Annotated in this window: 46 protein-coding genes and 8 pseudogenes (1 of these 54 running past the window's edge); 26 read left to right on the top strand and 28 right to left on the bottom strand. The window is 69.3% G+C overall.

The genetic code is table 11. The annotated features are described in order from the left end of the window. The 3 genes in view from ABVB68_RS31300 to ABVB68_RS31290 are tightly spaced (each overlapping or abutting the next) and all read left to right on the top strand, a layout consistent with a single transcriptional unit that may run on beyond the window. Positions 1-108, top strand: partial view of an ABC transporter ATP-binding protein gene (locus ABVB68_RS31300; RefSeq protein ID WP_353604547.1) — the end only. Its footprint begins 726 nt before the window's first position; 108 of the gene's 834 nt are visible here — the last part of the coding sequence; the start codon falls outside the window, past its left edge; its stop codon occupies positions 106-108. After that, on the top strand, positions 105-1499 hold the full coding sequence (locus ABVB68_RS31295; RefSeq protein ID WP_353604546.1) for a hypothetical protein: 1395 nt from the start codon (positions 105-107) through the stop codon (positions 1497-1499). The genes ABVB68_RS31300 and ABVB68_RS31295 overlap by 4 nt, the downstream gene beginning before the upstream one ends. Then, positions 1496-2071 carry a hypothetical protein gene (locus ABVB68_RS31290; RefSeq protein ID WP_353604545.1) on the top strand — a complete coding sequence of 192 codons (576 nt, stop codon included), beginning with the start codon at positions 1496-1498 and terminating at the stop codon, positions 2069-2071. The genes ABVB68_RS31295 and ABVB68_RS31290 overlap by 4 nt, the downstream gene beginning before the upstream one ends. A 385-nt stretch (positions 2072-2456) precedes the next feature. Here the strand turns inward: ABVB68_RS31290 and ABVB68_RS31285 are convergent, their stop codons facing one another. From ABVB68_RS31285 to ABVB68_RS31260, 6 genes and pseudogenes are all read right to left on the bottom strand, one after another. Further along, complete coding sequence (locus tag ABVB68_RS31285; RefSeq protein ID WP_353604544.1) at positions 2457-2909, bottom strand: hypothetical protein; 453 nt, start codon at positions 2907-2909, stop codon at positions 2457-2459. A gap of 55 nt (positions 2910-2964) precedes the next feature. Further along, a complete protein-coding gene (locus tag ABVB68_RS31280; protein ID WP_353604543.1) occupies positions 2965-4170 on the bottom strand; it encodes an IS256 family transposase in 1206 nt (401 codons plus the stop codon). Positions 4171-4286: 116 nt separating this feature from the next. Further along, positions 4287-4690: pseudogene (locus tag ABVB68_RS31275) on the bottom strand (winged helix-turn-helix domain-containing protein); the annotation flags it as partial. Positions 4691-4838: 148 nt separating this feature from the next. Then, the gene (locus ABVB68_RS31270) at positions 4839-5114 is read right to left on the bottom strand and encodes a hypothetical protein (protein WP_353604541.1); all 276 of its coding nucleotides are present in this window, start codon (positions 5112-5114) and stop codon (positions 4839-4841) included. Positions 5115-5142: 28 nt separating this feature from the next. Continuing rightward, on the bottom strand, positions 5143-6615 hold the full coding sequence (locus ABVB68_RS31265; RefSeq protein ID WP_353604540.1) for a restriction endonuclease fold toxin-2 domain-containing protein: 1473 nt from the start codon (positions 6613-6615) through the stop codon (positions 5143-5145). A gap of 482 nt (positions 6616-7097) precedes the next feature. After that, positions 7098-8315 carry an MFS transporter gene (locus ABVB68_RS31260; protein WP_503006394.1) on the bottom strand — a complete coding sequence of 406 codons (1218 nt, stop codon included), beginning with the start codon at positions 8313-8315 and terminating at the stop codon, positions 7098-7100. A 188-nt stretch (positions 8316-8503) separates the two neighbouring features. Here ABVB68_RS31260 and ABVB68_RS31255 point away from each other — a divergent pair, with 188 nt between their 5' ends. The 4 genes and pseudogenes from ABVB68_RS31255 to ABVB68_RS31240 all read left to right on the top strand — a co-directional run. Then, positions 8504-9034 (top strand): trypsin-like serine peptidase, encoded by a 531-nt coding sequence (locus ABVB68_RS31255; RefSeq protein WP_353604539.1) that lies wholly within the window; start codon positions 8504-8506, stop codon positions 9032-9034. Between the two features lie 101 nt (positions 9035-9135). Continuing rightward, a complete protein-coding gene (locus ABVB68_RS31250) occupies positions 9136-9375 on the top strand; it encodes a hypothetical protein (protein ID WP_353604538.1) in 240 nt (79 codons plus the stop codon). Positions 9376-9520: 145 nt separating this feature from the next. Further along, a pseudogene (locus tag ABVB68_RS31245) lies at positions 9521-11424 on the top strand (glycoside hydrolase family 5 protein). Positions 11425-11574: 150 nt separating this feature from the next. After that, positions 11575-11853 (top strand): annotated as a pseudogene (locus ABVB68_RS31240) (SAM-dependent methyltransferase); the annotation flags it as partial. Between the two features lie 16 nt (positions 11854-11869). Here ABVB68_RS31240 and ABVB68_RS31235 read toward each other — a convergent pair. Then, positions 11870-12898: pseudogene (locus ABVB68_RS31235) on the bottom strand (LacI family DNA-binding transcriptional regulator). A gap of 373 nt (positions 12899-13271) precedes the next feature. Continuing rightward, positions 13272-13808: a hypothetical protein gene (locus ABVB68_RS31225; RefSeq protein ID WP_353604537.1), complete on the bottom strand. Its 537-nt coding sequence runs from the start codon at positions 13806-13808 to the stop codon at positions 13272-13274. On the opposite strand from ABVB68_RS31225, the gene ABVB68_RS31220 reads away from it, so the two are divergent. From ABVB68_RS31220 to ABVB68_RS31210, 3 genes are all read left to right on the top strand, one after another. Next, on the top strand, positions 13783-14589 hold the full coding sequence (locus ABVB68_RS31220) for an 8-oxoguanine DNA glycosylase OGG fold protein (protein WP_353604536.1): 807 nt from the start codon (positions 13783-13785) through the stop codon (positions 14587-14589). The two genes, ABVB68_RS31225 and ABVB68_RS31220, sit on opposite strands and share 26 nt — an antisense overlap. Positions 14590-15181: 592 nt before the next feature. Beyond that, the gene (locus tag ABVB68_RS31215; protein ID WP_353604535.1) at positions 15182-16309 is read left to right on the top strand and encodes a Fic family protein; all 1128 of its coding nucleotides are present in this window, start codon (positions 15182-15184) and stop codon (positions 16307-16309) included. Between the two features lie 350 nt (positions 16310-16659). Then, positions 16660-17937 (top strand): ATP-binding protein, encoded by a 1278-nt coding sequence (locus ABVB68_RS31210; protein ID WP_353604534.1) that lies wholly within the window; start codon positions 16660-16662, stop codon positions 17935-17937. An 898-nt stretch (positions 17938-18835) separates the two neighbouring features. Here ABVB68_RS31210 and ABVB68_RS31205 read toward each other — a convergent pair. Continuing rightward, positions 18836-19036 carry a hypothetical protein gene (locus ABVB68_RS31205; RefSeq protein WP_353604533.1) on the bottom strand — a complete coding sequence of 67 codons (201 nt, stop codon included), beginning with the start codon at positions 19034-19036 and terminating at the stop codon, positions 18836-18838. Between the two features lie 138 nt (positions 19037-19174). On the opposite strand from ABVB68_RS31205, the gene ABVB68_RS31200 reads away from it, so the two are divergent. Continuing rightward, entirely contained in the window at positions 19175-19342 is a 168-nt protein-coding gene (locus ABVB68_RS31200; protein WP_353604532.1) for a hypothetical protein, read from the top strand. A 21-nt stretch (positions 19343-19363) separates the two neighbouring features. Here the strand turns inward: ABVB68_RS31200 and ABVB68_RS31195 are convergent, their stop codons facing one another. From ABVB68_RS31195 to ABVB68_RS31180, 4 genes are all read right to left on the bottom strand, one after another. Beyond that, positions 19364-20248 carry an FKBP-type peptidyl-prolyl cis-trans isomerase gene (locus ABVB68_RS31195; protein WP_353604530.1) on the bottom strand — a complete coding sequence of 295 codons (885 nt, stop codon included), beginning with the start codon at positions 20246-20248 and terminating at the stop codon, positions 19364-19366. Between the two features lie 657 nt (positions 20249-20905). Continuing rightward, positions 20906-21232 carry a hypothetical protein gene (locus ABVB68_RS31190; RefSeq protein WP_353604529.1) on the bottom strand — a complete coding sequence of 109 codons (327 nt, stop codon included), beginning with the start codon at positions 21230-21232 and terminating at the stop codon, positions 20906-20908. A 79-nt stretch (positions 21233-21311) separates the two neighbouring features. After that, positions 21312-27428, bottom strand: coding sequence for a DNRLRE domain-containing protein (locus ABVB68_RS31185; protein ID WP_353604528.1), 6117 nt, complete (start codon positions 27426-27428; stop codon positions 21312-21314). A gap of 171 nt (positions 27429-27599) precedes the next feature. After that, complete coding sequence (locus tag ABVB68_RS31180) at positions 27600-28124, bottom strand: hypothetical protein (RefSeq protein WP_353604527.1); 525 nt, start codon at positions 28122-28124, stop codon at positions 27600-27602. Positions 28125-28301: 177 nt separating this feature from the next. Here ABVB68_RS31180 and ABVB68_RS31175 point away from each other — a divergent pair, with 177 nt between their 5' ends. Further along, positions 28302-28736 carry a hypothetical protein gene (locus ABVB68_RS31175; RefSeq protein ID WP_353604526.1) on the top strand — a complete coding sequence of 145 codons (435 nt, stop codon included), beginning with the start codon at positions 28302-28304 and terminating at the stop codon, positions 28734-28736. 118 nt (positions 28737-28854) lie between these two features. On the opposite strand, the gene ABVB68_RS31170 is transcribed toward ABVB68_RS31175, so the two are convergent. Continuing rightward, positions 28855-29541: a hypothetical protein gene (locus ABVB68_RS31170; protein WP_353604525.1), complete on the bottom strand. Its 687-nt coding sequence runs from the start codon at positions 29539-29541 to the stop codon at positions 28855-28857. A gap of 284 nt (positions 29542-29825) precedes the next feature. On the opposite strand from ABVB68_RS31170, the gene ABVB68_RS31165 reads away from it, so the two are divergent. Beyond that, positions 29826-30569 carry an SDR family oxidoreductase gene (locus ABVB68_RS31165; protein ID WP_353604524.1) on the top strand — a complete coding sequence of 248 codons (744 nt, stop codon included), beginning with the start codon at positions 29826-29828 and terminating at the stop codon, positions 30567-30569. A 344-nt stretch (positions 30570-30913) separates the two neighbouring features. Then, positions 30914-31504 (top strand): annotated as a pseudogene (locus ABVB68_RS31160) (SOS response-associated peptidase); the annotation flags it as partial. A 313-nt stretch (positions 31505-31817) separates the two neighbouring features. Here ABVB68_RS31160 and ABVB68_RS31155 read toward each other — a convergent pair. Further along, a complete protein-coding gene (locus ABVB68_RS31155; RefSeq protein WP_353604523.1) occupies positions 31818-32870 on the bottom strand; it encodes an Lrp/AsnC family transcriptional regulator in 1053 nt (350 codons plus the stop codon). A gap of 173 nt (positions 32871-33043) precedes the next feature. On the opposite strand from ABVB68_RS31155, the gene ABVB68_RS31150 reads away from it, so the two are divergent. Beyond that, positions 33044-33760, top strand: a complete 717-nt coding sequence (locus ABVB68_RS31150; RefSeq protein ID WP_353604522.1) for an SDR family NAD(P)-dependent oxidoreductase — start codon at positions 33044-33046, stop codon at positions 33758-33760. 22 nt (positions 33761-33782) lie between these two features. Here the strand turns inward: ABVB68_RS31150 and ABVB68_RS31145 are convergent, their stop codons facing one another. Both ABVB68_RS31145 and ABVB68_RS31140 read right to left on the bottom strand, forming a co-directional pair. Then, positions 33783-34139 (bottom strand): hypothetical protein, encoded by a 357-nt coding sequence (locus ABVB68_RS31145; protein ID WP_353604521.1) that lies wholly within the window; start codon positions 34137-34139, stop codon positions 33783-33785. Positions 34140-34930: 791 nt separating this feature from the next. Next, positions 34931-35062, bottom strand: coding sequence for a hypothetical protein (locus ABVB68_RS31140; RefSeq protein ID WP_353604520.1), 132 nt, complete (start codon positions 35060-35062; stop codon positions 34931-34933). Between the two features lie 334 nt (positions 35063-35396). Between ABVB68_RS31140 and ABVB68_RS31135 the strand changes: the two are divergent. After that, a pseudogene (locus tag ABVB68_RS31135) lies at positions 35397-35603 on the top strand (Tn3 family transposase); the annotation flags it as partial. A gap of 45 nt (positions 35604-35648) precedes the next feature. On the opposite strand, the gene ABVB68_RS31130 reads toward ABVB68_RS31135, so the two are convergent. Beyond that, positions 35649-37481: an AMP-dependent synthetase/ligase gene (locus ABVB68_RS31130; protein ID WP_353604519.1), complete on the bottom strand. Its 1833-nt coding sequence runs from the start codon at positions 37479-37481 to the stop codon at positions 35649-35651. 423 nt (positions 37482-37904) lie between these two features. Here ABVB68_RS31130 and ABVB68_RS31125 point away from each other — a divergent pair, with 423 nt between their 5' ends. Then, on the top strand, positions 37905-38321 hold the full coding sequence (locus ABVB68_RS31125) for an SRPBCC family protein (RefSeq protein ID WP_353604517.1): 417 nt from the start codon (positions 37905-37907) through the stop codon (positions 38319-38321). Then, entirely contained in the window at positions 38321-38749 is a 429-nt protein-coding gene (locus ABVB68_RS31120; RefSeq protein WP_353604516.1) for a MarR family winged helix-turn-helix transcriptional regulator, read from the top strand. The genes ABVB68_RS31125 and ABVB68_RS31120 overlap by 1 nt, the downstream gene beginning before the upstream one ends. A 207-nt stretch (positions 38750-38956) precedes the next feature. Here ABVB68_RS31120 and ABVB68_RS31115 read toward each other — a convergent pair whose 3' ends face one another. Together ABVB68_RS31115 and ABVB68_RS31110 are read right to left on the bottom strand one after the other, a co-directional pair. Further along, positions 38957-39169, bottom strand: coding sequence for a SpoIIE family protein phosphatase (locus tag ABVB68_RS31115; protein ID WP_353604558.1), 213 nt, complete (start codon positions 39167-39169; stop codon positions 38957-38959). 104 nt (positions 39170-39273) lie between these two features. Next, positions 39274-39630 (bottom strand): hypothetical protein, encoded by a 357-nt coding sequence (locus tag ABVB68_RS31110; protein WP_353604515.1) that lies wholly within the window; start codon positions 39628-39630, stop codon positions 39274-39276. 928 nt (positions 39631-40558) lie between these two features. On the opposite strand from ABVB68_RS31110, the gene ABVB68_RS31105 reads away from it, so the two are divergent. Together ABVB68_RS31105 and ABVB68_RS31100 are read left to right on the top strand one after the other, a co-directional pair. Beyond that, positions 40559-40813: a hypothetical protein gene (locus ABVB68_RS31105; RefSeq protein WP_353604514.1), complete on the top strand. Its 255-nt coding sequence runs from the start codon at positions 40559-40561 to the stop codon at positions 40811-40813. 341 nt (positions 40814-41154) lie between these two features. Continuing rightward, positions 41155-44424, top strand: a complete 3270-nt coding sequence (locus tag ABVB68_RS31100; RefSeq protein WP_353604513.1) for a GDSL-type esterase/lipase family protein — start codon at positions 41155-41157, stop codon at positions 44422-44424. Positions 44425-44699: 275 nt separating this feature from the next. On the opposite strand, the gene ABVB68_RS37055 is transcribed toward ABVB68_RS31100, so the two are convergent. Further along, entirely contained in the window at positions 44700-44849 is a 150-nt protein-coding gene (locus ABVB68_RS37055) for a hypothetical protein (RefSeq protein WP_503006389.1), read from the bottom strand. Between the two features lie 335 nt (positions 44850-45184). Continuing rightward, positions 45185-46597: a M1 family metallopeptidase gene (locus tag ABVB68_RS31090; protein WP_353604512.1), complete on the bottom strand. Its 1413-nt coding sequence runs from the start codon at positions 46595-46597 to the stop codon at positions 45185-45187. Positions 46598-46805: 208 nt separating this feature from the next. Here ABVB68_RS31090 and ABVB68_RS31085 point away from each other — a divergent pair. Beyond that, a pseudogene (locus tag ABVB68_RS31085) lies at positions 46806-46919 on the top strand (hypothetical protein); the annotation flags it as partial. Positions 46920-47517: 598 nt separating this feature from the next. On the opposite strand, the pseudogene ABVB68_RS31080 reads toward ABVB68_RS31085, so the two are convergent. After that, positions 47518-47704, bottom strand: a pseudogene (locus ABVB68_RS31080) (transposase); the annotation flags it as partial. Positions 47705-47763: 59 nt separating this feature from the next. Next, positions 47764-48192 (bottom strand): RacP protein, encoded by a 429-nt coding sequence (locus tag ABVB68_RS31075; RefSeq protein ID WP_353604511.1) that lies wholly within the window; start codon positions 48190-48192, stop codon positions 47764-47766. Positions 48193-48521: 329 nt separating this feature from the next. Between ABVB68_RS31075 and ABVB68_RS31070 the strand changes: the two genes are divergently transcribed. The 4 genes from ABVB68_RS31070 to ABVB68_RS31055 all read left to right on the top strand — a co-directional run bounded on the left by ABVB68_RS31070 (position 48522) and on the right by ABVB68_RS31055 (position 50235). After that, complete coding sequence (locus ABVB68_RS31070; RefSeq protein ID WP_353604510.1) at positions 48522-49199, top strand: DDE-type integrase/transposase/recombinase; 678 nt, start codon at positions 48522-48524, stop codon at positions 49197-49199. A gap of 95 nt (positions 49200-49294) precedes the next feature. Beyond that, positions 49295-49594 (top strand): hypothetical protein, encoded by a 300-nt coding sequence (locus ABVB68_RS31065; RefSeq protein WP_353604509.1) that lies wholly within the window; start codon positions 49295-49297, stop codon positions 49592-49594. Positions 49595-49876: 282 nt separating this feature from the next. Next, a complete protein-coding gene (locus ABVB68_RS31060; protein WP_353604557.1) occupies positions 49877-50071 on the top strand; it encodes a transposase in 195 nt (64 codons plus the stop codon). Next, a complete protein-coding gene (locus ABVB68_RS31055) occupies positions 49978-50235 on the top strand; it encodes a hypothetical protein (protein ID WP_353604508.1) in 258 nt (85 codons plus the stop codon). Before ABVB68_RS31060 ends, ABVB68_RS31055 begins: the two co-directional genes overlap by 94 nt. 216 nt (positions 50236-50451) lie before the next feature. Here ABVB68_RS31055 and ABVB68_RS31050 read toward each other — a convergent pair whose 3' ends face one another. From ABVB68_RS31050 to ABVB68_RS31035, 4 genes are read right to left on the bottom strand one after another with little or no spacing between them, the layout of a single operon-like run. After that, positions 50452-50799: a hypothetical protein gene (locus tag ABVB68_RS31050; RefSeq protein ID WP_353604507.1), complete on the bottom strand. Its 348-nt coding sequence runs from the start codon at positions 50797-50799 to the stop codon at positions 50452-50454. Between the two features lie 10 nt (positions 50800-50809). Further along, on the bottom strand, positions 50810-55540 hold the full coding sequence (locus tag ABVB68_RS31045; RefSeq protein WP_353604506.1) for a putative T7SS-secreted protein: 4731 nt from the start codon (positions 55538-55540) through the stop codon (positions 50810-50812). Continuing rightward, entirely contained in the window at positions 55540-56190 is a 651-nt protein-coding gene (locus ABVB68_RS31040) for a hypothetical protein (protein WP_353604505.1), read from the bottom strand. The genes ABVB68_RS31045 and ABVB68_RS31040 overlap by 1 nt, the downstream gene beginning before the upstream one ends. Next, complete coding sequence (locus tag ABVB68_RS31035) at positions 56187-56804, bottom strand: hypothetical protein (protein ID WP_353604504.1); 618 nt, start codon at positions 56802-56804, stop codon at positions 56187-56189. The genes ABVB68_RS31040 and ABVB68_RS31035 overlap by 4 nt, the downstream gene beginning before the upstream one ends. Before the next feature lie 719 nt (positions 56805-57523). Here ABVB68_RS31035 and ABVB68_RS31030 point away from each other — a divergent pair. Then, a partial coding sequence (locus ABVB68_RS31030; RefSeq protein ID WP_353604556.1) for a transposase occupies positions 57524-57671 on the top strand: 148 nt, incomplete at its 3' end.

Below are 57671 nucleotides of genomic sequence, written 5' to 3'. Positions count from 1 at the left end.
GACGAGCTGGCCTCGGCGGGCGGCCCTGAGAACGTGGGTGACAGCCCGCTGGAGCGCGGCTACTCGGCGCTGCTGCTCAACCCTGAGCAGGAACGGGGCACTTGGTGAACCGCCGCGTTCTGCGTATCGAGTTGAGGCGTTCGGTCGCCCCGTGGGCCGGCGTCGTGGTCCTGGTGCCGGCGCTGGCGTTCCTGTACGTGCTGGGCGGCGCCTGGTGGAGTGGCACCACGGCGTGGACGGCCCAGTGGACGTCCATGGCCATGTGGACCCGCTCCCTGCTGTTCTACCTGTGGCCGCTCACCATCGGGCTCGGGGCGCTGCAGGGACTGCGCGACCACCGCTCTAAGATGTCCGAGCTGCTGACGAGCACCCCGCGGCCCGCCCGGCACCGCGCGGCCACCCTGGCGGGTGCGACGGCGATCACGCTCGCTTCGGCTTTCATGTTCCTCGTCCTCGTGGGTGGGGTCCAGGTGCTCACTCACACCGAGTACACGCACCTCGGGTGGCTGCCCATCTCGCTGGTGGGGGTGCTCTTCCTCGTCGCGGGAGCCGTGCTCGGCATGGGGGCCGCCAGGACCCTGCCGTCCCCGCTCACCCCGCCCGCGCTGGCCATGGGCGCCTTCGTGTTCACAGCCCTCATGCACATGTCGCTGGGCCGAACGGCGACAGACACGACGGGCGGGTTGACGAACACGGAACCGAACCGGATCTCGCTGCTGTCACCGACGGTGGAAGACATGCGCAAGGCGTTCGTCACGCTCTCCGCCTCCGTGCACGTCGGGCAGACCCTCTGGCTGCTCGGCATGACCGCGACCGGCTTCGCACTGCTCGTCGCCGCGACACCGCGCGCGCGGCTGACCGCCCTGACGCCCGTCCTGGCGGGTGCGGCGATCGCCCTGCTCGTCCTTCCCTCTGACGCGCGCCGGATGTACGTCGTCGACAAGGCCGCCGCCGAGCTGGTGTGCGACGGCCCGGTATGCGTGACGAAGACGCAGCAAGCACGACTCGCGGACCTCGCGGGACCCGGTAAGGAGGCGCTGCGCTTGCTGCACGGTGCCCTCGGTGATCAGGCGCCGGACTCGGTCCGGGAGAACACCGCCGTACTGCCGAAGGGCTCCACGCCGCGGTGGTCCCGCAAGACCGTGCTCCTCGACTTCGACGACGACATCGTCGCCGCCGCGAGGGGCAAGGAGCTGACCCGGGCCCTGATCGCGAAAGGCATGGTGCCAGGGTGCACTCCCGTCGGCTGGAGCGGCTTCGGAGGAGATGAATTCGCGCAGACCGTCGCGGCGGGCTGGGTCCTCGAAGACCTCAAGCCGCTCGGCGGCACGCCGGCAAGTATGCGCAACACAGTCGAAGACGAGACCCGCCCCGTGTGGAAGAAACTCAAGGCGCTTCCACGGGCCGAGCAGCTCTCACGGATCAACGCGATGCGCACCGCCGCGCTCTCCTGCAAAGGCGACCCGTTCGATGTACTGTCCGGCGGTGCGTCCCGATGAGATGGCTGACGTTGTACGCGCGTTCGCGTCAGGTACCCGCGTCGCTCGCCGCGATGCTGATCGGCGCGGTGGCGGTGTGGGCACTCGCCCGGGACGGGAGCTCGGGGCCCGGTGATCCGAAGCTGCCCGCGCTCATCCTCACCACGGGGGCGATGGCGGTCTCGGTCGGGCTCGGCGGGCAGGACCTCGCACTGGACCGGACGGCCGCGATCCGCTGGGTTCCCCTCAGGGCGGCGCACGTGCTGCTCGCCGGCGCGGCCGTCGCCGCGGTGCTGCTGACAGTGCAGACCATGGGCGTGTCCATGGCCACCACCGCGTTCGTCGTCCGGGACAGCGCGGGCCTGATGGGGCTGGTCGCCCTGGGCGCGGCGCTCTCGGGCGGGCAGTTCGGGTGGACGCTACCGTTCGCCTGGCTCGCGTTCTCGTTCTTCGCCCCGCCGGCCACAAGTGTGCCGACGCAGGTGGTGAGCTGGATGCTGCTGCCACCCGGCACGGCGGCGAGCACCTGGACGGCCCTCGTCCTCGCGGTCGTCGGCACCACGGCCTACGCCGTCGCGGGTCCCAGGCGGTAGCCGGGCCGGGGCACCCCGCGCAGCTTGGCCAGCAGTTCGCCCAACCACCGCTCAGCGACCCGACGACAGGCCGCTTTCCTCGCTGCGCGGACGGCATCCGGAGGGTCAGTCGGGGGCGGTGCCGTTGATGAGCACGCTGTGAAGAGCTGAGCACGCACGACGGTGTGATGCGCACTCAGCGGAAGCGGCGATCAGAGGCCAGCACGCACTTCGGCTAGCTTGACGTCCGCCGCCCGCATCTCCCCGCATGCCTGGGGGTGCTTCTGATCCATCTCCTCAAGCCGTACAGGCGACTTGCACAGAGCGGTGGTCGCCTTCAGGTCCAAAGCGGCGTCGACCTCGTACGCCTTCTGCGAACCGGCCGGCGCCGGTCACGGCGACGACTTCACATGCGCCATCGCCGCGATCTTTCCCTCGACCCCCCGAAGTAGATCCACAGCCGGTCGCCGTCCCTCATCCGCTTCAGCCGCTTCCCGAGCCACCACTCGGTCGGACTGGAGTCTTCGCGCGCCAGCCTCGCGACCCGCGCTGGGGTGGAGGGGCCGTGCTCGATCGTGTCGCGCTCCGGGTCCAGGCAGTACAACCAGTCCCGAGGGCCGACGACCTGGTAGACGGCGCGTCCGCCTCGGTTCGGAATCTTTTCCAGCACCTCCTGCTCGGTCAGCGTCCGCAGCAGTGCGCGGGCCCGCTTGTCGTCGATCTCCCAGCCGTAGCTGTTCATGGTGGCGACGACGCGGGCCGGGTCCCACTCTCCGTCCTCGCCGAGCACCCGGCTCTCCAGCACCTCCACCTGGGTCAGCCGTGTCTGAGTGCGTGGCCGGCCGTGCCGTTCCAGCAAGTCGTACAGCTTCGCCGGGGTGTGTCAATTTAACGGCTGATCTTGGTTGTTGAGTTTAGTTGCTGGCCGGGGTGAGCCGGCCCTCGAAGGCGATCTGGAAGGCGTTGAGCGGTGCCTTCCAGCGCATGGTCCACCTCTTGCGGCCCTTGCCGGTCGGGTCGAGGCTCATCAGTGCCATGTAGACGCATTTGAGGGCTGCGGTCTCCGAGGGGAAGTGGCCGCGAGCGCGAACGGCCTTGCGTATCCGTGCGTTGACGCTCTCGATCGCGTTCGTGCTGCAGATGACTTTGCGGATCTCGACATCGAAGGAGAGGAAGGGCACGAACTCGGCCCAGGCATCCGACCACAGCTTCACGATCGCCGGATACTTGCGACCCCATGCCTCCTGGAACTCCAGGAACCGCTCGGTCGCCGCGTCCTCGCTGGGCGCGGTGTAGACGGGCTTGAGGGCCTTGGCGACCTTGTCCCAGTCCTGGCGGGCCGCGTAACGGAAGCTGTTCCGCAGCAGGTGAACGACACATGTCTGGACGATCGTGCGAGGCCAGACGGTCTCCACCGCGTCGGGCAGCCCCTTGAGGCCGTCGCAGACCAGCATCAGCACGTCGTCCAGGCCGCGGTTCTTCAGCTCGGTGAAGACGTGCAGCCAGTACTTGGCGCCCTCGCCGCCGTCTCCGGCCCAGATGCCGAGGATGTCGCGGGTGCCGTCCACGGTCACCGCCATCACCACGTAAATGGGACGGTTCGCCACCTGCCCATCGCGGATCTTCACGTTGATGGCGTCAACGAACAGCACCGGGTAGACGCGGTCGAGGGGGCGGTTCTGCCATTCGGCCATGCCCTCGATGACCTTGTCCGTGATGGTGGAGATCGTCTGCTTGGACACCTCGGCGCCGTAGACCTCGGCCAGGTGAGCGGAGATCTCTCCGTGCGTGAGCCCCTTCGCGGACAGGGACAGCACCATCTCGTCCACCCCGGTCAACCCACGCTGCCGCTTCTTGACGATCTGCGGCTCGAATGTGCCGGCCACGTCCCTCGGCACCTTCACCTCGACCGGGCCGACGTCCGTCAGCACCGTCTTGGCGCGGGTGCCGTTGCGGCTGTTGCCGTTGTTCTTCCCGGCCGGGGCGTGCTTCTCGTAGCCGACGTGGTCGGTGATCTCGCCCTCCAGGGCGGACTTCAACACACGCTTCGTCAGCTGCTGCAACAGCCCGCCCTCGCCCGTCAGTTGCAGGCCCTCGTTCCGGGCCCGGTCGACCAGCATCGCGATCAACTGCTCGTCCGACGTAGCCGCATCGACCGACTCGGCCGCGGGGCTCCTGCTCGATCGTCATCTCACTCACTTGGCGTCTCCATGATCAACAGATCCGCCGTTGATCAGACACTCCCGCTCCAGCCGTGCCGCTTGAGCAGGGCGGCAACCCATTGCACGGTGTAGCTCTAGTGGAACCGTCGCCCGATCAGCGTCTTGATCCGCGACAGGGTCCAGGTGTGGTCCGGCCAGCCGTGTGCCACCGGCCCCTTGGCCAGCTCCCGCTCGAGCACGGCGAACAGTTCGTCACTGAGCAGCGGCAGCGATGCCGGGCCTTTGGAGGCCAGGGCCCTGGGCCCGTTCTGCGACCAGGCCCTGCGCCACCGCTGAACCGACCAGACGCTGACCCGCAGGTCGTGCGCGATGACCGTGTTCTCGTCGCCCTGCCTGAAGCGCTCGGCCGTCTCCATCCTCAACTTTTCGCGGAAGGCCGCCGTTCGTCGGTCAGTCCGCCCCCTTGCGCATACCTGATGCGGTCGGCATACCGCAGGGTTCATGAGGCGTCAGCCCCTACGACACCACGCTTTGAAGGTGAGTAGCGATGACTAGGCCAGCCGGGTGTGGTGAACGCCTCGCAGTACAGGGGCCTGTTCGTCGTGCAGGTAACCGTCGAGGCGATATCAGTCGAGGCCGCCGGTCTCTTCGATGTGTCTGACGAAGGCCGCCACGATCCGGGGGCGTGTGGCATCCGGGACGAGTGTGTCATCGAGGTCTTCCTCGATTCCCCATTCCGTGTTGAACATGACGGGGACGTCGGCTGGTACCACATTGTTCCTAAGCCACAGGACAAACCGTGCTGCCAAGTGGGCGTTGCAGTCCAGGACGGACACGCCTTCAGGGACTAGGCTGGCCAGCCCTTCCAAGTCCTCGTCATCGAGAGTGATTCCGAAGCTCATCGATGCCCCGCGGATGGGTCCGCCGCTGTCATCGACACGGATGAATTCGTCCGGGTTCCGCTCTCGTAGCCGTGCCGCCAGTCCGTCGAAGGTCAGGCCCCAACTCTGACCGTGGGGTGGGGTGAAGACGAACATGGTGCGGAATTCCGCGATCTGTTCCGGTTCCATTGTGGTGCTTCCTGTGCGTGCCGGCGATGGTGGTCAGGGGACGTAGCGGGCGTGGCCTTTGACGCCCCATGCCGCCATCTTTGACGCCCCATGCCGCCATCATGATGCGCCAGTACTGGGCGGCTTCCTGGTTGTTGGTGACTGTCTCGACGCCGCGCATCTCCTTGTTGCGCGGGTCGTTGAGTGCGGCGGCGTACTTTCGGAGCTCCGCGCGGTCTTTGTCGTAGAGGAAGTTCTTGTTGCCGTTCTCGTGGTTCTGGCGGAGGTCTTCCAGCGAGCGGTAGCACCGCTGGTTGGGCTTGTTGACGTACTTTGCCTCGATGGCCATCCCGTCGAGGTTGCGGAATCCGTCTACCATCAGCGTCTTTGACTTGCCGTGCCCTGCCGGGATGGGGACCTCGTACTCGGGGAAGCCCGCCACGCGCCTCTGGTAGGCCTGCTCGGCCGGCTTGCCGCCGGAGATGTCGCCCTTGTTCAAAGAGTCGAGCCAGGTCTGGAAGTTCTGCCCTTCGCTGGGGGTGAGCTGTGGGAACCGCGGGTCGGGAGGAATCGCCGGAGGGATCGGCTGGATGTGCGGGGTGTTGGACGGAAGGGGGCGGTAGGCGGCCGGTACCAGGGTCGGAACGCGGATCAGGGGGCCGAGGAACGGCGGGAGGTCGGGAAGGAAGCCGCCGTTGTCCGGTTGGGGCGTCTTCACCCGGGACTGGGAGCTGTCCAGTGCATGAGGGATGTTGCCGAGCGAGGTGATGCGTGTGTCGCCGGCTATGAGGTCGTGCAGGCCGCCGTCGTGGCCGTCGCCTCCGAAGCGTGGCTGTTCCCAGGGCCACAGGAAGTCACCGTCGAGTTCGCTGTTCTCCATGGGAAGGCGTTGTTGGGCGGTTTCGACGTGGTCGGCGTAGGCGTCGCAGGCGTTGGCGAGCATCGTGCAGGCCGTGGGGAGGTTCGCCAGGAGGGTGGCGTGGTCGCACACTTCGCTGGGTGGTGGTGTCTTGCCGACGAACTTCTCGAAGAAGCTCTCGACCGCGTCAGCGTTATGGCTGGCCTGATCGAGGGTGGCTGTCTTCCATGCGTCGCGGGAGTCCCAGTAGGTGTCGTGGAGGATCTTGGCCGCGCTGCGCCAGGTTGTGGCGACGGCCCGCAGCTTGTCCGGCTGGCCGAGGAATCGCTCGTTGAAGAGGTACTGATCGATGCCGCTGGTTTCGCCGACGACGTTCGGCAGGTCCTCGGCGTTGTGGCTGGCGCGCCGGGCTGCAATCGGGGCCGGCCGGCTGAGAACCGATCCCGGGCGTGAAGGGGCTCTGTTCCAGAAGCTTGACTGCGACTTTGTCGTCACGCTTGAGGAGTTCCTCGGAGGCGTTGAGCAGGGCGCCCGCGCCGTTGGCCATCACCTGGTGGGCGAACCCGGACTGGTCGAAGACCGACTTGACGGCTGCGGTGTACACCTTGGCGAATGCTCTGCCGGCCGCGCCGTCGCCGGCCATGCCGCCATGGGCACTCAGTTCGGTGAACAGCAGGCCCACCATGTCGTAGACCAGATCCCGCAGCCCCACCATCGACCATGACGCGTTGACGAAGTTTTCGTCTGATGCCGCAGATCCACCAATGCCCCGTCCGTTGCCGACGCCGGTGATCACCGTACAGGGCCGTAAACGGGAAGCTCAGGCGAAGGGATGACGATGATCCACCAGCGCCGACATGTCCTTCAAAGCACAAGCGGACCGATCGCATGTCAGGGCCTGTCGCCTTCGTCGGCTCTTTCTCCTTCGACGCCGGCGGCCGGCGGCCGGCCGGACGTTCACCCCGTCGGCATGCGCCTCATGTCCGGACGGCCGCCGGGGGCAGATTCCGCCTCACCCGGATGCCCACCGCCGTCACGAGCAGCACCGCGCACGCCGTGAACGCCAGGCCGGCACCGCGCAGTCCGAGCACCAGAGTCATGGCGCCCACCCCGACGACCGGCAACGAGATCCCCACGTACGCGACGACGAAGAACGCCGAGATGGTGGCGCCTCGGTGCGCCTCGGGCGCCGCGGCGCTCACCTCGGTCAGCCCCGCACGGAACGCCATCCCCTGCCCCACTCCCCCGGTCACCGCCCCCATCAGCAGGACCGGGAAGGACTTCAGGAACAGCGAGGCTCCGATGAGGAGGAGTCCGGCGACGAGTACCGCGCAGCCCCAGGGCAGGGCCCGGCGCGCGCCGATTCGTCCCATGAGCAGCTGTCCGCCGGTAGAGGCGCAGAACACGCAGAAGACGACGGCACCGGTGACCGCCAGGTTGTGCTCCCCCAGGGTCTGCGTGAGGAAAGCCGGGGCCACGGCCGTGAACAGGCCGAGCATGGAGAAGCCCGCGAAGGCGGCCAGGGCGCACGGCCCGAACACCCCGCGCACCTCCGGCGGAACTTTCATGCCCTGGGGCCGCAGCGACGGCCTCGGATCGCAGCGGCGCACCGTCTCGGGCAGCAGGCAGACGACCAGCGCGGCGACCGTCAGGAGCCCGAGGTGGACGACGAAGGGGAGCCCCAGCGGCGACGGGGCGTACTCGGCGAGGATGCCGGACACGAGGGGGCCGAGCCCCAGACCGCCCATGTTGGCGGCGGTCGCCGCCAGTCCGGCGCGGCCGCGGCGGCCGGGCGGAGCCAGCTCGAGGACGGCCGCGGTGCCCGTGCCGCTCAGCAGACCCGCCGAGAAGCCCGACAGCACCCGGCCCGCGTACAGCCATGGCAGCCCTCCCTCGGCCAGGAAGCACCCGGCGCTGAGCGCGGACAGACCGAGCGCGGCCAGCAGTACCGGTCGCCGCCCCAGTACGTCGGAGAAGCCGCCGGCGATCAGCAGGGCGGTGATGACGCCCAGCGCGTAGACCGCGAACACCACCGTCACGATCAGTTCGGAGAAACCGATCTGCTCCCGGTACAGCCCGTACAACGGTGTGGGCAGGGTGGTGCCCATCATGCCGACGGCGAAGACGCCCGCGGCGGCCTTGTACCCGGGCCGTCCGCGCCCCGCCCGGTGGGGTTCTGTGTCGCTGTTGATCACGCTCCACCATAGACACGGGCCAGGGGGCAGCATGTGCGATCGCAACGCCGTGCTCCGCCGTCCGGTGTCGGGGCGCGGAGGCCGGCGCCGCGGTCCGCGCTCTTGTCGCGGGGCGCACCAGGCACTTCAATGCTCCCTACCTCCCACAGGAGAACACCTGTCCCACACACCCAGTGAAGGGGTTCTTCTTGACCGCCGTACGCGCCACCGCCGTCACCGCCGCGGCCTGTGCCACCGTGTTCGCCGCCGCTGTGCCCTCCTGTGCGATCAACTCGTACAACGCGACGCCCGCGCCCGAACGCACCGAGGTCGGGGCTCTCGTGGCCACCTGGGACGACGACGGCGATCCGGCCACCTGGGACCGCGTCGACTGGGTGTGTTCCGGAACGATGGTCGATGCGAACACGTTCCTGACCGCGGCCCACTGCACCGCCGACTGGCCCGACGACGTGCGGTTCTACGTGTCGCTGGACCAGGACGTCCAGGCCGGACTCGACGCCGCCGCGAAGGAGTACCGGGGTGATCCGGCCGCCCAGGCGAACGCCGTCGCCGTGGCGGGTACCGCCCACACCCACCCCGACTACCCGGGCCCCGCCTCCGACCCGCACGACATCGCGGTGATCGAGCTGCCCGCCGCGAAGGTCGCCTCCCGCTGGTCCTTCGCGCCGGCCGCACTGCCGACCGTGAACCAGCTGGGCGCCCTGGGCCCGCAGGGCTGAACTCCAGCGACTGGTTCGTCGCCGGGTACGGAACGCAGGAGGCGGTCAACGGACCGGGAGGCCAGACACATCCGGGCGGCGGCGTCCGCATGAAGGCACCCGTGACGTTCGACGCGCTCAACAACGCCTGGGTGCGGCTGGGCATGACAGCGCCGCAGGGCAACGGCGGTGCCTGCTACGGCGACTCGGGCGGACCCAACTTCGCGGTCCTGGGCGGCAGGAAGATCCTCGCCGCCACCACGATCACCGGTGACACTCCGTGCTACGCGACGAACGTCGCCTACCGGTTCGACACCCCGGGCGCCCGGGCGTTCCTGTCCCCCTTCGTCAAGCTGCCCTAACCCCGGGCCCGCCGCCGAACCCTGCGGGGACACCGACGACCCCGCAGGGCCGGTTCGTCTGCCGGCCACCGGGACCTTCTCGGCGGGACAGGGCACCGTACAGCCTCGGAGAGAGCGCCACCCCCAACCACCGAGGTCTGTCAACATGTCCCTTGCACCAGCTGTCCTTCGTCTGGCCGCAACAGCCGCGGGATTACTGCTCGTGGCCGCGCAGCCGACACCCGCGTCCGCCGCCCCACTCGCCCGCCCCGCACGCCGTCGTGGTGGCCTCGGAGACCTGGTACCCGCCCCTGTCCACCCGAGGCCGCTACATCGTCGACGCGCGCGGCACCCGCTTCCGGCTGAAGGCCGCCAACTGGGACGGCGCACAAGGATCGTGGACCGGCAACGGCAGTGTCACCGACCCCGCCGGCCATCACGCGGGCCAGAACTCCTACGGCATACCTCTCGGCCTCGACCGCATGCCGCTGGACGGGCTGCTCACCGACTTCCACGAGCTGGGGATCAACGCCATCCGGCTGCCGTTCTCCAACGAGATGATCCACAGCACGACCCCCGTGCCCGACGGCGCCGTGGGCGCCAACCCCCAGCTGCGGGGCCGGACACCCTTGCAGATCTACGACGCCGTCGTCGACGCGCTCAGCCGGAGCGGCTTCGCCGTCATTCTCAACAACCACACCGACACGTCCCGTTGGTGCTGCGGTATCGACGGCAACGAGCGGTGGAACAGCGGGCAGTCCACGCAGCAGTGGGCCGACGACTGGGTCTTCATGGCCCGGCGCTACGCCGCCGTTCCGCGCGTGGTCGGCGCCGACCTGTACAACGAGGTCAGACGCGACGTCCTGGACGACCCAACTGGGGCCTGGGCGACGACCACGACTGGTATTCCGCCGCCCAGCTCGCCGCCGACCGGATTCTCACCGAGGCCGACCCCCGGCTCCTGATCGTCGTCGAAGGCATCAACTGGACCGGCGTGCCCGTAGACGGACTCCCGCACGGCCGGCCGCAGATCACCCCGACACGCACCCTCTCGCACACCCTCGTGGACGCCCACCAGCTGGTGTACTCCGCCCACTTCACGGATACACGGGCCCCCACCACAGCGGCGCCACCGGCATCGGCGAGACGCACGACCCCCGCTACCAGGACCTGAACCGCGAGCAGTTGGACACGGCTCTCGACGACGAGGCGTTTTTCGTCGAGGAGAACGGCCGGCACTACACCGCGCCGGTCTGGGTCAGCGAGTCCGGCATCGGCGCCAACGAGACGAACACGGCGGCACGGGCCTGGTTCGGCAATATCACCGACTACCTCGCCGACCGCGACGCCGACTTCGCGTTCTGGCCGCTGGTGGGCTTCGAGGGCCACGACGACTGGGCACTGCTGCGCTACGACAGTGCGGGGCACCGCACCGGCGTGCTCGGCTCCGGCGACTGGCGCAGCCCGGCATGGCAGCACCTCATGACCGCGCCGAGCACCGCCGGTCCCCTGGCGTCCGTCCCCGTCTGGCGGATGCTCGGCACCGACCACGGTGACGCGGTGGAGTCGCTGCGCGTGCGGACCGCGGGAGATTGGGACCCAGGAGCCCACAAGGCCGCCTGCCCCGACGGGTTGCGGCTGGTTGGCCTGGGCCACACCACCGGCCGTGGCCTGTGCACCGACGCCGGCGCGGCAGAGCTGCGGAGCTCCGACGCGGGTCAGACGGTCGTCGCCGACGAGCGGTACGTGCCCGCGGGCGGCGACTGGGCGTCCGGGTACACGAAGCTCCAGTGTCCGCCGGGCGGTTTCCTGATCGGCTACAGGGTGCGGGGCGAACGTCTGTCGGCGGCCTTGTGCGTGCCGGGCCGCACCCCGCTGTCGGGAACCGCGCGCACCGTGTGGTTCGACCGCTCCGACAACCGTCCCGCCGGCGCGGCGGGCGGCGACTTCGCCTACGGCGACTACAAGGGCCAGTGCGGGGTGAACAAGTACGCCGCCGGGATCGCTTTCACCACGCGGTTCGGCAGCCGTCCCGGGCCCGATGCCCTGCTGTGCCGCACACTGCCCTGAGGGAAGGCCGGCCCGGCACCTTCGTGCTGGGCCGGCTCCCCGGAAGGACGCGGGCTGCACCACGAAGGCGTTCACGCGCCCCGCAGCGATCTGCTTCTCGCCCGTGACCGGCTGTGCGACCGCGGGCTGGGGCGTGGAACCGGAGCAGACGTCGCCACCCTGCGCGACGCGCTGCCGGTCGGCAGCTACCTGGTGCTCTCGCACGCCACCGGCGACTTCGCCGACCGCAGCGCGGCGCGGGCCGTCCACGCCAAGGCCACCGCCACACTGAACCTGCGCTCGCGCAGCGAGGTCGAGCGGTTCTTCGACGGTTTCGAGCTGGCTGGGCCCGGTCTGGCCCAGGTCCGGTTCTGGTGCCCGGGCACCACACCACCGCCCCGTTCGCACGAGATCGGTTTCTACGGAGGGGTTGCCCGCAAGGCCGCCTGACGACGCGAGTCCGGGCTCACGCGGACTCACGCACCACCAGCTCCGGGTCGAACACGACCGAGGTGGCCTCGGTGTGGGTGCCGTGGATGTCTCGTCGAGAAGGCGGGCCATCTCGGCGGTCATGTCCTCCACGGGCTGGCGGACGGTGGTGAGCCGGGGCCGGCACGTGACCGCGACGGTGGAGTCGTCGAAGCCGACGACCGCGACGTCCTCCGGCACACGGCGGCCCCGCTCGCGCAACACCTGGCGGGCCCCTTGGGCCATGATCGCCGCGAACACGCCTTCCAGATCGGGGGGCGGGCAACCAGACCGGACATGGCCGCGATTCCGCTGTCCAGGGTGAAGCCGCCCTCGGCGTCGGGGACGTAGGGATGCCCGCGGCGGGCCAGTGTGTCGCGGAAGCCCGCCAGCCGCTCCTGGCTCGCGGCCACCGCCAACGGGCCCGAGATCGTGGCGAGTTTGCGGCACCCGCGGGCCAGCAGGTGCTCTGCGGCGAGTCGGCCGCCGTCCCGGTGGGCCAGGTCCACATAGCTGAGCGGCACCGGGCGGGAGGGGCGGGCGGTGAGCACCGCGGGCAGCCGGGCCTCGGCGAGCAGCGCGGGCAGGGGGTCGTCGGCATGGCTGGAGACCACCAGCGCGCCGTCGGCCCGCCCCTGCCGCAGGTAGGTCAGCACCTCCTGGCGGGACCCGGCGGACTCGGCGAACATCAGCACCGGGTGCACCGAGCGCGGCCGGAGGAAGCCGACGATCCCGGCGACCACCCGTCCGAAGAACGGGTCCGCGAACACCCGGGCGGCGAACGCGGCTTGGGCCTCGTCCGGAGCGTCTCCTGCCCCGGACACCACCAGCGCCACGCTCTCGGCCCGCCGGGTGACCAGGAGCGGGCGGCCCGGTTGGGTGCGTACCCGGTCCGCTCGATCGCTCGGCGGACGACCTCCTGGATCACCGGGTCCACGTTCCGCACGCCGTTGACGACCCGGGACACGGTGGCCCGGCAGACTCCGGCCTCCCGAGCCACGTCCTTCAGCGTCGGGGCCTGTCTCAGTGCTCGTCGAGATGCACGACGAGTGGATCGCCTTTCCCCTCCGCTATTTCCCCGAGGGAAGCATGGACACGATCTACAAAGATCAGATCGACCTCGCTACACCACAGGGGACATGACCGGCCTGTCGGGGCCTGCCATCGAGTGTGGAGCGGTTACGGACTGCACCATCCTCATCGAGCCGGTCACGTTTCCCCTGATGGCGCTCGGGCGCCGGGGCCAGTGGCCCTCGCTCAGGGCCGCATCCTGGTCGGGGGGCGCAAGCCCTGGCTCGCTGCGCGTTTCCCGGCTCCGTTCAAGGCGCCGGCGCCCTGAGCGCGACCGGCCGCGGCGGCCCGACGGTGGCCGGCTGCCTCGGGTCGTACGGGCCCGGTGCTCACCCGGGTTCGGGGGCGGTGACGGCCGGGGCGGCGCCGAGGAGGCCGAGGAGGCTCTCGCGGTGGAGGTCCGCGATCGGGCCGAGGAAGTCCGGGTGGCGCAGCAGGGGGGCCGCGCGGTGGTCGCGCGGGCTGGGGATGGTCAGCCGGCGCGCGTCGCCCACGCTGTCGGGGCCGTGATGGGTGGCGGCCAGGCAGGCGGCGGCCAGGGCGGCGAGGTCGGCGTCGGCCAGCAGACAGGCCGCCCAGCTGACGACGGTCTCGTCGACCTGGGTCCGCCAGGCGTGGGTGGCGTCCGTCAGCGGGGGCGCGTCGGCGCCGGTGACGAAGTCCAGCCGGCCGCAGCCGCCGGGGCCCAGCAGCACCAGCAGCTCGGCGTCCAGCGCGGTGGGGTAGCGCAGGGCGGCGGCGATCGTGGCCGCATGGCCTGCCTGGGCTTCGGCCAGGGCCTGGTCCAGCGGGCCGGTGGCCGGGGGAAAGGCCGCCAGCAGCCAGCGTGCGCAGGCGGCGATGACGGGCGAGAGCGCGGTGGGCATGGTGGACCGTCCTTGCGTATACCCGCCAGTCCCGGCTATTCCGGTATGGGTGATCCGGTCGCGGGCACTGCACGCCCGGGCGGGGAAGTACGGACAACGCTACGGCGACCTCCCCCGAGGACGACAGGAGCTGCGTCACAACCGGGGACCACCCCCCGGCCTTCGACACCTGGCTCCCCACCCCCCCACCAGGAACGCCCAGGTCAGCCGGGCGCAGGTGACGTCGATCCTCGCCAACACGGCGGCGCGCGAGACGCTCCGAGAGGCACTGGTCGCCACCTACGTGTGGGGGAAGGGAAAGAGCGCCTCCCCCGGCGGCAGCGGACCGGCCACCCTCCACAAGCTCCTGGCCGCCGACGACCTCCTGGACGAGGCCCTGGACGACGCGGTCACCGTGTTGAGCAGGCACGGCGCAGTAGCGTCCTACGAGGGGCTCCGCGGCCGGATTCCCGGCCTCGGGCCGTCCTTCTTCACCAAGTTCCTCTACTTCGCAGGCAAGACGATCAAGCCGGCGAACGGCCCTGCGCCGCTCGTCCTCGACCGTGTCCTGGCGCGGCGCATGCGGTCCCTGGCCTCACAGGTTGGCCGGGAAACGGGCCACGACCCCGGCGGCTCGATCGCCGCCTGGGTCTGGCGGGACCATGACTGGTCACCCCACCGCTACCAGGTCTACCTCTCGTTCCTGCACGCCGCCGCCCACCAGGCGGCGTCCACCGACGGCTGGCCGTCCGACGCCTCACCCGACCTGCTCGAATACGCATTGTTCAACGCTGCGTGGTGAGCATCCGGGTCCGGCACACCTGCCGCATCCCGGCCGGCGCGCATAGGTGTACGGCAGACGTTCCCGGTGCGGCCTGGCAGGTGTTCCAGCCTGGTTCGGTAATCGGGCAACCGGTACCGGCGAGGCATGAGACTTGCGCGGTGTTCGTAGAGCTGTCGCCCCGCATCCTGACCTGGGACGAGGTGGACCCCGCCCGTCATCCTTTCGACAGCGAGGCTGCGGCGCGGGTGGTCAGATCGCTGGGGCCGGCCCGGCGGGTACCCCGACGCCCCGACCTACCACCGGGTGACCGGGCCCTGTACGACTGGGGGTGGGAGGAGGCCAGGCCCTGGGCCGACGCCATGACCCACGCTCTGGCCGAGCACTATGGCCGCTGGGCCGCCGGCTGGCGCTGGGCACACGACGAGGGGGACTTCGACGGAGGGCCGGTCGGCAACTGGTCCCGCCCCCAGCACTCGGTCACCACCCCGGACGAAACCCTCGACCGGGTCACCGCGGCACTGCGGGAGTGGCGGGAGTGGCTGGAGGCCCTGGCCGCACGGTTCGAGGCCTACCCACTGGACCTGGCCGGCATCGACGACCAGCGGATCCTGTGGGACCGCACCGCCGCAACCTCATCCTGCACGTCACCGACCGCACCGGCTGCGGCAGCGGCTGGTACGCACACTGCCACCAGGTCCTCGGCTGGTTCCTCAGCCGCTGGGGCATCCCGGCCGACGACGCTGAGCACCTCGTGGAGCAGGCGATCGGCGGCCGATTCGAAAGCTGGACCGGCCCCGACCCGGTGCTCATCGAGGACATCGCCGAACGCCTCGCGGCCGCCGTACGACCCGACGCGGCCGCCCGAGCCGGCGAGTCGACGTTGCCCGACCACCTGACGCGCTGGCTCACCGTGCGGGACGCCGTGCCGTGGCATGAGGCCGCCGACAGCACCGGGGACACGCCAGTGACACCCGTGCGCGACGGAATGGCGGAAGAGATCCGCACCTTCGACGCCATCCTGGACCCCACCCACGGACGAGGCCTGCTCACCGCCCTCGACCTCATGCGGGCCGACGCCGCGCACGGCGCCCGGCTGGACTTCGCCCTCATCCAGCGCTGGCAACAGCACATCCTGGCCACACCCGGACTACCACCGTTGCGCAGCCTGCCCGCCTTCGCCAAAGGCGGCCGGGAACGCTACGGCATCGCCCCGGACACCCGCGCCCGCCTCGACGCCTGCCTCGCCGAAAGCGCCAAGGACACAGCCCGGCCCCTGCCGCTGACCGCCCGGGCCGCACGCGCCTTCCTCGACGTCTGCTTCTTCCACCCGTTCGACGACGGCAACGCCCGCTGTGCCCTCCTCACCCTCCTCTTCGTCCTCGCCCGCGAAGACGTCGCACTCGACAGCGTGCAACTGCTTGGGGACGCGGCCTTCGCGGTGCAGGAAGAGCTCCAGGAACTGGACGGTCTCCTCAAAGGCGCGGCGGGCGGGAGCGAGCGGGTTCGTGGCGGGGGTGAGCGCGAGGGCGATCATCAGCTGCTGCTGGCCGGGGGCGAGGGCTTGCCAGGTGGCGAGCTGGCGGTGCAGCCAGGAGCCGATCTTCACCCCGGCGATCTGCGTGTCGCGAGTGAGGGCGGCGGGGTCGGCACCGGAGGCGAGGTGGGCGCGCGACCCGGCAGCGAAGGGGCCGGTACGACCGCAGTACGACCCCGATCACCACACGCCGGCCGAACGTGAGCAGGCCAAGGACCAAGAGCTGACCGCGCTGGGCTTCGGCCGAGTGTCGCGCACCACGGTGCAGTGAGCACATCCTGCGCTGGTCCACCTGGCGCCGGCGACGACAACACCAGGCCCGCACCAGCCGCTACAAATGACGCGGACACAGCCCCTGACCTGGCCATCAATCACAGCAAGCAGCGTCGCAGTACTGGCTGGTCTCAGTATGCCGGCGGAACCGACCGGGATGGGTACCGCGACGGCTGCCGACTCGGGCGGCGGCCACCGCCGCGCCGGCCCGCGCGTCCGCCGAGCACTCCCGCGGGGCTCCGGAGGAGAATGGGACTCCCGGTCCAGGTGAGGTGGTGGCGATGCCCCCCTGGCATCTGCGCGACTATCACGACGACGATCTCGACCAGGCCATCCAGATCTGGGACCAGAGCCGCCAGGCCGAGGCGGAGTCGGTGTTCCCGGTCTCGGAGGTGATGGCCGCGGCCAAGGCCGGTCAGCCGGCGGTGGTCGCCCTGGTCAGCGACGAGCTGGTGGGCATGGCCGTGGCCCAGGCGGACGGCAGACGGGCGTGGGTCATCCTGGTGGCGCTGGCCTCCCGCTGGCGTGAGCGCGGGATCGGCAGCGCGCTCCTGGCCGAGCTGGAGCGCCGGCTGCGTGCCCTGGGGGTGAGGCACGTCAGCGCGCTGTTGCCCGCGGGCGCCGCCGGCACCAAAGCCCTGGAGAACTCCGGCTACCGGGTCCGCGAGGGCCTGACCTACTACGAGAAGCTCGAACCGCCCGGCGCCGACAACGCCGACGTGCTCGCGGCGCTCGGCGGACGCATGCTGCCCGGCGGGCTCTGGGACGCCATGGCCGGCATGGAGCGGGAGAAGCAGGTCGTCGAGCGCCGTGTCGTGCTGCCGCTGACCGAGCCGGCGCTGGCCGACCGCTACGGTGTGGCCCCGCCCAAGGCGGTCATCCTCTTCGGCCCGCCGGGCACCGGGAAGACCAGCTTCGCCAAGGCAGTGGCCTCCCGGCTCAGCTGGCCCTTCGTGGAACTGTTCCCCTCCCGGCTCGCCGCCGACACCAGCGAGGGCCTGGCGGCGGCGCTGCGGGAGGCGTTCACGGAGCTGGCCGAGCTGGACTCGGTGCTGCTGTTCATCGACGAGGTGGAGGAGATCGCCGGTGCGCGGTCGGGCAGGGCGGTCGATCCCGGGCACGGGGTGACCAACGAGCTCCTCAAGATCATCCCCGGTTTCCGTGAGCACGACGCCCGGATGCTGGTGTGCGCCACGAACTCGGTACGCTCCCTCGACGCGGCGTTCCTCAGGCCCGGCCGGTTCGACTACGTCATCCCCATCGGCCCACCAGACCCCACGGCCCGCGCGGCGATCTGGACCCGCTACCTCAAGGCGGCCGGCGACGCGGTGGACATCGGCCGCCTGGTCGCGGCGAGCGAGCTGTTCACCCCGGCCGACATCGAGTTCGCCGCGCGCAAGGGGGCACAGGCGGCGTTCGAACGCGAGATCACCGAACGCGCCGGCCGGCCGCCCGGCACCGACGACTTCATGACAGCCATCGCCGAGACCCGGCCGACCCTCACCGCCCGCACGCTGGAAGAGTTCACCGAGGACATCGGAACGTACAGCCGCCTGTGAACCGGCGTGAAGCCGCTGGGCAACCGAGCAGCCGGCGCCCCCCGCTCGACGCTTGACGGTCAGCGCCAGGCGGTGACCGGCAGGCGCCCCCCGCTCGACGGTCAGCGCCAGGCAGTCAGCGCCAGGCGGTCAGCGGTCGGCACTACCCCTGATTCGGGAGACCGATCGCCCGCCGCCCCGTACTCACGCGCCTCGCGACGGCCGCAGAAGGGGAGGGCCCCGGATAGGCGGCCGGTTCGCGGCCGGTCCTGCCCAGACCTGTGGCGGTGAGCAGGCGGCAGTGGACGGCACCGCGCCGGGGGGCACGCTGCGGGCATGCGAGTTGCCGGTCGAGAAAGTGCGGTGGGACCGGCCCGCTGCCGGGCCGGTCCCACCGGTGCAGGCCCAGCGCCAACCGGCCTGCGCTGTCCCCTGGACCTCGAGGAAGACTCCCCGAGGGCACCGGCGGCTACATCGACACCCTCGACCAGCTCATCTGCCAGACCGCCCAGCAAGCCACCGAAGACGAGACCGAAGCCATCACCAAAGCAGCCCTCGACGACATGTTCGTCGGCCGCAACACCCCCGACGACGACCGACACCGCGCCGACAAGACACGCCGTCCTGTGCAGCATCCACGACCGGCCCCGCTGCCGCAGGCAGCCGCGGGCAGCCGCGGGCAGCCCGGCATCGGCCGCCCACGCGCCCAGGCTCGTCCCCACGCGGTCGACCTCGGGATGAATGCGCCGCAGAACCGGGAAGCCGAAATCGACAGGGCGGGCCAGTGGCGTCATCAAGGCTCCAGGATCGTGGGCGAGCGGCGCTCCAACGCGGGAGGCCAACGACGAACATCCAGTGCCGCTAGCCCGAGGCCAGCTGCGCGTCAGCGCCCTCGGGCCGATCGAAACCGTGATCGTTCTCACCGATAACCACGGTTCCATTGATCCCCGAGGCCGTATCCGGCGACGCACAGGGCCGTCCGGCACAGCGGGTCGGCCTCGCGGGGCGGGGTGTCGGGGTGGAGGAGGGCGATTCCGCCGAGCCAGGCGGTGGGGTCGTAGTGGGCGGGGCGGGTGAGGATCACGCTGCGGATACGGGCTGCGAGTGCGGCGTTGGGCACAGTGCGGCTCCGTTCAAGTGGCGGGTGGCCGGATGGGTGTCGGGCCGGTTGCAGTGGGAGGAGTTGCTCGACCGCTGCTCTGGCCGGCGTGGACCGTGGTCCGGCCACCGGCAACCCGGGCAACCGTCTGCCGCTGCGTTGCCGGCAGGGCGGGCGGGGTGGTTCGCCGACTTCGAGACGGTGGACCCGTGGGAGCGGTACTGCGCCCCCATCGCCGCCCTGCGGCGCGCCCAGACGCAGCTGATGGATGCCATCACGGGCGCGCACTGGGCGGCCTTCGTGCTGCAGGGCCGGTCGACTGGATGAGTGGCTGGCCCCGGCATCGCCTCAGACGGCGGCCAGGATGTCGAGGACCGAGATCACCGTGGCGCCGGGTGCCAGGTTCTTCGGGGGATGCGCACCGTACGCCAGCTTCGCGGGGATGACGGCGAGCACACGGCTGCCGACCCGTCTGCCGACCAGGGCACGGTCCCAGCCGGCGATGACGTTGCCCCGGCCGATCACGACGGGCAGCGGACCGCCGTCCGCGTGGGAGCTGAGGAAGAGGTCCGCCTCGTCCTTGCCGCGGGCGGCCTCCCAAGCAGCCGAGGAATGCTGCAGGACCAGGGTCTGCCCGGCCTTCACTACCGGACCTGTGCCGTCCACCAGGCGCTTGACGACCAGGCCCTTGGGGGCCGCCTGGTCGGGGACGGACAAGGTCGCGGTGCCGTCGCCCTTGTTCATGTGCACCTCGGGCAGCGCGTCGGACACCGAGTGCTGCTCGCCGGGGACGGTGGCGTGGGCGCCGATGACGTTCAGGACGTCCACGGCGTAGACGATGGTGTCCTTGCCGGTGACCCCGAGCTGGGCGCTGCCGGTCGTCCCGTACGCGGCCGCGGGGGGTGCGACGACCAGGATCCGGCTTCCGGCCCGCTGCCCCTGCACGGCCCGGTCCAGAGCGGGCAGCGTCGCGCCCCGCCCAACGGTGAAGACCTGCGGACGCGCCCCCTTGTCGTACGAGCCGGGAAGCGCCTTGCGCGTGCGCCACACCTTGGCCGTGTAGCGGACGACGGCCATGTCGCCGACGTGTACCGAAGGCCCCCGCCCCTGCGTCTGCGGCGCCACGACGAACTTGCCACTCGGCGCGGACTTCGGAACCGAGATCGTGGCCGGGCTGTCGAACTTGCCTGAAACCGCGGGCAGTACGGCATCGGTGCGCACCGCGGCGGGCACGGGCCTCGCGTGCACCGGCACCGAGGGGGCCGCGAGCGGCCGGTGCCAGCCGTCAGACCGGGCTTTTTCTGGTGAATGATCGCTGCTGCACCCCACGAGTGCGAGGGCGGGACCTATCAGCAGTGCTATGAATCGACGCATTTCGTTCCTGAGAGTCGGGCGGGGCGAAGGCCCGGGACCCGGATCGGTGCCCCGCCGTGGATGGTCTTTCGAGAAGTCGCGGATGACTACGCGGGTGTTGTGCGCCCAGAAGCTGGTGCCGTATCAGCGAATCTTCGCCCCATCGGAGAGAGCGAGACGCTCCGTTCGGATGTTGATCCGGTGTGCAACTGAACGGTCACCGGCCGCCGTGTTCATCAGTGAAAGAAAGGGTGAGTCGCAGATCCGGCGGTGTCGGATCCCCAACTCAGTGCTGGAGACTGCAGATGTCCAAGCCCTAGCCGCCGATGGCACATCTCGACTTCACAAGCAGCACTGGTGTCGGCAGGGTGAGTACCGCGTGCCGACACCAGTCCCTTCTCTACGTTCTAATCAGACCGCCCATAGCGGATGGCGGCTGAGTCGTCCTTCAGGTTTCTGTCGTCCAGGGCAGTCAGGGGCTTTGCTGCTGTCCAGATGGAGTTGGACTGCGGTGGCCGCCTTGGGTGTCGTTACCGCTCACCCTGTCCGTTCACTGCCCGTTGCGTAGTACCGCGAGACGTAGTCTTTCGGTGGCAGTGTGCTCTCCCGCATGAGGGAGAACACCTCGGCGCCCTCATCGGGCGCCCCGTCGATCGTGTAGGCCTCGGCGAAGCGGACGTACTCGACGTCGTCGAGGCCCTCGCAGTATTCCGCGGCTTCGGCCTCGGCGCGCTCGATCGCCTCGTCGGGCGAATGGGCGGTCCACAGGGTGATGCGCTCCTCGTAGACCTCCAGCGGGCCGTGACGGAAGATGCATCGGATGCCGTACCAGGACGGATCGTTGGGTTCCGTGCCTGCTGACATGGCGGGGATCCTTTCTCGCTGTCGGTGTGCGGGGTCCTGATGGTGGGCCGGCCGGATCGGCCCGGCCCACCACCGGGGATCAGGACAGTGCCCAGAGCACCGCGGCCACGATGTCCACCTCCCAGAAGACGACCAGGGTGACCACAACGGCGATGATGAAGGCAAACAGTCCCAGCGCCTTCAGTACCACCCGCAGGCTGTCCGACTGCGAGCGGTTCTTCTGCTGGTTGCGGCTGCCCGCGTACTTCTCGGCCTGCTCCAGCTTCTTCTTTGCCGACTTGTACGCCTTGTGGTCGTACGGCCGTCCGTTGGCCCTGTCTTCGAGGGCCTGCTTCTCCTTGTGGTTCAGGGACGCGGGCTTCCTGGAAGCACGACCGTCCAGGTCCAGCTGGTTGACCGGGTCGGCCGGATAGACATAGGCGTCGTCGTTGCCACCCAGGACGGGGTCGATGGACAGGAAGCGTCCGATGGCGGGGTCGTACAGCCGTACGCCCATCAGGACGGCCCCGGTGACGGAGTCCGTGGAACGCTGGGCGGCACCGAGCCAGCCGTAGCGGGCCGTGGCGGTGTCGCCCTCGACGTTGCCGTACTCATCGTAGGACTGGGCGACCGCCGACTGGGTGTCCAGCGGGAGCCGCACGGTCACATCGCCGTGGACGTCGCTCATCTGCAGCACGGCGGAGCCGGAGGCGCCGGTGATCGCATCCAGTTGGCCGTCGATGCCGCGCACGTCGCGGGTGATCGTGCCGCTGGTGTCCTCGGCCGTCCAGCTCGGACTGTCGCCGTCGCCACCGTAGTGATTGGTCCTGGAGCCGGTCTGGGTCCAGGTACCACCGCTGTTGGACTCGGTGGTCCAGGAGGCGGGACGCTCGGACGCGTCCAGGCTCCAGGTCTGCCGGCTGGTGCCGGAGGTCTGCTGCCGGACGAGGTCGTTGGCGTAGTAGCCGATGGTCGCGCCGGACGACTGCGTGGTGGTGCGGCCGAAGGCGTCGTAGACCGTGCCGGAGGTGACCAGCCGGTCCCCGCTGTCGTACGAGTACGAGGTGGTCGTCGCGCCGGTCGAGGTGCAGGCCGCGCCGACGCCGGCGGTCTGCGTGGCGAGCGAACTGCGGTTGCTGTCGCCGTCGAAGGTGTAGTCGCGGCGAGTGCACGCCCCGCTCGGATCGGTGTCGTCCGCCCGGGTCAGGCGTCCGGCCGCGTCGTAGGTGTAGGCGCGGGACCGGGTCTGGCCGGTGCTGTCGGTGTCTGTGACGGCCTGGCCCTGGGCCGATCTGTCGACGCTGTCGGAGGCGACGACGGTGCCGTCGCCGTCCTTGGTGTAGACCCGGGAGATCTGCGCGCCGGTCTCGTCCTGGGTCAGGGTGAGCGTGTAGCCGCCGGGCAGCTGCTCGGTGGCCAGTGCGCCGTCCGCGTCGTAGGTGGCGTTGAAGGTGCCCGCGACGGAGTCGGCGCGGGAGGTCTCCACACCCCGCGGGTCCTTGGTGATGTCGTAGGTGAAGGTGGTGGTCGACGGAGCGGAGTCGGTCACCTTGGTGGGCCGGCCGAGCGCGTCGTACTGGGTGGCCGCGGTGTTGCCGCTGCCGTCGTTGTAGGAGATCTCCCGTCCCAGCATGTCGGTGACATGCGTGATGGTCTGACCGCCCGCCGTGACGGTGGCGACGTCACCGCTGTCTGGGTCGTAAGCGGTGGTGGTGTCCGGAACCGCGGTGCCCACCCCACCGGTCACCGACACCAGGGTCGGACGCCCGGCAGCGTCGGAGGTGGTCGTGGTGGTGCGGGTCGCGGAATTGGCGGTCTCGGTCAGCTTGGCGGTGTTGCCCCATCGGTCGTACTCGGTGGTCCTGGTGGGCAGTTGGGTGGGGTTGGTGCCGCCGAGGGTGATGTCTCCGGCCGGTCCCGCCGAGCACACCAGGTCCGCCCACTCGGGGCGCCCGTTGCACGCACCGGTACCCGTCGCCGAGTAGTAGGTGGTCACCGTCGCACCGGCGTCGTTGCCGTTCGACTTGGGCAGGGTGGTCTTGATGACCTGGCCCTGGGCGTCGTACGTCGTGGTCCTGACGAGGTTCAGACCGCCCGGGTCGTCCGTGGTGGAGGTGGGCAGGCCCTTGACCCAGTCGTAGGCCGTCCTCGTGGTGCGGGTGTCGCCGTCGGAGGGGTATCCGTCCACGTAGGCGCCGACGGTGACGGTGGTGGGCTGGTCGGACACGGTGGCCGTACCGTCGGTGGGGCGGCCCTCGTCGTACGCGGTGACGGTGTGCCGGCGTGCCGCCACCTCGCTGCCCGCGGGCAGGTCGGTGCCGCCGGTGCCGGCGTGCAGGACACCGGTCAGGTTGGCCAGGTGGAGGGGACCGAAGCTCTCCAGCTCGCGCTGCCCGTCGCTGGAGTACACGGACGTGGTGGACAGCCGCTGCGCGCGGTCCGCCGTGGACAGGCCGTTGATCCCGAGCAGGGTCAGCTCGGTCAGTCCCGGACCGCTGGTGGAAAGCGCCAGCTCCCGGTTGCCCGCGGTCAGTTCACGGACGGTGTCGCCCAGGTGGTCGTACTCGGTCACGCTCAGGTGCCCGCCCGGGGTGGAGCTGTCGACCTCACGGCCCGACGCGTCCGCGTACGAGACCGAAGCGCGGGTGTAGCTCGTCGAAGTCAGGGCCGACCCGGTGTTCGACGCGGGCACGGAGTCCGGCGGGAAGACTGCGGCCGCGTCGGTGGGTATGTCTGTCTGTCCCCAGGCCGCGACATCGGTGGCACCCACCTGGTAGGGAGCGTTGGTCCCGGTCAGCGGTACGTCGTAGACCATGCTGGTGGTGGCCTTGCCGCCGTCGGTCTGCGTCTTCGAGCCCGCCACCAGGGTCGGGCGGGCGGCGGAGAGCAGCATGCCGGGGCCCGCGGTGGCCGCGTTGCCGGCCGTGCCGTAGGTGAAGGTCCACGGCAGCTCACCCGGAGGCGTCAGAGTCGCGACCCGGCCTGCGCTGTCGTAGGTGTAGGCGGTCTTCAGCGTGGGGCTGATCCTCGGGTCCCACTCCTCGCGCAGCACACCGGAGTCGTCGTAGTCGTAGGCGGCGATGGAAGTGACGGTGGATGCGGATGCGCCGGGGTCGGTGGCCCACAGGCGGATGCGCTTGACCCGGCCGACGTAGTCACCGAAGGACGTGGACGTAGCGGTGGTGGAGAGGGGGTAGAGGAACTCCAGTACGCGGCAGCCCTTCACGGACGGATCGGCCTGACAGGTGGCCGAGTCCACCGCGGAGGTCGGGGCGATGATGTATTTCGGCCGCGCCGCGGGCTTGCCGCCCACGGTGGTCTTGGTGGAGTACACCGTGGTGGTGGAGCTGCTGGTGGCCAGCTTCGTGGTGGCCACGTTCCATGTGGTCACCTGCGCGTCGGACGCGTCCACCTTGGCGAACGTGGTGGTCGTTCCTTCGTCGTCCGTGAGCGTGAACGAACCCGTCAGCGAACCGGTCAGGGTCAGGTCTTCCGCACCGGGCTCGGGCTTCCAGCCGCCGGAGCTGGTGGCGGTGAACCCGGTGGCGCGCCCGTGCACATCGACCAGGGCCACCGAGGTGGACGAGGTCTGGCGCAGGTAGGCCCAGTGGGAGTCGGTCATTTCCGAGACCGTGCCGGAGGTCCATTGCGGGCCGAAGATCGGGGCCTGACCCTCCTGCTCGGCACCCGCGGTCGGGCGACGGGAGGACGCGGTACGAGAGACGGACATGTCGAACGCCGAGGCATCCGTCGCCGACAGCGTGTAGTCACCGGTCAGGTCGTTGACCGAACCCGGGCCGACCTGGTCCGACGGCGCGGTGCCCGCGTTGCGGTCCACGGTGACCGTCGACACCGGCGAGTACCCCGTCGTCGTGCCGTCGGTGAAGGCGACGCGGATGTCGACCGGGCCGTCCTCGGCCAGCGACGTGGTGATGTTCCACGTCAGCGCCGGGGGCGCACCGTTGGGGGCCGCCAGCGGCCAGGCTGTCACCAGCGAGCCGTCGCTGTTCTTCGTGACGTCCGCGAGCGGCACGTTGAGCCAGGTGTCCGTCTCACCGCGGCGGTACTGGTAGGTGACACCGGTGTAGGTGGGCTTGCCGGTCGAGGACAGGGCCACGCGCCGGGCGGGCCGGTCGCCGTCGCCGGGGCTGAGCAGCGCGGCACCGTCCGCGCCCACGCCGAAGGAGTACTTGGTGTTGGTGGACGACAGGTTTCCGCCCGAGTCGATGGTCTGCGTGTACAGCGTGTGCCAGCCGTCGGCGGGCGTGATGGAGATGTTCAGCGGGTCACCGCCGTTGCCGTCCACCGTGTCGTACACGCTCTTCGCCATCGACGGGTCGTCCAGGCCCCACTTGAAGCCCTGCCCGTCCGTCGACGTCGTGTCCAGGGTGCAGCTCACCGCGCCGGGCGCCTTCGCTGACCACGTGTCCTGCGAATACGAGGGACAGTTGATGGTCGGGGCTGCGGGCAGAGCCGTGTTCAGCACGAACGTGGTGTACCCGGTCCAGGACCCGTAGTCGGTGGTGTCGTACCCCCGCACGCGGAACCGCAGATGCGAGCCCGCCGGGAAGGCGTTGGCCGAGGGGATGGCCAGGGTGGCCGAGGAACCGGACGCCACACCCGCGCTGGTCGCGGTGTAGGTGTAGGTGGTGTCGTTGTACGCGGGGTCCGGGGTCACCTCGAACTGGCCCTTGACCGTGCCGCCGTCCGCGTCCGTCACCTTCGCCGACAGGGTCGGCGTCAGGGAGGTCACGTACCGCTTGCCGTTGTAGGCGTTCACGGCCGAGGGCGAGATCGCGGCGACGGTCGGGACGGTCGGGTAGGAGTTGTAGGTCACCACCAGCTTCGGCGCGTACCCGGAGGTGGTGTAGTTGGCCGAGCGGAACCGGCGCCAGGTGGTGGAGTCGCTCTCGTTGGCGCCGGCCAGCTGCAGACCGTAGTTGGCCGAGCCGTTGGCCCAGTCCTGCACCATGGCCTGGAGGTTCCAGTTCGACCAGTTGGCGGGGCAGGACGCGTCATAGCCCCAGTGGCCCGTGCTCGTCGCCTTGTTGGTCGTCGTGGTGGTCGGCTGGGCGCCCCAGGTGATCGACGAGGAGGACCACGAGGAGGTGATCCGCTTGGCGTCCGTGGTCGCGCCCGACGTCGAGCAGGTGGCCGAGTAGTAGTTGTAGAGCGACATCGTCGCCGACTGGATGTGCTTGCCGGTGAACGGCGACACGTCGAACTTCAGATACGACCGCGCCACGTCCGTGCCCGCGTCGTACGTACCCGACTTCAGCTCCTGGGAGGAGACCTGGGAGTCCGGGTAGTCGGGGTTCTGCACCCATGTGTCCGTGGTGACCGCCAGCGTGGACGTGGGGTCCACGGTCACCGGATAGGCCGCGGTGGCCAGGAAGTGCTTGTCCGGGGTGAGCACCAGGGTCTGCGAGCCGTCCGACGCGGTCTCGATCGTCGTGGCGACCCGCTCCTGGTGCGCCGACTCACCGGAGGCCTTGTCCTTGGACGCGTCCCACATCATCGGGGCCGGCGCCTCGGCCACGAGGTCACCGCCTGCGTTCTTCAGCAGCAGGTGCCCGGAGTCCGCCTGGGACAGCTTCAGCCCGTCCAGGTTCAGCGGAATCCGGTAGGACACCGTGTCGTTGCCAGGCCGCTGGGCGAGCTCGATGTTCTCCGAGAAGCCCTGCACCAGCGCGGTGACCGACAGGGTCTGCCCGCTGCCCAGGTTGTAGGAGGCCGTGTCGCCCTTCACGGACGGGGTGGGCAGCTTGTCCTGCCAGCCCAGCCCGAAGGACTCCTTACCCTTGGCCACCGAGGCCAGCTGGGTGTCACCGCCGTCGGACACCGCGATGTCCGCGGCCGTCGCCGTCGGCGTGAGGTCGGCGCCGGTGTCGGACAGCGAGGTGTCGATGTCCTTCCAGGCCCCGTCCCGCTTGACGCGGATCGGCCCGGCGTACGTCTCGGTCTGCAGGTCCCCGCCGGGCAGCGCGTACGTCGTCGAGCCCGCCGTCCGCGCCGACAGCACCTCGATCTTCCGGTTCTGCAGACGGGCCATCAGCACCGCCGACGCCTCGTCCTGCGCCTCCGCAGGACCCGGCACCGTGGAGGAATCGGACGATGTGGACGCGGATGCCGTGGTGGCCATACCCGCGGCGAACGCCATCCCAGTGTCCTCCGCGACCAAGGCGGTCTCCACCGCCATCGCCAGCACGACACTCATGGCAACCTGCCGCAGACGGCCGGCCTGTCTCTTCTTCTTCGGTCTGCCACGAGTCGCAGGTCTGTGACGCATGATCAGCTCCCTCCCTGACACTCCGCGATACGGAGCCAACAAAACGGACTGATCTTCACAGGAGGTATGCAGCTCGCCCATGACAGGTACACGGCAGGTTCACACCAAGTCCAAGGAATCACCAAGACGCACAAAAAGCCGCTGCACTGGGCGACCTCTTGTGACAGCCCTATTGATGCGTTTCATGTACTTCAGGGCCCGTTGTGGCTCGACGCCGGAGTCACAGATGCGTTCCCTGGTCCACTTCAAGGCTTTCCCAAGAGATGACAGAAGAAGTGGATCAACGGGTAAGAACTCGTCAAAAGCCCTGGTGAGCCGACTTGCTCCGGCGGTCCCCGCAGCCGGGTCACGCCTGGGGCAGGCAGTGTCACACCCACCTGCCGACCCGCTCCAGGTAGCCGCCCTGATGACCCTGACCGTGGCGAGGTTGTTCCGCTCGTCCGTGCCGCCGTCTCGCCGGTAGGCGAAGTGATGCTTGTGGAGCATCTTCTTCGAGGCCGCGAACCAGTTGATCCACTCGCGTGGGCTGTCCGGTTCGTACTCGGCTCCGACGATCAGCACCTGCCTGCAGAGAGGACAGAGCCCCTGCTGCCGGACCGCCAGGAGAAGACTCGTCTTGCCCATCGGCGGCGGCGCTTTCCTTCGGCGGCGGTCCGCCAGTACTCGGTCAGGTCGGGATCGTCGGGGGACGCTCCGCCCTTGACGAACTGGTGGCGGACGATGCCGGTCCAGGCGAATCGCTCCTGAAGCCGCCCGAAAATGATCAATGGTCGACGATCAATCCCATCGCAGGAGGAGTGAATGTCCAGGAGTGCCGACATCGGTCTCGTGTTCGCGCGTGCCGTCACCGTAGACGCCGTGGTGCGAGCTCTGGCCGGTGAGGGGTGGTCGCTGCAGGAACCGCTCGGTATCTCCTATGTGGTCAACACCGACGACCTCTTCGACTGGCAGTCGGCTTCAACCGAGCAGGCAGCTGAGGTGCTGGCCTTGGTGGATGCACCGGCCAACGTCGACCACCACGTCGGTGTCTGTATCTATCACTCGACTGCGGAAACCGGTGGCCAACTACTGTTTCATGCAGGCCGATCGCGCTGTTCCTTCATCCCGACGATCGACCGGCGGAGCCTCTGCGGAGCACCAGCCCTCACTGACATGGCCTGGTATCTGAACGCACTGGTGCCGCCCCTGCTTGTCCTGGGGCTGGCCAGCTACGAAGCAAAAAACCTTGCTGACTGAGGCGCCTCACACCGGCGGCCGCGGCGCCGCCGCGGGCCCCAGATACGGGCCGAGCAAGGGCCGCCGGTGACGCGGCATTGCAGGAATCGTGGCCGTAGCGGAGGCCTCCGGCGGGTTGTCACCGGGTCGGGGAACGGTGTCCGGGGCTGTTGGTGGGCGGTGAGGGCGGCTGGCGCGGGGGTGAGGTGGGCGGCAGGAGGGCGGCGCGTTCGGCCACGGTGCGGGCCATCATCTGTTCCAGGCGGTGTTGGACGCGTGCGCGGGTGTAGAGGTCGAAGGCGTCGGTGAGGTGGTCCCACTCGTCGCCGTCGAGGCCTTGCGGGCGCGGCCCGAGGATGTCGGAGCCGGCCCGGTGGTGGCGGCGCCGGTAGTCGCTGATGGCGGTCAGCAGCTTGGTGTAGGTGTGCCGCCGCTCGTCCTCGTCGTCCGCTCCGGGGGCGGTGATCTCCTCTATCCACGGCTCCGGCAGGCGTTCGCCGGCAAGGGCGGTGGCCAGGGCGCGCCGCGCGGTGCGTGCGTCGAGCGCGCCGTAGGTCAGGGGGGCGACGCCGAAGGGGTCGCGCAGGGCCGGGTGGTCGGGCAGTGGCGCGGCGGGCGGGGGCGCGTCGAGGTGGCTGAGGGCGGCGGCGATCATGACGGAGGCGGGTGCGTCGGGCTGCGGGAGGGTCAGCGGGCGGCGCCGGCCGGTCAAGGCCCGGACGCGGGCGTCCAAGTCGTCCCACGCCGCGGTGCCGTCGGGGACGGCGGGGCGTGGGCCAAGGCCGGGGATCGCGGTGATGGCGTGGCGGGTGCGCCACCGTTCCACCAGGGCGGCTGTGGCAGGGGTGCGGAACGGTGGGGGCGGGCGCGTGCTGAGGCGCAGACGGCCAATGTCATCTGAACGGCCTCGGGCACGTCACCCGGACAGTCCAGGACAGCCGCCGCGGCTTGACTTCGAGTGTGCTCGAATACCTATGGTTCCGGTCACGGACTCCCGCCCACGGGCACGCCCTGCCGCCGAGGACCACGGTCGCGAACGGCGACTGTGAACACGGCGGCGAGCGCGACCGTTGACCCGGCCAGGCCGGTTCTCAGGACAGAGGTGATCCGATGAAGGTGCTGGTGACCGGCGGGACGAGCGGACTCGGACTCGCCATGGCCTCTGCCCTGGCCGCGACGGGTGCCACCGTCGCGCTGACGGGGCGGTCCGGCGAGCGTGCGGGGTCCGTCGCCGCGGGTCTGCCGGGGGCGACCGGCGTCGAGATGGACGTGCGGGACGAGTCGTCGGTGGCCAGGGCCGTCGACCAGGCGTGGTCGCGGCTCGGCGGCATCGACATGCTGGTGAACAACGCAGGGATCGGCATGCGCACGGTCAACCCGCGCTTCATGACACAGCCGCAGGGCTTCTGGGAGGTACCGCCCGACGCCTTCCGCGCGGTGATCGACACCAACCTGACCGGCTACTTCCTGGTCGCCCGCGAGATCACGCCACGGATGCTGGCCTCCGGCGCCGGCCGCATCGTCAACATCTCGATGAACCACTCGACCATGCGACGCGCCGGCTTCGTCCCCTACGGGCCGTCGCGTGCCGGCAGCGAGGCGCTGTCCCGCATCATGGCGGCCGACCTGCGGGGCACGGGCGTCACCGTCAACCTGCTGCTGCCCGGAGGCGCGACGGTCACCGGGATGCTGCCCCCGCACGTCGTGCCCGAGGGCCACGGGTTCCTCAGCGCAGCGGTGATGGGTCCGCCCATCGTCTGGCTGGCCTCCGACGACGCAGCCGGCGTGCACGACGAGCGCATCGTCGCCGCCGAGTTCGGACAATGGCTGCGGGACTGGGAGAGCCGACAGTGAGGGCGTGACCGTGGGTGTGGGACTGAAGTCCGGGGGCGTGCGGGCCTGGGGCCGGGGCGCTCGGGCCAACCGCCGGCGCGACCCGCTGGGGCTACCCCAGCCGGACCGGTTCTCCCGCGCCTTCCGGACGGCGGTGGGGATGTCGCCGAGCGAGTACCGGGTGGCCATACGGACGGCGCCGGCATCAGCGGGCGACGACGTGGCCAAGCGTCGCTCACTGCTGCCTGCCGGGTGAGGTTCGGCACCTGGTCGACGTGCGGTGTGTGGCGCCCAGCCGCGACGCGCCTGATCACGGAGCCCAGGGTTCGCATGTGTGAGCGGCCGGGCGGTGAGAGGGTGGGCGCATGTGCGGTCGATGCGTCTCCACCCGGCGCCCGCAGGACTTGGCGCAGTCGTTCCACGTCGGCGAGTGGCCGACCACGGAGGTGCTCGCACCGAACTGGAACGTCGCTCCGACCGCCGACGTCTGGGCAGTTCTGGAGCGCACCCCGCGCGGGGACGGCGGTGCCGCTGCGCCGTCGAGGGAGTTGCGGCCGCTGCGCTGGGGTCGCGTCCCGTCGTGGGCGAAGGAGCCGAAGATCGGCGCGCGGATGATCAACGCCCGGGTGGAGACCGTGCACGAGAAGCCGGCCTTCCGCCGCGCGTTCGTCAAACGCCGCTGCCTGCTCCCCGCGGACGGCTTCTACGAATGGCAGCCGGGTGAGGACCCGGCCACCGGCAAGGCTTGGAAGCAGCCGTACTTCATCCACCCGGAGGACGACCAGGTGATGGCGCTCGCCGGGCTGTACGAGTACTGGCGCGACCCGGCCGTCCCCCCAGGACGACGACCCGGCCGCCTGGCTGATGACCTGCACGATCATCACCTTCGAGGCCATCGAGGCCACCGACGCCGCCAGCCACGTCCACTCGCGCATGCGCCCCTGGCGCTCATCCCGTCGTCGGCCGCTCACGGTGCTGCGGTTACAAGCTGACTTCTGCCACTGCGCGTCCGTGAGCTCGTGTCGCCCGTGTCGCCACACCATGACGGAGTTGACGGCCGCCTTCGGCCTGCGTCCGGCCAGCGGTGCGGACGGGGATTCAATGCGCCCAGTCGCATGAGGCCATCGTTCTTCCGCGATCGCGGCTCGGCACGAGATGAGCCCCGAGGCCGTGGCCGCCCTTGAGTCGCGGCGCGCCTCTTCCGACTCGCGATGGAAGACGCCTCAGCAGGTTCGGCGCCCGTCGAGCGGCTGGTCTCGGCACAGCCCCTCAGCGTCGCGCGCGAGCGCTGGACGGCTCGACGAGGCGATCGTCCAAGAGGCGGGTGCCGGCCTGTTTGACGTACTTCAGCACGGGTGAGACCTCCATGCTCTGCAGTCCGGTCAGGGGCCCGACGCGTTCCGAGGTGAACTCGAACAGTTCGTCGAGGTCCCGGGTGTGTGCGACGGCATGGATGTTCCAGGGCCCGGAGATGGCTGCGGCGAAGGCGATCTCGGGTTGCTGCGCGAGTGTGCGGCCCGCGCTCTTCACCGCCGACGGGTGCACGCGAAGCCAGAGGTGCGCGCGAGCGTGATAGCCCAAGGCTGCTGCGGCGATCTCGACGTCGATGTGGACGACGCGATGCTGGAGCAGAGCCTCAAGGCGCCGCGAGGCGCGTCCCGGAGTGAGGTCTGCGGCTGTGGCGAGATCGACGAGACTGACGCGGCCATCCACGGCGAGCGCATCGAGCAACTTCTCGTCCTCGGGGGTGAGGCGCAGTGGCTCGCGGGTGACGACCGGAGACTCGGTGAAAGGGGGCCCGCCGCCCCCCAACGCTGCTTCCTCCGGAGGGGACAGCGTGCCCTGCAGGGCGGACCAGTAGTGGCCGCGACCTCCGAGGAACTGCCGGAGCATGGCGAAGGCGTTGATGTCGATCACCGCCGCGGTGCGGGGAAGCCGCTGCACCAGGAGATCCTCGCGCTGTTCCCGCGTCCGGGATTGCGTCGCGCAGGTGACCTCACAACCCGCCCCGCCCAGGGCTACCCAGTTGATGTCGTCACGCTTGGCCAGCGCGTCGGCGATCGCCGCGACACTGCCGGGACGGCAGCGCAGCCGCACCAGCCACCTGCTCTGCCCCAGGGCACCCGGGTTCAACACGCCGGCCACGCGGATGACGCCGTCGGCGCGTAGCCGGCGATACCGGCGGTTGACGGCCCCCTCGGTCAGACCGAGGGCGTTCGCGATCGCGGCGAACGAAGCCCGTGGAGCGATCTGCAGCGCACGGATGATTCGCACATCGTCGGGATGAATCGAAGCAGATTCCGTCATGAGCGCCCTTGTCATGTCGCCGATCCTACAAACGAGCCCTCGCGGCTCGCCTGCGATGCGGTGTGGACGAAACACTTGAACCGCACGGGTTGAAGGGCCGCGGCAACGGGCACCGCCCTGTGCCGATCCCGGGGCCTCGACCGATGCCCGAACGGAGTCCAACGCTCGAAGAACGGAGATGACGCTGCATGTCATCGACCTCCACTGAACAACACCCACCGACCGCTCTCGTCGTCGGGGCCTCGCGCGGCCTCGGTCACGCGATGGCGGCGGAATTCTTCGGCAGGGGCTGGAACGTCGTCGGCACCGTTCGCGACACCACTGCCCGAACGCCGCTGCACGACCTCGCGGACCACGCCGACGGGCGGGTGACCATCGAGCATCTCGACATCAACGACCCGGGCCACCTGCCCCCGCTGCACGCACGTGTGGCGCACCGCCGACTCGACGTGCTCTTCGTCAACGCGGGCACGACCAACAATGAGCAGACGCCCATCGGCGGGGTTGCGACGGCCGACTTCATCGATGTGATGGTCACCAACGCGCTGAGCCCCATGCGCGTCATTGAAGCCCTCGAAGACCTGGTGTCCCCGGCGGGACTCATCGGGGCGATGTCCTCCGGACAGGGCAGCATCACGAACAACGCGACGGGAGGCCGCGAGGTCTACCGGGGGAGCAAAGCAGCCCTGAACATGTTCCTGCGGAGCTTCGCGGCCCGGCAGGGGGAGACGCGGCGCGCCTTCGTGCTCATGGCGCCGGGCTGGATACGCACCGCCCTGGGCGGTCCGGATGCGCCGTACACCATCGAGGAGACCGTCCCCTTGCTGGTGGACGTGCTGATCTCCCGACTGGGCACGCCCGGCCTGGCCTATCTGGACCGCTTCGGCCAGACCGTCCCCTGGTGATCCCTGCGGCCCACCCCAGCACTCACCACTCGCCACCGGCCCGTCCGGCCGTACGACGAGCGCCTCGCAGCGGATCGTACTGATGTTCAGGATCACCACGGGTCCTTCCGCGGCCGCCTGAGCGAGGGCGGCGAACGGGGGGCTTCAGGAACGTTCTGAAGCCGGTCTTGCTCCGCACCCTTTCAGGTAACTTGCTCCACCGCCGTGCGAGTACGACGCGGAGGTCCGGATCTACCTGTGCGGTGGCGTGGAGTTGGGTGCGGATCCGCTCCAGTCCCTCGGCCAGCGCCGATTCCTTCTCGGTGAGCAGGGTCAGATCGCCGCGCAGGTGCATCGTCGAGCGCCACAGGACCGAACGGCCCTGCTCCAGCAACTCCACCGCCGGCTCCGGCTGTTCGTTTGATGATCGCCAGCGCGGCTGCCTCTTGGGGCATCGCCGCGCCGTTGTGCAGGCCCTAGTCAGGCTGCGTATGTTCTACGGGCTGCACGTGCTGCCGGCCTGCTCCTGCCGGACACCCCGGCCCAGGCCGCGCTGCGGCAGCGCATCGACGATCAACCCCTCCCCCATGCAGTTCGCCGAGCCCCTGGCGATCTTCCTCGAGCCGTTCTACGACCACCTGTACGAGATCACAGGGAACAGCTCACCGAGAACCCGGCCCTCTTCCACATCCCCGACGACGGGACGGGGGACGTCGGCTTCTTGGAGAAGTGGCTGCATACCCTGCAAGGGGGCGGCCGTCCCGTTGAGTGAAGGAACCGGCTTGGGGGTTGGCCCTGCACGCCGTGCGAGACGAGATGCAGCCGGCCACGGAGCATGACGGCCGCCTGCCGTACCTCGGGCGAACATCTCGCGTACCTGCCGCGTGCGAAAGGCGTCCCCTCGTCCGGCACAGGTGGAGACGTCACGGACGGTGTCGCGCAGGCCGGTCTCGCCGGACAGTTCGGCGCGCAGTGTCTTCAGGCGCTCCGCGTGCGGGATCAGCGGACGGCGCGTGGCGGTGGCCACGGGTGGTGCTCCTTGCCTCCCGTGTCGGCGGCGCCGACGCCGGTCGACCTGCCTTGTAACGGTGCTTGACCCGTGACGACAAGAGGACAGACTCGGCATGCCGCTTTTGGCGGCTTCGTTGTCTGCGTCGAGTTACGAGGCCGGCCCACCTCCCCGGGGGCTCCTCACCGGATGCCCTGCTGAACATCGATGGGAATGGAGTCCTTCGGAAGGCCCTCCATGGAGGCATTGGGATTGGTGCGCTTCTTCTCCACGTACTTCTCGATCTCCATGCCGCCTTCGCCGTTGATCAGCACTACGTGTACGGTGAAATCGTCCGAGGATTTGGCTCCCACGGCCGCAGCAGCAAGCCAGGGTTCGGGTCGCCGGGATTGCGCCAGGGCATCGGTCGGGACCTTGATGTAGGGGCTGGGAGGCGCGCGATCTCGGCGCGTGCGTAGATCCAGCCGAGCGGGATCTCCAGCCCGGCCAGTACAACAATGGCAGGGGCGAGGTAGCTGGACCGGGCACGCAGCCGTGCCCTGCCCGCAACCGCCCCGACGCTCAACGGCCGGGCAGCGCGGAGGCGCCGCCGACGGGCAACAGGACAGGACGCCGCCCGAGCTCTTGGACGCCCGCCGCTGCGCTTCCGCCGCCCCTCTCCGCCTTCTTCCTGCCGCCCACGCCGCCGTGCCCATCGTGAGGTTCTGGGGCGAGGGGCTGCTTGCCTCAGTCGACGGGCTACGGTTCGTCGTCCCCGTGCGGACCGTACGCACGGCGCCGTCGCCGAAGTACTTCGGCTTCAAGCGGGGCATCACCTGGCTAGACGCGGTCAATGACCAGGTCGCGGGCATCGGGCAGAGCTGTGGGCAGCGGGGCCGTCCGACCGCCGGTGACGGGGCCTCAGGAGCCGTACAGTGCTTCGATGTCGGCCGCGTACGCCTGCACGATCGCGCCGCGACGCAGCTTCAGCGACGGCGTCATGAGGCCGTTGGCCGTGCTGAACTCGTTCGGGATGATCCGGAACGCGCGGATCGCCTCCGCCTGGGAAACCGCCGCGTTCGCCATCGTCACGGCCCGCTGGATCTCGCCACGCAGTTCCTCGTTAATCGGCGCCTCCCCGGGCCGGGCGTGCTGCGGTGCGCGAAGCCGGCACCAGTGCTGGGACGCCTCGGGATCCAGGGTGATCAGCGCCGCGATGAAGGGACGGTTGTCGCCCACGACGAGGCACTGGGAGATCAGAGGATGTCTCAGCAGCCGCTCCTCGAGCACCCGGGGATTGACGCTCTTGCCGCCACTGGTGATGAGGATGTCCTTCTTGCGTCCGGTGATGACGAGGAAGCCGTCGTCGTCCAGCCGGCCCACGTCGCCCGTCGCGAACCACCCGTCGCGCAGCACCGACCCGGTGGCCGCCGGATCGCCGAGGTAGCCGGAGAAGACGACGTCCCCGCGGACCCAGATCTCCCCGTCCCGTGCCACGTGGACGGAGCAGCCGGGCAGGGGTCTGCCGACGGTCCCGAAGCGGGGCCGGCCCGGTGGCTGGCTGGTGACGGCGGCGGTCGTCTCGGTGAGCCCGTATCCGTCGTGGATGGTGACTCCGGCTCCGGCGAAGAACAGGCCGAGTTCCCGGTCGAGACTCGACCCGCCGGAGGTGGCGTACCGGACCCGGCCGCCGAGGACGGCACGCAGCCGCCCGTACACCAGACGGTCGAAGACGGCGTGCGAGGCCTTCAGCAGCGGTCCGGGCCCCGAGCCCTCGCCCCTGTCTCGGCGCTCCACTTCCTCGGCGTAGCGCACCGCGAGGTCCACAGCCCGGTCGAAGAGCACCTCCCGGCCGGCTGCTTCGGCCGAACGCCTGGCCGAATGGAAGATCTTCTCGAAGATGTACGGCACGGCGAAGACGTACGTCGGCCGGAACGACGCCAGGGCGGGCAGCAGCGCGGCGGGAGACAGGTCCGGCTGATGCCCCAGCCGGATGCCGCCGCGCATGCAGAGGACCTGCACCATCAGGCCGTAGATGTGGGAGAGGGGCAGGAAGGCCAGAACGGCCGGCTGCTCACCGGGCTCGGCGAGGATCTCCCGCCAGCCCGCGTTCAGGGTGTCGCATTCGGCCGCGGCACTGGCGTGGGTGATCAGGCAGCCCTTGGGGTGGGGGCCGGTGGTGCCGGAGGTGTAGGCGATGGTGGCGACCGAGCCCGGCTGCACTGCCCTGCGGTGCTGGTGCACCACGTCGTCGGGGATGCCCCGGCCCGCGTCCGCGAGCAACTGGACGCAGTCCGCGTCCAGTTGCCATATCGCCCTCAGCAGCGGCAGCTGGTCGCAGACCGCCCCCACGGTCATGGCATGGTCCTCGTGTTCCACCACGACGGCCACCACCTGCGCGTCCGACAGGATCCAGCGGACCTGGTCCGCCGAGGAGGTGGGGTAGACGGGGACCACCTGGGCGCCGATGGACCACAACGCGTAGCTGAAGAGCGTCCACTCGTAACGGGTCCGGGACATCACGGCGACGCGGTGACCGAACTGGATCCCGCCGGCCAGCAGCCCCTTGGCCAGTGCCAGGACCTCGTCGCGGAACTCGGCCGCGGTGACGGCATACCACCTCTGCTCGTCCAGGGGGTCGCGCCGCGCCAACTGCTCCAGTTTCGGGTCGCGTTCCGCCACCTCGTACACCGAGTCCGCAAGGCCTCCCGCCGACAGGGTCTCCACCAGTGCCGGAAGGCTGAAGTCGCGCACGCTACCCCCATGATGAGCCGTTCACCGCGCCCGCCTCGCGACGGGCAGGGGCGCAACATACCGGCCGTCATCCCGGGAGCCTAGGTGTTGTCCGCCAATTCTCGTTGCATCGGTGCGCGGTGTCCGGTGCCGGGGGTTCTCCCACGCCGTTCAGGCCTCCCCACCACTGGTGCTGTGATCCCGGGCAAAGTGGCAGCACCTGCAGGCCGCTCGCCGGGAGGCGCGTTCGAGCTGTTGGTGACTTGTCGGCGCTGTTCCGCTGAATGAGTTTGCGGACACGACTCAGGATCTCCTCGGCGGTGCCGGCGCGGGCAGGGGTTCGGCTGGGCGATCGCGGCACTGCGGGAAGGGCCGTGCGCCACTGGACAGATAATCTCTGCACAGATAATCTCTACGTAGATCATCTAGTCGAGGAGGTCACTCATGTGGGAGTGCGAGCACAGCATCGAGACCAGCGCCACCCCCGAGGCGATCTGGCGGCTCTGGGCCGACGTCGAGAACTGGGGCACCTGGAACGCCGAGATCGAGAAGATCGAGATGAACGGCCCGTTCGCGGCAGGCACACTGATCACGATGACGCCGCCCGGGGAGGACCCGGTACCGCTGCGCATCGCCGAGGCGGTCGAAGACGAACTGTTCGTCGACGAGGCGCGCTTCAACGGCCTGCTGCTGCGCACCACCCACCGGATCGACCGGATCGACCAGAACCGGATCCGCGTGGTGTACCGGATGGAGATCACCGGTACCGGTGCCGACGAAGCCGGCCCGCAGATCGGCCCGGGCATCACCGCCGACTGGCCCGACACGATGGCCTCGCTGGCCGAGCTGGCGCTTCGCTGATGCCCCTCAGCCCCGGCGACAGCCCCGGATTCCTGCTGTGGCATGCCACCCTGCGCTGGCAGCGCGACATCGCCACAGCCCTGGCCCCGCTCGATCTCACCCACGTGCAGTTCGTGCTGCTCGCCTGCACCTGGTGGTTCAACACCCAGGGCGAGCATCCCAACCAGGCGGCTCTCGCCCGCCAATCCGGCACCGACGTCAAGATGACCTCCCAGGTACTACGCACCCTGGAACACAAAGGACTCATCGAGCGTGCAGTCGACCCGGCCGACACCCGCGCCAAACGCCTGCGCGTCACCAACGCCGGCGCCGACCTTGCCCCACGCGCTATTGCCGCAGTTGAGCGCGTCGACGCGCGGTTCTTCCAGCCGGTGCCCCTCGACGATGCGGTATCCCTGCTCGGCCGCCTGGCTCATCCCGAATCCTGAGAGGCCGCCTCCCAACGGATCTTGGCACGTGCGGGTCGAACAGGGTCTTGGTCGATTGGACATCCTGCGGTCGGTGCAGGGAAGCAGGGCCTCCTGGTAGCTCGGGGGTGTGACCCCGTTCCGAGCGGTCCCGGAGGGTTCTGTGGCGGACGAGTAATGCCCTGAGACGGCTCAGTCCGATGTCGATGTCCCGGCGGCGCCGTTCGATCAGACCGTCGGTGCAGAGCAGGAGGACGTCTCCGTAGGTGAGGGCGGTGACGGCCTGCGTGCGCGGGCAGGGGGTCGGGCGGCGTCCAGGCGCGGGTCGGTCGCCTGGTCCAGCAGCGTCGTGGTGCCCTCTGCGCGCAGCGGGACGGGCGGAGGGTGTCCGGCGCTGGAGTAGGTGATGACGTGGTGGTCCCAATCGATGAAGGCGGTCACCACGGTGGTGGACTCGGCTCCGTCGAGGGAGTGTGCGTAGCAGCCGAGAACAGCAGCGGCGCCACCTTCCCAGGCCAACCCATGGAGTGCGCCCCCGCGTCCGGTCAGTTCGACAGCAGGGCGAGGGCGATGACCACCGCAAGCATCAGCACCACGCAGCCGCAGGTGGTCAGCGCGTCGCGCCGGGCGCCCCTGGCTCCCTCCTCGGTGTCCGCCCGCCAGGACGGGTCGAGGACCACCTCACCGGACTCGAGTGCCGCCACCACCCGCTGGACCTCCGCATAGGAGTACACCGTGAAAGTGGTCTGGCCGAAGGTTCCGTAACCCTTCTGCTCTTTGGTTCCCACCCCATGGGCGGACGCCACCTGGGGCACGTACTTCCGTCTGACCGTCCAGAGAGCAGCGGCCCTGTCGGCCGTCACCCAGATGAGGCCCGGGTGCGGCACTTCCGGCGTGGTCATGCCCGCCATGGTGCCGCTGAGGGCGGCACGAGACATCCGCAGATTTACGTAAACCACTTCTCAGTCGCACCGCTGCGGGTGACGGCCCGCAGCGAGGTCAAAGAAGTCCCACGTCGTGCAGGCGGTGGAGGATCTCCTCGTGGAGCCGGCCCCAGACGCCGGCGCCGGACGCGCCACCCTCACCCCTCCCCGCCCGCCACGGCACCCGCCAACCCTTCCAGCGACGTCATCACCGACATCGAAACACCGCGCCAGCGTGCAGCACTGGCCGGCACAAACACCAACCGAAGCCTTCTCAGCCAGAGCCGCGACCAGGGGTTGTCAGGCGTCGTGTCAGTGGACGGTGCAGCCACCGTCGACGGGAAGAGCCGTTCCGATGGGAGCCAGCGACCTTCAGCATGTCCGGCCAGTGCGAGCGTTGGGACCTAGGGACCCAGTGACCCAGTGACCCAGTGATGAGAATCCCCGAAGACGGCCAGGCCTGCTTCCGACTCCCCATGGTTGTCCCTTGAAGCAAAATGGGAAGTCCGGCGAGCGAGGGCCATGGATTCGCCGTCCCTTGATCGTTCGGTCCGATCCAGTCTGTCAAGGCGACGGGGGCCGACCGGCGCAACGAGAACCGGCGCCGGCCCGCCGCGCGGCAGGTGAGGGTCACGCCGTGGCCTGGCACGGAGCGTCGGATCCGGGCGGCGGGGAGCGCCGCTCAACGGATGGGCGCTGTACGAGGTATGGCGCCGCACCTGGTGCCGGCGCACCTGGCGCACAGGGTCGAGCAGAGGACGGGCCGGACATCCGGCTACGACTCGGCAGCTCTATCAGGGTGCCATCTGCGGCAGGTGCCAACGACCCCTGCCGAAGCGCATCTGCCGACTGGGTAGTACACCCGAAATGGGTGTGGCTCTCTTGTAGGGAGCTTTGACCTGCGTGGTTGCTGACCGGGGTTGGTTGCTCGATCGCCGTGGTGTCGGGTGGCCGGATTCCGGGGGTGGCGGCGATGGTGTCGTGGCTGGAGGAACTCGAGCGGCGAGAGGCTGCTGCGCGGGAGAAGGTCGATGAACTGCGGGCTCGGATCGAAGAGTTGACCGGACACCTGGCCGAACAGGAGTCGGTGCTGTCCCGGCTGGAGATCACCCGGGAGACGCTGACGGAGATCTTGTCGCCATCAGCGCATGAGGTGACCTGATTGGTGGTCACGCTGGGAGCTTGCGCTGCCGGGCACAGGTCGAAGCGCCCCGGCCTGGTGCCGTCGAGCGGCTGGCCGGCCCTTTGCCCTGTTCAGTTGGGAGAGCGGTCGGGGTGGCGGTTCAACTGGGCCATGAGCTCGCGGTTGGTGGCCCGGGCGGCGTTGAGCTCGTCGCCTTGGTCCTGGGGCTCGAGCTCAGGTCGACGACGTGCTGTTCGAGGGGTGGTGATCCGGGCCTTCCGACCGGTGGCTTGCGGGCGCGTGAACTGTGCGCCACGGGACGCCGTATGCCGCTCGATCGTGCAGATCACGTAGATGCATAGTCCATTAACCTTGCTGCGGTGAACGTATTACACGTATTACAGGAACACCTCACCGGTGCACTGGCCCGGCTGCGTCTGGTGACCAGACCCAGGGCGGCACTGGTGACGCTTTCGATTCTGGGCACGGCACTCGTCGTGGCACCAGGAGCTTCCCCCGCCGCCGCGGCGCCGTTACGGCAGACGTCAATCATCACCAACAACATCCAGGGCGAGGACGACGCGACGGCCAGCAAGTGGTCCTCGCAGGTCCAGGGCTACGCCAGGTCCGCCGAGATCGTCCTGATCCAGGAAGCCGGGCCCCAGGGCCCGAGCCACGCCAGCCAACAGCCGGACGTCACCACCGCGGACGGTGACACCGTCCGGCACTCGACCTGGCAACCGTTCAGCAGCCGGGTGCAGCCCAGCCCGTACCACGTCTTCTTCATCCAGACCGACGACAACGGCGGCCGGGGCCAAGGCGGCCGGGTGAACCTGGCGACCATCACCCATGACCAGCCCGACGAGGTACGCGTCGTCACCAACCCCATCCAGCGTGGCCGGGCCGCGCTGGGCGTCCGGTTCGGAGACGACTGGTACTTCAACGTGCACGGCCTGTCGAGCGGCGGCGGTGACTCCACCACCCTGTTGACGGCGATCCGCGACTCCGTCCGCTCCTGGGGCGCGCAGTACCGCTGGACGGCCGGCGGCGATTTCAACGTCGATCCGCGGACGCTGCAACGCCGCGGCACCTTCCCGATCGGCGCCCGCGTCTACAACTCCGGACTTCCCACCCACGAGAGCCGCAACGAACTGGACTACTTCGTCAGTTCCGACTGGGAGGCCGGCGACGCCACCGCGAGCCGTATGAACGGAGGCAGCAGCGACCACTACCCCGTGTGGTGGAACGGCATGCGCGCGGCGGCGGAACCGCCGGAGCTGAAGGTGATGCCGCTGGGCGACTCGACCTTCGGCACCGCCGAGAAGATCGGCTACGGCGCCACCCTGGCCGGCTCGCTCTATGCCCTGATCTCGCTCGTCTCCAAAAAACGGGACGTACCAGTGGACTTCGTCGGCTCCGGCTCCACGGGGCAGAAGGGGGACCCCGCCTACGAGGGCGCTCCCGGCGAGCAGATCAGCGCCATCGCCAAGCGGTCCACGACCGCTCTGCCGAAGTACCGGCCCAACATCGTGACGCTGCAGGCCGGCACGTACGACATGCGGGACGGCGAGCAGGACGGCGCCGCGCAGCGGCTGAAGGACCTGGTCGACCAGATCGAGAAGGACAACCCGGGCACGGTCGTGGCACTCGCCACCCTGGGTCCCGCCACCGACCCCGCAGTCCAGGCCCGGATCACCGCCTACAACGCCGAGATCCGCAAGATGGTCGGCGCCTGGCAGAGCGCGGGACGGCACGTCGTTCTGGCCGACACCGGCGCCATGACCACCGAGGACCTGTCCGGTGACGGACTGACGGCGAACGACTCCGGCAACAAGAAGATCGCCGAGGCGTTCGAGGACGCCATCCGCTGGGCCCTCGTCATGGACTGGGTCGCGGAACCACGAGCCGGCGGCGGGAAGGTGCCACTGAAGGTGATGGTGGTGGGCGATTCGATGAGCCAGGGCTACGAAGGTGACTGGACCTGGCGCTACCGCCTTTGGGAATGGTTCAAGAAGGAGCACGTCGACGTCGATTTCGTCGGTCCGTACCAGGGAACCCGGCCGCAGGAGACCCCCAAGGCGCCGCCCGTGCCGCCACTGCCGGGGAAAGGCCCATCGACTGAGAGCGCTCCCGCCACCTCGGGCGGGTACGCCGCCGGGGTCGCGCCGGACTTCGACACCGACCACTTCGCTGTCTGGGGCCGGCAGGCGGCGCAGGACAAAAAGCTGATCGCCGAGCAGGTGGCGAAATACCAGCCCGACCTGCTGTTGGTGGGGCTCGGGTTCAACGACATGGGCTGGTTCGTCAGTGGTCCGGAAGGCACTCTGGACAGTATGCGGACGCTGGTCGACCAGGCCCGTGCCGCCAAACCGGACCTCGATTTCGCCCTGGCCAACGTTCCGCAGCGGACGTTCATCGGCGGCCGCGACGACCTGCCCGTCAACACGACGAAGTACAACAGCATGCTCGCACAGGCGATCCCGTCGTGGACCACCGACAAGTCCCGAGTGGCCCTGGTCGACTGGGCCGGCAACTACAGCTGCGACACGAGCAGCTGTCCTGCCGGCTATGACGGGCTGCACCCCAACGCCCTGGGCGAATACCAGATCGCCCAGGCATTCGTGCGCACCTTGCACGACAGCTACGGTCTCGGCAGCCAACTGATCGACATTCCCGCGCATGTCCCCGCCCGGCCGACGCCCGCGCCGGACACGGTCTGGGTCGACTCCGGAGCGAGCGGCATCACCCTGAGCTGGGAACCGGTCTACGGCGCCCGCGGTTACACCGTCCGGCACCGGATCAAGGGATCCGGCACCTGGAACGAGACACCGGTCAGAGCGCCCCGCTTCGACACCACCTGGACCCTCGACGGCTGGGAGTGGGAATACCAGGTCCGCACCGACAACGCCGATGACGGGAAGTCCGGGTGGTCCAAGACGGTCGGTGCCACCGCGCACCCGAAGACCGCCGCGGCGCCCCAGAACATCGTCTCCCGCGCCACCGACACCGGCGTGGACGTCTCCTGGGACGCGGCAACCGGCCCGTACACCGACTCGATCGATCGGTACGAGGTCATCACCTGGGACAAAGACACCCCCGGAGCGATCATCAACAGCATTGCGGTGAGTGGGAGGTCGGCGCACGTCGACGGGCTGAAGCCGGGCCACCACTACCTCGTCGCGGTCGCCACCTGGAACGCCGCCGGTGGCGGCATGCCGGGCGTCGCCCGGTCCGTCACCGTCGGGGCCGGCACACCTCCGGCACCCACCGGTCTGAAGGTCACCTCCACCGACGCCACTACCGTCCAACTGTCATGGAACGGGTCCGTGTGGGCCGCCGGTTACCGCGTCTGGATCCGGAACGTCAACGACAGCAGCGGGTCCAAGCACGACGGCAGCGGGTTCGAGGCCGACGAGTACATCACCAACGAGACCAGCCGGGGCATCGCCTACCTCGTCCCCGGCGTCTGGAACTACGAATTCTGCGTCACCGCCATCAACGGCGAAGCGGAATCCGGCAAGTCCAACTGCGTGATCGCACCAAAGCCGTCGGCCACGGCCCGGACGCTAGCCCCGCTGGACGCGAAGAGGGGCGCACCGCTCTCCGCCCTGATCCGGGCCCCGCGCGCACCGGCCGGCTTGACCGGGTAACAGGGGCCGCACCCCGAGTGAGGAGGCGGCGGGTGAACGCCTCACCGCCTCCTCACTCGGGGTGGCACACGTCCGAGACGCCCTGGGACTTCGCATCCCGGCAGCTCGAATCGCCGTGAGATGGAGCTCAGGTCTTGTCGAACCATGGCCGGGGTTCGGCAGTGGTGACGACGTTGCGATGGGCATCGAGCTCGATCTGGGCAAGAGGTGCGTAGTGCTCAACTATGCGGCGGCCAAAGGATTTGGGTGTGGCTCTTCTGGAGTGAGCTCGTCGGTCAGGCCAGGAGTTCGTAGTTGTGCTGGTCGGGCCGGGGGTAGAGGCGTTCGCGTTCTCTGTGGGTGTGGAAGGTCCGGTACTGCGGGAAGTCGCCGTTGCCGATGACGGCGCGGAGGGTGAGACGGCTTCCGCGCCGGGGACGCTCCACCGGCTGCCGGTGATGTCGAGCCGGTCGGCCACCAGATGACATGCTGCTCCCTCGACGATGCCGCCGGCGATCGGCCGGCCGGCATCGAGGGCCTTGTCGTAGTGGACGAAGGCGGCGTTGTCCTCTACGTAGCGACAGGCCCTGTCCGCCGCGGCCCGTTGATCGGCGGACAGGCCCAGCCCGTTGGCCTCCGCGCGGAGGTCGGCGACAGTTCCTGAAGCCCCATCAACCCGGATGCACCGCCGGAACGACGCCGCCCTGCCCGCGTACCCCGTCGGTCACCGTCATCGTGGCGCCGACGGGGTACGCCCGTCAGCCGCGAGCGGAGTGCGACTTCAGCGGATGCGGTGCTTCCGCCAGAAGGGGCCGAGGTCCCTGTGTGTCATCGATTGTGCGGCCTTCTTGAAGTCGACGGTGGTGGAGACGCCGTACCAGTGGTCGTGGGCGTACTTCTTGATGAGGCGCGCCATGGTGCCGGCCCCGAGGACGTGCTCCAGGTCGGCCAGGACGCAGGGGCCGATCCCGTACACGACCTGGGAGTACTCGCCACGGTGTGTAGACCAGTAGGCCATCGAGTTGGTGAGCGCGGCGGTGGCGCTCGGCCAGGAGTCGTCCGGCGAGCACTCGAACCCGTCCCAGCGGTAGTAGCGCGCGTTGGCGTACTGAGCGAAACTTTCGTCCAGCCAGGGTGAGTTGTACTCGTCGTTGCCCACGACGCCGTACCACCACTGGTGGGCGATCTCATGGACGGTGGCGCCGCCCTCCTCCTCGGTGCCGAGGATGACCAGGCCGGGGTACTCCATGCCGCCGGCGAACCCGGGGGTCATCACGAGGTCTATCTCGCCGTACGGATAGCGGCCGAACTCCCTGCCGAACCGGTCGATGGCGGCGACGCCGTCCTTGCGGTTGAGGCGGACACCGGCGGCGGGCGTGTTCGGCGACCAGTACGACTTCACGCGCACGCCGTCGGGCGAGGTCTGGGTCGCGGTGCGGAACGGGCCCGCCGCCCATGCAAAGTCCCGCACCCGCTTGGCGACGCTGTGGGTGACCGTACGCCCGGTACCGCCGGGGCGGGTCCATGTGCTGCCGGTCGCCGGGACCTTGAGGGCGGACGGGTGGTCGAGGCGCACCCGGAAGTCGCTCGCCAGGGTGTAGAAGCTCTCGCCGTACGACACATACGGATCGAGGTGCCACCCCCTCGTGTCGTGCACGGCGATGACCGGCAGCGCGTTGCCCAGGAAGCGGAACGCGCCTTCGCGGCCGAAGCGGTTGTTGCGTGCGGGCACGGTGAGGGCCACGTCGAAGGAGACGGCCGTCCGCTCACCGCGTGCGAGCGGCCTCGGCAAAGCGATGCGCAGCGCCGTGCACTTCACGCCGGGGCGGCCCGGAGTGCCGCCGCGCACGTGGGAGACGCGGACGGGGGACGGTCTTCCGGATGTCCCGCAGCCGTCCTCGCCATTGCCCCACAGGCGTATGTACACCTCACGCAGGGGCCGACTGGAGGCGTTGCGGAAGGACACCGTCTGCCGGCCTGCCCAGTGGGAGCCGTCGGCGTCGGCGCGCAGCTTCACGTCGTAGCTGGGGCGGTCGGGCGTCGCGGGTTCGGCCGCTCTCACCGCGGCGCCGGGCGCCGGGCCGGACGGCGTGCCGGCCTCGGCCACGGTGGAGCCTGCAGTCGCGAGCAGCGCGAGCAGGGCGACCAGCAGACGGCGACCGGTTCTTGAGGGGCCCGTGCGCGACGAAGGCATGGCAGACGACATGACAGATGACATGCCAGCGGATCTTGTCACAGGGTTCCCCACGGCCGACACAGGCCCGCGCGAAGAGGGGAGGTCGGCTCCGCTTGGGCGGCGAAAATGCCAGGGTACGCAGGGGATGTTCGCTGTACGTTGGCGCACAGTAAGGATCCCGGTTCAGCCCATCCGCAGTTCATCCCCTTCCATGAGGCCTGGCCACGTGTTCCTGACCATCACCACAACCGGCACCCCCGAACGCCCCGCGACCGACCTCGGCTACCTGCTGCACAAGCATCCCGACAACGCGCAGACGTTCTCCACCTCCTACGGCACTCTGTAGGCCGCGTGCGCGGTCCTGGCCGGAGCGAAGTCCCTGGCCGCGATCGCGGAGTGGGCCGCCGACGCCCCGCCCAACGTCCTGGCCCGGCTCGGTGGCCCATGCCGGGAGCCGGAACACGGCCAGTCGCCCCGGCCGAGGCCACCGTGTGTCGTGTCCTCCAACGCATCGACGGCGACGCGCTGGATACAGCCGTCGGAAGTTGGCTCGCCGTGCGGAACGCGCCGCCGGCCAGGAGGGGAACTGGCGATGTAGAGGTCGTCGAGCGGTTTCACCAGGCGTCGCAGTTCACGCGCCGCCCGCGGCGGAAGAGCGTGCATGGCCGCTTCCAGGACTTCCCGTTCGTCGGTTGTATAGAAGGGGTTGCACAAAGGGCAATCGCAACCGCCGGAGAGAGCACGGCTGGGGCGGTGAGCCGTGCGTGACCACCGTTGCAAGGCCTGGGCTATCGCCCCAGGCCGGAGCCGGTCGTGTTCGAGGCGGGAGACCGCTCCGGCAAGCTTGCCGGAGCCACGGGGCAACCCAGGCGTTGGTGTTTCATGCGTCTGCCGCCTCGGGTGACGTCCGGAGGCGCGGACTTGGGACGGCAGACCTTGGGCAGCGCCCTCCACTTGCAGCCCGTGTCGACGACGTAGCGGATCGCGTCCACGACCTCCCGGCGCGGGTGCTTCTCCGGGCGTCCCCCCTTGGGGGACTCGTAGGCCGGTAGCTGGGAGGAGGGGCTCGATGAGGACCCATTCGTCGTCGCAGGTGTCGGACGGGTAGCAATGGGGCCGGGACAACCCAACTTCCCTTCCAACAGACGGGTGTTGAAGGAAAGCTGTGCCGTCCCCCAACCCGGTCAGACGTCGATGTACTCGGCGATGATGTCGAGAGTGGAGTCGACCGAGCCGAGCTGAGTGTTGAGGTGCTTGATCCACCGTCCCTTCGGCTGGAGTGCCGCGTGCGGGCCAACGATGGCTGTGATGAACCGGCGGATCTCGGTCAGCTCCTCCCTCACGATCCCGAGTTCGTATGCCTGGAGTTCGGCCGGCTCGGTGCAGAAGCGGTGGCCGTCCTTCTTCGTCAAGATCGGGGGTGGCCAGCCCCGTTCGGAGATGATGTCGCGCAGGCAGGCCAGGCCCGCGCTGGTCTGGCTGGGCGTCAGCTCGCCGGAACGGACGAGCTGGGGGAAGGTCAGCCCGGCTGGGCGGCCCTCGAAGAGCGCGAACCGGACGGTGTCGGCGTGCCGCTGGGAGGCGGCCGATCTGCGCTCGGAGGCGCGTGGCACCGGCTATTCGCCTTACAGGAGCTTGGCCAGTTCGCCGTCGACATCGACCTTCCCGGCGTGGAACCGAGGCTACTGCGCTGAGGAGTTGAGACGTAGAACATCTCTCAACGGCACAGGAGCCTTGTGCGTCGCGGGGGTCACCCCGTCATCCGACCGGTGACCACTCTGTAAACGCTCAGTGACCCCGCCTGCGGCGCATTGGGAAGGCGGTCCCACAGAGTCCGCTTGTCCGAATCGACTCGGGCAGGTGCGTCCACGATCCGAGCCGCTGACGCTGCCTCGGTACGCAGCCGCTCCCACACGGCTCACCAGCGCGTCAGCTGCTCGTCGTGGCCGACTTCACCTACGTCGCGACCTGGTCCCGGATCGTCTACGTCGCCTTCGTCGTGGACGTGTTCTCCCGGGCGATCGTCGACTGGTCCGCCGCCACCAGCAAGCGGGCCAAGCTCGTCCTCGACGCCCTCGACATGGCCCTGTGGCGGCGCGACCGAGCCGGCATCCCTGCAGGTACCGGGCTGATTCATCACTCGGATGCAGGCAGTCAGTACACGTCTTTCGCGTTCACCGCCCACCTCCTCAAGGCCGGCATAGACGCTTCGATCGGCACCGTCGGCGACGCCTTGGACAACGCCCTCATGGAGTCCCAGATCGGCCTCCACAAGACGGAATTCATGAAGCCTCGCAGGCCCTGGCACGGCCTGGCCAACGTCGAGCTCGACACCACGGAATGGGTCGACTGGTTCAACAACCAACGCCTCCACACCACCATCGCAGACATCCCACCCCACGAACACGAGACCAACTACTACGCTCAACCCAGCCTCAACCGGCGGCTGGAGTCAATGTATAGAGCCTCCACCGATCCCGGAGCGGTTTACTCTGCACCCGCCATAGCAGTCGCCGCGAGAATGACCTGGCTTTTTCCTCACTCATGTCAGCAACAGGCGAGCACCACCCGTCAGTCCAATCACCAGGTCACTGAGGCTGCGCCACTGGCACTCAGATGACGACGTCCAACTGACACTCTCCCGCAGACCAGCAGGGGTGAAAGACCGCCAACCGGCACAGCCCACCCCACCACACGGACCGCGAGGAGATCTGCATGGACCACCGGGACGTCGACGCCGCCGTGGCGGAAATGCTGCGGGTGCTTGACCCGCATACCGCCAAGGACTCGACGATGCCGGCGGAGCCGCTCGAATGGACGTGTCGGCACACAGCAGCCCACATCGGCCACGACCTGCTGGCCTACGCAGGGCAGCAACTGGCAGCACAACCCGCCGACGCCTACCTTCCCATCGACCTGAACGTTCGTCCCACCGCCTCGCCGGCCGAAGTACTCCAAGCCGTCACTGCGGCGCACTGCTCACCAGCGCCCTGGCCACAGCCAACCCGACCCTGAGGGCCTGGCACTGGGGCCCATGCGACCCCGGAGGATTCGCCGCGATGGGCGTCGCCGAAACCCTGCTGCACACCCACGACACCACACAGCAACTGTCCGTGGACTGGCCGCCACCAGCACCGCTGAGCTCAGCAGTACTCAACCGGCTCCTCCCCGCCGCCCCCAAAGACCCCACCCAGGTACTCCTCCGGCGCACCGGCCGCGCAGAACTCGACGGCCTCCCTCACCGAACCTCATGTAGGTGGGAAACAGCAGGACCGGACTGACGAGCAGTGAGCGCAGATCGAACCGTTACCGGACCCGACACCGAAGCAGGGAGGACGGTGGCGGGATCACCGGAAGGTGATCCACGCGATCGCGTTCAAGTACCGCACCGGAACACCGTGGATCGGCCTGCCCGAGTACTTCGGTCGTGGAAAGGCGTTCACCACCGGCTACGCACCTGGGCCGCCGACGGCACCTGGCAGCGCATTCTGACCACCCTGCTCGCCCAGGCCGACGCCGAGAGCGGCCTGGAAAGGGTCGTCGCGGTCGACTCCACCATCGTCCGCCCTTACCAGCACGCCGCCGGGGCCCGTCGAAAGGGGCTCCGGTCGGCGAGCCGGACGACCATGCCCTCGGGCGGCTCCGTGGCGGGCTGACCACGAAGATCCACCACTCGAGGCCGAACTGAAAGCCACAGCTGACTCGTATCCGAAACTCGCCACGCAGGCATTCATTTTCGATGATGTCCTGTAATTACTTGTTTCCCAGTTTCCGATCGGACCAGTGGTCGACTTCCCCTCGCGAGGACCGCCGACACGAGGTTGTCGTCGTACCGGCCGGTTGCGGCTTCGTCAGAGCAGTTTTTGGAAACCTCATTGGAACAGCAAGCGGTCGTGTACGGAGAAGTTCGGAGTGACCTGGATATCCAGTGCACCGAAAGTTTCGCCCATGTGGAAGTCGACTGAGACGTGCATGGCCGATGGATCAGAAGTAAATGCTAGCCGCGTCGCACTCTCGCGGAAGATGTCCAGCAGCAGCTTATCGCCACTCGTCCAGCGGACTCTCACTGATCTGCCGACCACGTCATAGGACAGGACGAGCCAGGCGCCGTCGTCGCTGTGCCAGCTGAGCACGCGGGCACCGCTTTCGTCGGTGTCCGGCCACTGGCCGATCGCATCGAGGACCTCCTCGTCGCGCGGGGCAAGAAACTCCCGGTACATGTTGTCTGCCTCACTTCTCAATGTACGGCGGCCAGTGGGGCATGCTGCCGTGGATGCTCACGTTCGGCCCACTGCCACGGAAGATCACAGTCGAAAGTCTACGTCCGCTGTCGGGCAGAAGCTCCCATGTGCTCTCGACGCCTAGAGCGCCGTGAGGCCCGTGCAGTACAGAGTTCGTGACGCCGAACTCACCGCTACCACCGTCCCACTGCTTTGTGAACGTCCGCTCGAACGGCTGCTCAGCGGCATTGGCCAGATGGTCAGTCACATACTGACGCATCTCCGGAGTGTCACGTATGCCGATGCGATGGAGTTGCAATTCGTTCTGCAGAGCTCTGGGCGAGTTGTGCGAGTCCGGCTTGATGTCCTTATTGAACAGGTAGTCGAGTTTTCGAGGATTGACTTCGGCTGTACCGCCTTGCCCCGGCGTGCAGCCGGAGAGACCCAACGGGTCCGCCCAAGTGTGGGGATTCGGTACGTACGTGCCCGGGTTCGGGGAGGGTGTGAGACCGAGCGGATCGCTTGTGAGATACCGGGCGGTTTCGGGGTCGTAGTGGCGGAAGTAGTTGTAGTGGAGGCCGGTTTCCGGGTCGTAGTACTGGCCCGGGAAGCGCAGGGGCGTGTAGGTGGTGCTGTTGGCCGCCCATGCCGTTGCTCCCCAGAGTGTGCTGCGGGTGCGCCAGGCGATGTCGCCGTGTTCGTCGATGAGTTCGCTCGGGGTGCCGACGATGTCTGTGACGATGGCGAAGAAGCGGGAGTCGATCTCCTCCCGGGGTGCATCCTCCGCGGTGATGCGTTCCGTCTGGGCTAGTGGGCGTAGGCCCTGGTGGTCCCAGGTGAGGGTGACCGGGTTGGGGAGGTCGGGGGAAATGGTGGTCTGTTCGCAGAGGGTGGTGCCGTCCCAGGTGAAGTCCACCCGTTCCAGCACCGTTTCGCCGTCGGCCGCCAGGCGGAGTTTCGCCGTGCGGCGGCCCAGGGGGTCGTAGGTGTAGCGCCAGCGGGTACCGTCCGGGGTCACGACCGAGGTCAGGCGGTCCTCGGTGTCCCATTCGTAGCGCCAGGTGTCCGGCTTGCGGGAGAGGCGCATCTTCTGGCGCAGGGTGATGCGGCCGAGGGCGTCGTGTTCGTATCGGACGTTGCCCGCTCGGTTGATGCGGGTGCCCGTGTAGGTCCGCGGTCCCGTCGTCTCCGCGCCCGGGTGGCTCGCCGGCCACTCGGCGCGGGCCTGGTTGCCTGCCTCGTCGTACGCGTACCGCTCCGTCCAGCCTGCTGCGTGGACCGCCGTCACCCTGCCGGTCGCGTCCAGGTCGAAGCGGCGGCGGCCGGAGAGGCGGTCCTCGATGCCGATGACGTTTCCGTCGGCTCGGTAGCTGTAGGCCCGGTGCTGCACCGTGCGGCCCGCAGCGCCGGTCACCGACTGGGTCGTCAGACGGCCTAGTGTGTCGAAGGCGTGCTCCAGGGCGATCGTGTCGCCGATGTAGCGGGCCAGTTCGCGGCCGGCGTCGTCGTAGGTGAAGTCAATGGCACGGCCTGACGCCACCATGCTGGTGCGTCGGCCTGCCGCGTCGTATGACCACTTCGTCTCGGCGCCGGTTGGCGTCGTTCGGCTGGTGCGGCGGCCCAGGACGTCGTAGGTGTACGTCAGCGCGCGACCGTCGACCGTCTCCGAGCGCAGGCGGCCGTGGCGGTCGCGGAGCAGGGTCAGGGTCGTGCCGTCCGGTCCCGTGGCCTGGGCGAGTTGGTCGGTGAGGTCGTAGGCGTAGGTCGTCACCTGGCCGGCTGCGTCTTTGCGCAGTACCTGGCCGAGTTCGTTGCGTTCGAAGGAGACCACCTCGCCAAGCGTGTTCCGCCGCGAGAGCAGGCGGCCGGCAGGGTCGTACTCGTACGTCAGGGTGCAGTCGTCGAAGTCCTTCTCGCTCGCCAGGCGGCCGGCCGGGTCGTACCCGTACGTCCACGTCAGGCCCTGCGGGTTGGTGACCTTCCTCAGGCGCAGTTCGGTGTCGTGGCCGAATTCGTAGCGCACTCCGTCCGGGCCCGTGCGGGCAGCCAGCAGATCGAAGTGGGTGTACTCGAAGCGGGAGACGCCGCCGAGCGGATCGGTGTGGCTGGTGCAGTTGCCCTCTCCGTCGTATGCCCACGTCTCCGCCGTGCCGTCCGGCGCGGTATGACGGATCAGGCGGCCTTCGACGGACCAGACCAGCAGCGTTGGGGCGCCCGTCGGGTCCGTGATCGTTGTCGGGCGGCCGAAGGCGTCCCGTTCGTAGTGGGTGACCGCGCCCAGCGGGTCCGTCACCCGCACCGGCAGGCCCGCCCGGTCGCAGACGACCGTCGTCGTGCTGCCCAGCGGGTCGGTCACAGAGGTCAGATGGCCGGCGCCGGTGTAGGTGAAGTGGGTCGTCCGGCCCGCCGGGTCCGTCACCGAGGTACGGTTGCCCCGCTCGTCCCAGGTCTGGCGGAAAACTGTGCCGTCCGAGTTCACCACCTTCACGGGCAGGCCCGCCTCGCCGTACTCCGCTCGCACCTCGCGGCCGTCGGGACGGACCACCCGCGTGAGGTTGCCCCCCTCGTCGTACTCGAACGCCGTCGTGTGGCCCAGCGGATCCGTCTCGGACAGCAGTCGGTTGTAGCGGTCGCGGACGTAACGGGTGGTGGCACCGACGGCGTTCGTCTCAGCGATCACCTGGCAGCGGCGGTTGATCAGGTATCGGGTGGCGTGGCCGTGCGAGTCGCTGAGGGTCGTGGTGTGCTCGCCGGTGTCCGGGTCAACCGGTCCGTAAGTGAAGGTGGAGCGCAGGTGACCGGCGGCGCCGGATTGGTGGGTGCAGCGGTCCTCGTCGTCGTAGACGTACGTGAAGTGGCTGTCGTTGGTGTCGGTCCAAGAGGTGATGCGGCTCTGGTCGTCGTATCCGAAGCGGGTCGGACGGCCAGAGGAGTTGGTCGTCTCGGTGAGGTCGCCGTCGGTGTAACCGTAGCGGATCAGTTCCTGGTCGCCGCCGTCCGCAGCCGCACCGGCCAGGTGCAGGGCGGTGACCCGGCCCTGCGACGTCGAGACGTGCAGACGGTAGCCGCCGCTGTGGATGACCGAACGAGGTGTGCCGTCGGCGTCGTACTCGAAGCAGATCCAGTTGCCGTTGCGGTCGTCGAGCTGTTCCAGCAACGCCAGCGTGTCGGAGCGGTCGGCGAAGTGCCGTACACGGCCCGATTCCGGGTCGGTGACGGTGTAGCCTCCGTCGACCCGGTCCAGGGGCCAGCGGGGGCCGTGGCTGGGCAGCGTCGGCACGCCCGGTGCCGGGTGCGGGTAGGCGAGTGTCAGGCCGTCCTCGCCGACGAAAACCACGCCCTCGGCGTCGATCTCCAGACGCTGGTCGAGCGTGGAGGACCAGGCCGGTCCGAACCAGCCGCCCAAGCGGTACGAGGACTCGAACTGCCGCCTGAGCAGCAGCGGCAGCTGGGCCGGGAGCGAGACGTCGGTCACCGGCAGCACCATCCGGCCGGTCGCGACGTCGACGGGGTCCTTCTCGCAGACCTTCTCCAGCGGCCGGCGCGAGACGTCCTCCGCGCCCTCCTCCACGGCGTTCCGGGCGGTCTTACGCAGTCCCTGCTCCGCTACCCCCTCCGCCCCTTCCTTCAGCGCGAGCCGCAGCCCGCCCCTTGCCAGCCCCGCGCCCTTGGTGCCCACCAGCTCGGGGATGAGGCGGCCGACGAACTCCGCGGGGTCCTTCTTGAAGCCGTCGACGGCGGCTTGGACGACCCGCTCGGGGTGGGAGGCGGTGGAGACCAGGCCCGCCAGCGTCATGTTGACGTTCTGCAGGTAGGCGGCCGGATGGGTGAGGTTGTAGGGGTCGGTCGGGTTCAGGCCCCGGGCGAAGTTCAGCAGGCCCGCGGTGCCTTTGAGAGCGCCACCGACCACGTGCGTGAGCTCCGTGTTGACCGCCTGGTAGCCGTCGACGAGATCGTTGCGTATCCGGGACAGCGGCGGCGGCTCGGCGGGGGCGTGCGCGAGGGCCGCCTTCACCTTGCCCTGCGCCTGGGAGGCGGCGGTGTTGCGCTGCTTGCGGGCCTCGGCGAGCTTGTGGACGGCGGCCTTGACGTCGGCCTTTCCCGCCTCCATGTCCTGCTTCGGCTCCGGTCCCGGGTCGTCGCCCGCACGGGCCTTGGCGTTATAGGCCTCGGCCCTGGTCCGGTAGTCGTCGGCCGCGGCCTTGGCCGCCTTCACACCCTTCTTGTAGAGCTCCACAGCCTCCTTGGCCTGGGCTTGCGCCCACTTGACGGTGTCCGCGTACGACTCCAGGGCTCCCGCTGCCGCGGTGCACGCCTCGGCCGCCTGCGCCCACTTGATCGGGTGCACGCCGAACTTCTCCCTAAAGGCGTCCCCGCCCTCGCCCTGCCAGCCCGAGGAGTCGACCTTCCGCAGTCCCTGGCTGACCTTGTCGAAGGCGCCGTGGAAGTCCTTCAGGTGCTTCGCGCTCTCGCGGATCTTCTCCGGACTGCCGTGGATCAGTTCGTTGGGCTCCCCGGTCTGGCCGAGTTGCTGCTCGCCTGGGGTGGCGCCCAGGTCGGAAGCGACCTCGTCGCCCCAGTCCTCCACGCTCTCGGCCCAGTCGTGCGCGCCGACGTGGTCCAGTGCCCCGCCCAGCTTGTCCGTGCCGTAGTCGACGGCCTCGCCGAGCTTCTTCTTGCCCTCGTCATAGAGGTGTTCGGCGCCGCCCAGGAACGAGTTGGTGACGTCTCCGAGGCCCATCAGCCCTCACCGCCCCGCTGCTCGGCCGCCTTGGCGCGGGCTTCCGGGGAGGGGCCGAAGGCGTCGTCGAGGAACTTGTCGTACCCCTTGTCGGAGACACCGACTGCGCCGTGCAGGTCTTCGGGGTTCATGCCCGGCAGCGGGCCGATGGTGTGGGAGGTCATCACGTCTCGGCCGGCGTCCTTCCAGCCCTGCTCGCTGGTGGCCAGTGCCTGATCGAAGGACTCCTTGCTGTAGTCGACGCTCATGCCCGAGGTCGCGATGTCGCCCCAGCCCATCTTCTCCACGTCCTCCTCGGAGGCGTAGGGATTGCCGACGGCCGAGTTCGCGACGACCTTGAAACTGCCCTCCACGTACTTCTCGGTCTCGTAGTACGTGCCCGCCGACAGGCCCGTCTTGACCGCGAAGCCGTTGCCCTCGTTGATCAGCGAGCGCACGCCCCACTCCCAGCGCTCGCAGAACGACGTGAACTCCCCCGTCAGGCCCTCGTGTCCCAACTCGAGTCCGGACAGGGCGATGTCGCCGAAACCGCGCCCGGCTCCGGCCTCCCCGACCATGCCGAGTTCCTTCAACTCGCCCAGCGCCTCGGTCAGTCCCTTGGCGATCAGGGCGAGCCCGTCCGCCTTCAGGTCCTTGCCACCCTCAGTCATTCCGCGTCCCCCGTTCCGTCGGCGAAGTCCACCGCTACCTGGTCCGGCACGATGCCGCGCACCGGCGGGAACACCATGCCCTCCTCCCCGTCGGCGCAGTCCAGGGCCACCCCGCACGGCACTCCGGCCGCCGGCACCGCCACATCCAGCAGACGCGCCCCGAGAACCGTCTGGTACGACCACTCACGGGCCGCAACACCGCGCGCGACCGCGTAGCGGGCCAGCGCCTGCTCGTCGGAGAAGGCCAGGATGAAACGGACGCCGCCGAGATCGGCGGTCAGCAGGCCCCGTTCGTCCTCCGGGCCCGGCCCGTCGCCGAGCGGCACCAGCACCGGGGTGCGGCGGAACTCACCCAGCAGAGCGGCGAACTCGCGCCTGCGCGCCTCGGCTCCAGCCGCTTCGCGACCGGAGTCCTGACCCTCTAGCGGCGGCTGTTCGCCGCGTCTTCCCTCTTCAACGTCGTGCTTCCCCGAAGACGCCTGCGCCTCCCGAGCGGTTGGCGGCGTCGTCATCTCCGCATAGCCAGCGATGCGCGACCGTGGAATCTGCTGCGGCCCGTCGACCGTACCCCCGTACTCAGACATGCAGCCCATCATCACAACTACACACAGCACGTCGCAAACGTCAGCTGTGAAGAGACATGGGTCAAAGGAGAGTCTTTGATCGCCTGGTGGAGGACGCTTGGCGCAATGGGCTGGGCGGCCCAACTTTTCGCGTGTAGCGGGCCGGTGGAGCGATCGTGGTGGGCCGCGTTCGCTCTGGTGTCCGCGCGTCCGGGGGGGTGCCGCGCGCATCCCGGTAGAGGAGGGTGTGGCCTGCTGCTCCGCCGTGCCCCTTTGGCCGTCCTAGCTGCTGTCGGCGCAACGGAGGTTCCAGTGGCCGCGCGTATTGGAACTCCGGTCACTCACTGGTTCGCCTCCGTCTCGTCCACCCGTTCTGGCACCCGGCACCGCTAGGGCCTGTCTGACAAATGATCACCGAGTTGGGATGCGCGCGCTCGACCCAATTGCCTTGTCAGCCTGGCGCCCGGCCAGTGATTCTGGGCGGGTGCCAGGACAGGGGAAAAGAAGGCGGCGGCAAGAGGACGCGCGGCAGCGGCTCGCTGCTCGTACCGCGCCGGACGCGGGACAGTGGGAACTCGTTGTTGAGACTCGGGACCAGGCAGAGATGCGTACGCGTTTGCGCCGTCTTCAGGAGGCAGGAGTCGACTGGTCGATGATCCGGATCGACACGCTGTGCGGGCGCCTGGGGCTGCCGACCAGCTACCGGCTGAGCCGTTTCGTGACGGACCCCGCGCGGGCGTCCGAGCACGAGCACTCTGATCATTGATTTTGTGGCAGGTCGAGGTGAGTTGACGGATGCGGCGTGGGAGCGGATAGAGCCCCTGTTGCCGCAGGTGGATGGGCGTGGTCGTCCCTGGCGTGATCACCGGCAGGTGATCAACGGGGTGCTGTGGCGGTTGCGGACCGGGGCTCCGTGGC

Origin of the sequence: Streptomyces sp. NPDC096012, from assembly GCF_040426375.1 — a bacterium.
Classification (GTDB): domain Bacteria; phylum Actinomycetota; class Actinomycetes; order Streptomycetales; family Streptomycetaceae; genus Streptomyces.
Note: the sequence above shows the minus strand (reverse complement) of the source record. Positions and strands in the feature narration are given on the sequence as shown.

Coding starts and splice junctions, on each gene's coding strand:
- ABVB68_RS31290 (WP_353604545.1), top strand. CDS start 1,496: ATGAGATGGCTGACGTTGTACGCGCGTTCGCGTCAGGTACCCGCGTCG.
- ABVB68_RS31280 (WP_353604543.1), bottom strand. CDS start 4,170: ATGCTGGTCGACCGGGCCCGGAACGAGGGCCTGCAACTGACGGGCGAG.
- ABVB68_RS31270 (WP_353604541.1), bottom strand. CDS start 5,114: ATGAGCTTCGGAATCACTCTCGATGACGAGGACTTGGAAGGGCTGGCC.
- ABVB68_RS31220 (WP_353604536.1), top strand. CDS start 13,783: ATGACGGGCGAGAGCGCGGTGGGCATGGTGGACCGTCCTTGCGTATAC.
- ABVB68_RS31225 (WP_353604537.1), bottom strand. CDS start 13,808: ATGCCCACCGCGCTCTCGCCCGTCATCGCCGCCTGCGCACGCTGGCTG.
- ABVB68_RS31210 (WP_353604534.1), top strand. CDS start 16,660: ATGCCCCCCTGGCATCTGCGCGACTATCACGACGACGATCTCGACCAG.
- ABVB68_RS31190 (WP_353604529.1), bottom strand. CDS start 21,232: ATGTCAGCAGGCACGGAACCCAACGATCCGTCCTGGTACGGCATCCGA.
- ABVB68_RS31185 (WP_353604528.1), bottom strand. CDS start 27,428: ATGAGTGTCGTGCTGGCGATGGCGGTGGAGACCGCCTTGGTCGCGGAG.
- ABVB68_RS31180 (WP_353604527.1), bottom strand. CDS start 28,124: ATGGGCAAGACGAGTCTTCTCCTGGCGGTCCGGCAGCAGGGGCTCTGT.
- ABVB68_RS31175 (WP_353604526.1), top strand. CDS start 28,302: ATGTCCAGGAGTGCCGACATCGGTCTCGTGTTCGCGCGTGCCGTCACC.
- ABVB68_RS31165 (WP_353604524.1), top strand. CDS start 29,826: ATGAAGGTGCTGGTGACCGGCGGGACGAGCGGACTCGGACTCGCCATG.
- ABVB68_RS31155 (WP_353604523.1), bottom strand. CDS start 32,870: ATGACAAGGGCGCTCATGACGGAATCTGCTTCGATTCATCCCGACGAT.
- ABVB68_RS31150 (WP_353604522.1), top strand. CDS start 33,044: ATGTCATCGACCTCCACTGAACAACACCCACCGACCGCTCTCGTCGTC.
- ABVB68_RS31125 (WP_353604517.1), top strand. CDS start 37,905: ATGTGGGAGTGCGAGCACAGCATCGAGACCAGCGCCACCCCCGAGGCG.
- ABVB68_RS31120 (WP_353604516.1), top strand. CDS start 38,321: ATGCCCCTCAGCCCCGGCGACAGCCCCGGATTCCTGCTGTGGCATGCC.
- ABVB68_RS31110 (WP_353604515.1), bottom strand. CDS start 39,630: ATGACCACGCCGGAAGTGCCGCACCCGGGCCTCATCTGGGTGACGGCC.
- ABVB68_RS31090 (WP_353604512.1), bottom strand. CDS start 46,597: ATGCCTTCGTCGCGCACGGGCCCCTCAAGAACCGGTCGCCGTCTGCTG.
- ABVB68_RS31065 (WP_353604509.1), top strand. CDS start 49,295: ATGGACCACCGGGACGTCGACGCCGCCGTGGCGGAAATGCTGCGGGTG.
- ABVB68_RS31050 (WP_353604507.1), bottom strand. CDS start 50,799: ATGTACCGGGAGTTTCTTGCCCCGCGCGACGAGGAGGTCCTCGATGCG.
- ABVB68_RS31045 (WP_353604506.1), bottom strand. CDS start 55,540: ATGGGCCTCGGAGACGTCACCAACTCGTTCCTGGGCGGCGCCGAACAC.
- ABVB68_RS31040 (WP_353604505.1), bottom strand. CDS start 56,190: ATGACTGAGGGTGGCAAGGACCTGAAGGCGGACGGGCTCGCCCTGATC.